This window comes from Rhizobium sp. RAF56, assembly GCF_052113965.1.
In the GTDB taxonomy this organism is placed as follows: Bacteria; Pseudomonadota; Alphaproteobacteria; order Rhizobiales; family Rhizobiaceae; genus Rhizobium.
Window position 1 is genome coordinate 1 of record NZ_JBFRDU010000017.1, and the last position, 55027, is coordinate 55027.

General features: G+C 61.8%; 61 protein-coding genes and 1 pseudogene (1 of these 62 cut by a window edge). 43 read left to right on the top strand and 19 right to left on the bottom strand.

Going from position 1 to position 55027, the window contains the following annotated elements:
• Together AB4048_RS15800 and AB4048_RS15805 are read left to right on the top strand one after the other, a co-directional pair.
• Positions 1–369 (top strand): amidohydrolase family protein (locus AB4048_RS15800; RefSeq protein WP_442202924.1); only part of this gene is annotated, 369 nt, incomplete at its 5' end.
• Positions 370–497: 128 nt separating this feature from the next.
• Positions 498–1118, top strand: coding sequence for an ankyrin repeat domain-containing protein (locus AB4048_RS15805; RefSeq protein WP_442202925.1), 621 nt, complete (start codon positions 498–500; stop codon positions 1116–1118).
• Between the two features lie 303 nt (positions 1119–1421).
• On the opposite strand, the gene AB4048_RS15810 is transcribed toward AB4048_RS15805, so the two are convergent.
• Complete coding sequence (locus AB4048_RS15810; RefSeq protein ID WP_442202926.1) at positions 1422–2123, bottom strand: GntR family transcriptional regulator; 702 nt, start codon at positions 2121–2123, stop codon at positions 1422–1424.
• Between the two features lie 126 nt (positions 2124–2249).
• Between AB4048_RS15810 and AB4048_RS15815 the strand changes: the two genes are divergently transcribed.
• From AB4048_RS15815 to AB4048_RS15845, 7 genes are all read left to right on the top strand, one after another.
• Positions 2250–3764 (top strand): aldehyde dehydrogenase family protein, encoded by a 1515-nt coding sequence (locus AB4048_RS15815; protein ID WP_442202927.1) that lies wholly within the window; start codon positions 2250–2252, stop codon positions 3762–3764.
• Between the two features lie 123 nt (positions 3765–3887).
• Positions 3888–4838 (top strand): sugar ABC transporter substrate-binding protein, encoded by a 951-nt coding sequence (locus AB4048_RS15820; RefSeq protein WP_442202928.1) that lies wholly within the window; start codon positions 3888–3890, stop codon positions 4836–4838.
• A 71-nt stretch (positions 4839–4909) separates the two neighbouring features.
• Entirely contained in the window at positions 4910–5929 is a 1020-nt protein-coding gene (locus AB4048_RS15825; protein ID WP_442202929.1) for an ABC transporter permease, read from the top strand.
• Positions 5929–6660 carry an ATP-binding cassette domain-containing protein gene (locus tag AB4048_RS15830; protein ID WP_442202930.1) on the top strand — a complete coding sequence of 244 codons (732 nt, stop codon included), beginning with the start codon at positions 5929–5931 and terminating at the stop codon, positions 6658–6660. The genes AB4048_RS15825 and AB4048_RS15830 overlap by 1 nt, the downstream gene beginning before the upstream one ends.
• A gap of 34 nt (positions 6661–6694) precedes the next feature.
• Positions 6695–7537 (top strand): 5-dehydro-4-deoxy-D-glucuronate isomerase, encoded by an 843-nt coding sequence (gene kduI / locus AB4048_RS15835; RefSeq protein ID WP_442202931.1) that lies wholly within the window; start codon positions 6695–6697, stop codon positions 7535–7537.
• Positions 7534–8289 (top strand): 2-dehydro-3-deoxy-D-gluconate 5-dehydrogenase KduD, encoded by a 756-nt coding sequence (kduD, locus tag AB4048_RS15840; protein ID WP_442202932.1) that lies wholly within the window; start codon positions 7534–7536, stop codon positions 8287–8289. Before kduI ends, kduD begins: the two co-directional genes overlap by 4 nt.
• Positions 8290–8323: 34 nt before the next feature.
• On the top strand, positions 8324–8650 hold the full coding sequence (locus tag AB4048_RS15845; protein ID WP_442202933.1) for a cupin domain-containing protein: 327 nt from the start codon (positions 8324–8326) through the stop codon (positions 8648–8650).
• Positions 8651–8662: 12 nt separating this feature from the next.
• On the opposite strand, the gene AB4048_RS15850 is transcribed toward AB4048_RS15845, so the two are convergent.
• From AB4048_RS15850 to AB4048_RS15875, 6 genes are read right to left on the bottom strand one after another with little or no spacing between them, the layout of a single operon-like run.
• A complete protein-coding gene (locus AB4048_RS15850) occupies positions 8663–9283 on the bottom strand; it encodes a hypothetical protein (protein WP_442202934.1) in 621 nt (206 codons plus the stop codon).
• Entirely contained in the window at positions 9280–10143 is an 864-nt protein-coding gene (locus AB4048_RS15855) for an ABC transporter permease (protein WP_442202935.1), read from the bottom strand. The genes AB4048_RS15850 and AB4048_RS15855 overlap by 4 nt, the downstream gene beginning before the upstream one ends.
• The gene (locus AB4048_RS15860) at positions 10140–10946 is read right to left on the bottom strand and encodes an ATP-binding cassette domain-containing protein (RefSeq protein WP_442202936.1); all 807 of its coding nucleotides are present in this window, start codon (positions 10944–10946) and stop codon (positions 10140–10142) included. The genes AB4048_RS15855 and AB4048_RS15860 overlap by 4 nt, the downstream gene beginning before the upstream one ends.
• Before the next feature lie 58 nt (positions 10947–11004).
• Positions 11005–11454, bottom strand: a complete 450-nt coding sequence (locus tag AB4048_RS15865) for a hypothetical protein (protein ID WP_442202937.1) — start codon at positions 11452–11454, stop codon at positions 11005–11007.
• 31 nt (positions 11455–11485) lie between these two features.
• Positions 11486–12460, bottom strand: coding sequence for a YVTN family beta-propeller repeat protein (locus AB4048_RS15870; RefSeq protein WP_442202938.1), 975 nt, complete (start codon positions 12458–12460; stop codon positions 11486–11488).
• 21 nt (positions 12461–12481) lie between these two features.
• Positions 12482–13705 (bottom strand): ABC transporter substrate-binding protein, encoded by a 1224-nt coding sequence (locus AB4048_RS15875; protein WP_442203040.1) that lies wholly within the window; start codon positions 13703–13705, stop codon positions 12482–12484.
• A 170-nt stretch (positions 13706–13875) separates the two neighbouring features.
• Here AB4048_RS15875 and AB4048_RS15880 point away from each other — a divergent pair, with 170 nt between their 5' ends.
• From AB4048_RS15880 to AB4048_RS15900, 5 genes are read left to right on the top strand one after another with little or no spacing between them, the layout of a single operon-like run.
• Positions 13876–15048 (top strand): (5-formylfuran-3-yl)methyl phosphate synthase, encoded by a 1173-nt coding sequence (locus tag AB4048_RS15880; RefSeq protein ID WP_442202939.1) that lies wholly within the window; start codon positions 13876–13878, stop codon positions 15046–15048.
• Positions 15045–15680: an amino acid kinase family protein gene (locus AB4048_RS15885; RefSeq protein WP_442202940.1), complete on the top strand. Its 636-nt coding sequence runs from the start codon at positions 15045–15047 to the stop codon at positions 15678–15680. Before AB4048_RS15880 ends, AB4048_RS15885 begins: the two co-directional genes overlap by 4 nt.
• Positions 15677–16228, top strand: coding sequence for a flavoprotein (locus AB4048_RS15890; protein ID WP_442202941.1), 552 nt, complete (start codon positions 15677–15679; stop codon positions 16226–16228). Before AB4048_RS15885 ends, AB4048_RS15890 begins: the two co-directional genes overlap by 4 nt.
• Positions 16221–17618 carry a DUF6513 domain-containing protein gene (locus tag AB4048_RS15895; RefSeq protein WP_442202942.1) on the top strand — a complete coding sequence of 466 codons (1398 nt, stop codon included), beginning with the start codon at positions 16221–16223 and terminating at the stop codon, positions 17616–17618. Before AB4048_RS15890 ends, AB4048_RS15895 begins: the two co-directional genes overlap by 8 nt.
• The gene (locus AB4048_RS15900) at positions 17615–18178 is read left to right on the top strand and encodes a DUF447 domain-containing protein (protein ID WP_442202943.1); all 564 of its coding nucleotides are present in this window, start codon (positions 17615–17617) and stop codon (positions 18176–18178) included. The genes AB4048_RS15895 and AB4048_RS15900 overlap by 4 nt, the downstream gene beginning before the upstream one ends.
• A gap of 41 nt (positions 18179–18219) precedes the next feature.
• On the opposite strand, the gene AB4048_RS15905 is transcribed toward AB4048_RS15900, so the two are convergent.
• Complete coding sequence (locus tag AB4048_RS15905; RefSeq protein ID WP_442202944.1) at positions 18220–19293, bottom strand: hydantoinase/oxoprolinase family protein; 1074 nt, start codon at positions 19291–19293, stop codon at positions 18220–18222.
• A 23-nt stretch (positions 19294–19316) separates the two neighbouring features.
• Here AB4048_RS15905 and AB4048_RS15910 point away from each other — a divergent pair, with 23 nt between their 5' ends.
• On the top strand, positions 19317–20030 hold the full coding sequence (locus AB4048_RS15910) for a HisA/HisF-related TIM barrel protein (protein WP_442202945.1): 714 nt from the start codon (positions 19317–19319) through the stop codon (positions 20028–20030).
• Positions 20031–20266: 236 nt separating this feature from the next.
• Here the strand turns inward: AB4048_RS15910 and fae are convergent, their stop codons facing one another.
• The 7 genes from fae to AB4048_RS15945 all read right to left on the bottom strand — a co-directional run bounded on the left by fae (position 20267) and on the right by AB4048_RS15945 (position 26665).
• Positions 20267–20773: a formaldehyde-activating enzyme gene (gene fae / locus AB4048_RS15915; protein ID WP_442202946.1), complete on the bottom strand. Its 507-nt coding sequence runs from the start codon at positions 20771–20773 to the stop codon at positions 20267–20269.
• A gap of 154 nt (positions 20774–20927) precedes the next feature.
• Complete coding sequence (locus AB4048_RS15920) at positions 20928–21791, bottom strand: triphosphoribosyl-dephospho-CoA synthase (RefSeq protein WP_442202947.1); 864 nt, start codon at positions 21789–21791, stop codon at positions 20928–20930.
• Positions 21788–22720 (bottom strand): ATP-grasp domain-containing protein, encoded by a 933-nt coding sequence (locus AB4048_RS15925; protein WP_442202948.1) that lies wholly within the window; start codon positions 22718–22720, stop codon positions 21788–21790. Before AB4048_RS15925 ends, AB4048_RS15920 begins: the two co-directional genes overlap by 4 nt.
• The gene (mch, locus tag AB4048_RS15930) at positions 22713–23672 is read right to left on the bottom strand and encodes a methenyltetrahydromethanopterin cyclohydrolase (protein ID WP_442202949.1); all 960 of its coding nucleotides are present in this window, start codon (positions 23670–23672) and stop codon (positions 22713–22715) included. Before mch ends, AB4048_RS15925 begins: the two co-directional genes overlap by 8 nt.
• Positions 23669–24796 carry an ATP-grasp domain-containing protein gene (locus AB4048_RS15935; protein ID WP_442202950.1) on the bottom strand — a complete coding sequence of 376 codons (1128 nt, stop codon included), beginning with the start codon at positions 24794–24796 and terminating at the stop codon, positions 23669–23671. Before AB4048_RS15935 ends, mch begins: the two co-directional genes overlap by 4 nt.
• Entirely contained in the window at positions 24774–25670 is an 897-nt protein-coding gene (locus tag AB4048_RS15940; protein ID WP_442202951.1) for an NAD(P)-dependent methylenetetrahydromethanopterin dehydrogenase, read from the bottom strand. The genes AB4048_RS15935 and AB4048_RS15940 overlap by 23 nt, the downstream gene beginning before the upstream one ends.
• A 14-nt stretch (positions 25671–25684) precedes the next feature.
• Entirely contained in the window at positions 25685–26665 is a 981-nt protein-coding gene (locus AB4048_RS15945; RefSeq protein WP_442202952.1) for a beta-ribofuranosylaminobenzene 5'-phosphate synthase family protein, read from the bottom strand.
• 114 nt (positions 26666–26779) lie between these two features.
• On the opposite strand from AB4048_RS15945, the gene AB4048_RS15950 reads away from it, so the two are divergent.
• From AB4048_RS15950 to AB4048_RS15970, 5 genes are all read left to right on the top strand, one after another.
• Complete coding sequence (locus tag AB4048_RS15950) at positions 26780–27172, top strand: 4a-hydroxytetrahydrobiopterin dehydratase (RefSeq protein WP_442202953.1); 393 nt, start codon at positions 26780–26782, stop codon at positions 27170–27172.
• 116 nt (positions 27173–27288) lie between these two features.
• Positions 27289–28344: a tungsten formylmethanofuran dehydrogenase gene (locus AB4048_RS15955; protein ID WP_442202954.1), complete on the top strand. Its 1056-nt coding sequence runs from the start codon at positions 27289–27291 to the stop codon at positions 28342–28344.
• Positions 28338–29969, top strand: a complete 1632-nt coding sequence (locus AB4048_RS15960; RefSeq protein WP_442202955.1) for a formylmethanofuran dehydrogenase subunit A — start codon at positions 28338–28340, stop codon at positions 29967–29969. The genes AB4048_RS15955 and AB4048_RS15960 overlap by 7 nt, the downstream gene beginning before the upstream one ends.
• Positions 29957–30865, top strand: coding sequence for a formylmethanofuran--tetrahydromethanopterin N-formyltransferase (gene fhcD / locus AB4048_RS15965; RefSeq protein ID WP_442202956.1), 909 nt, complete (start codon positions 29957–29959; stop codon positions 30863–30865). The genes AB4048_RS15960 and fhcD overlap by 13 nt, the downstream gene beginning before the upstream one ends.
• A complete protein-coding gene (locus AB4048_RS15970; RefSeq protein WP_442202957.1) occupies positions 30862–31674 on the top strand; it encodes a formylmethanofuran dehydrogenase subunit C in 813 nt (270 codons plus the stop codon). Before fhcD ends, AB4048_RS15970 begins: the two co-directional genes overlap by 4 nt.
• A gap of 57 nt (positions 31675–31731) precedes the next feature.
• Here the strand turns inward: AB4048_RS15970 and AB4048_RS15975 are convergent, their stop codons facing one another.
• Entirely contained in the window at positions 31732–32112 is a 381-nt protein-coding gene (locus AB4048_RS15975) for a c-type cytochrome (protein WP_442202958.1), read from the bottom strand.
• 696 nt (positions 32113–32808) lie between these two features.
• Here AB4048_RS15975 and AB4048_RS15980 point away from each other — a divergent pair.
• The 3 genes from AB4048_RS15980 to AB4048_RS15990 all read left to right on the top strand — a co-directional run bounded on the left by AB4048_RS15980 (position 32809) and on the right by AB4048_RS15990 (position 35310).
• The gene (locus AB4048_RS15980; RefSeq protein ID WP_442202959.1) at positions 32809–33786 is read left to right on the top strand and encodes an ABC transporter substrate-binding protein; all 978 of its coding nucleotides are present in this window, start codon (positions 32809–32811) and stop codon (positions 33784–33786) included.
• Between the two features lie 95 nt (positions 33787–33881).
• On the top strand, positions 33882–34601 hold the full coding sequence (locus AB4048_RS15985) for an ABC transporter permease (RefSeq protein ID WP_442203041.1): 720 nt from the start codon (positions 33882–33884) through the stop codon (positions 34599–34601).
• On the top strand, positions 34561–35310 hold the full coding sequence (locus AB4048_RS15990) for an ABC transporter ATP-binding protein (protein WP_442202960.1): 750 nt from the start codon (positions 34561–34563) through the stop codon (positions 35308–35310). Before AB4048_RS15985 ends, AB4048_RS15990 begins: the two co-directional genes overlap by 41 nt.
• A 26-nt stretch (positions 35311–35336) precedes the next feature.
• Here the strand turns inward: AB4048_RS15990 and AB4048_RS15995 are convergent, their stop codons facing one another.
• A complete protein-coding gene (locus AB4048_RS15995; protein ID WP_442202961.1) occupies positions 35337–35693 on the bottom strand; it encodes a hypothetical protein in 357 nt (118 codons plus the stop codon).
• A 450-nt stretch (positions 35694–36143) separates the two neighbouring features.
• Here AB4048_RS15995 and AB4048_RS16000 point away from each other — a divergent pair, with 450 nt between their 5' ends.
• The 10 genes from AB4048_RS16000 to AB4048_RS16045 all read left to right on the top strand — a co-directional run bounded on the left by AB4048_RS16000 (position 36144) and on the right by AB4048_RS16045 (position 45700).
• A complete protein-coding gene (locus tag AB4048_RS16000; protein WP_442203042.1) occupies positions 36144–38024 on the top strand; it encodes a methanol/ethanol family PQQ-dependent dehydrogenase in 1881 nt (626 codons plus the stop codon).
• A 178-nt stretch (positions 38025–38202) separates the two neighbouring features.
• Entirely contained in the window at positions 38203–38745 is a 543-nt protein-coding gene (locus tag AB4048_RS16005; RefSeq protein WP_442202962.1) for a c-type cytochrome, methanol metabolism-related, read from the top strand.
• A gap of 4 nt (positions 38746–38749) precedes the next feature.
• The gene (locus tag AB4048_RS16010) at positions 38750–39610 is read left to right on the top strand and encodes a substrate-binding domain-containing protein (RefSeq protein ID WP_442202963.1); all 861 of its coding nucleotides are present in this window, start codon (positions 38750–38752) and stop codon (positions 39608–39610) included.
• A 247-nt stretch (positions 39611–39857) separates the two neighbouring features.
• A complete protein-coding gene (locus AB4048_RS16015; RefSeq protein WP_442202964.1) occupies positions 39858–39953 on the top strand; it encodes a pyrroloquinoline quinone precursor peptide PqqA in 96 nt (31 codons plus the stop codon).
• A 66-nt stretch (positions 39954–40019) separates the two neighbouring features.
• On the top strand, positions 40020–40958 hold the full coding sequence (pqqB, locus tag AB4048_RS16020) for a pyrroloquinoline quinone biosynthesis protein PqqB (RefSeq protein WP_442202965.1): 939 nt from the start codon (positions 40020–40022) through the stop codon (positions 40956–40958).
• Positions 40955–41713, top strand: coding sequence for a pyrroloquinoline-quinone synthase PqqC (gene pqqC / locus AB4048_RS16025; protein WP_442202966.1), 759 nt, complete (start codon positions 40955–40957; stop codon positions 41711–41713). Before pqqB ends, pqqC begins: the two co-directional genes overlap by 4 nt.
• Positions 41710–42006, top strand: coding sequence for a pyrroloquinoline quinone biosynthesis peptide chaperone PqqD (pqqD, locus tag AB4048_RS16030; protein WP_442202967.1), 297 nt, complete (start codon positions 41710–41712; stop codon positions 42004–42006). Before pqqC ends, pqqD begins: the two co-directional genes overlap by 4 nt.
• On the top strand, positions 41976–43106 hold the full coding sequence (gene pqqE, locus AB4048_RS16035; RefSeq protein ID WP_442202968.1) for a pyrroloquinoline quinone biosynthesis protein PqqE: 1131 nt from the start codon (positions 41976–41978) through the stop codon (positions 43104–43106). Before pqqD ends, pqqE begins: the two co-directional genes overlap by 31 nt.
• 129 nt (positions 43107–43235) lie before the next feature.
• Positions 43236–43868 carry a GTP cyclohydrolase I FolE gene (gene folE, locus AB4048_RS16040; protein WP_442202969.1) on the top strand — a complete coding sequence of 211 codons (633 nt, stop codon included), beginning with the start codon at positions 43236–43238 and terminating at the stop codon, positions 43866–43868.
• 299 nt (positions 43869–44167) lie between these two features.
• The gene (locus tag AB4048_RS16045; RefSeq protein WP_442202970.1) at positions 44168–45700 is read left to right on the top strand and encodes an FAD-dependent oxidoreductase; all 1533 of its coding nucleotides are present in this window, start codon (positions 44168–44170) and stop codon (positions 45698–45700) included.
• 37 nt (positions 45701–45737) lie between these two features.
• Here the strand turns inward: AB4048_RS16045 and AB4048_RS16050 are convergent, their stop codons facing one another.
• A complete protein-coding gene (locus tag AB4048_RS16050) occupies positions 45738–46535 on the bottom strand; it encodes a lytic murein transglycosylase (protein WP_442202971.1) in 798 nt (265 codons plus the stop codon).
• A 30-nt stretch (positions 46536–46565) separates the two neighbouring features.
• Positions 46566–46853, bottom strand: a pseudogene (locus AB4048_RS16055) (DDE-type integrase/transposase/recombinase); the annotation flags it as partial.
• Between the two features lie 135 nt (positions 46854–46988).
• Between AB4048_RS16055 and msuE the strand changes: the two are divergent.
• The 10 genes from msuE to AB4048_RS16105 all read left to right on the top strand — a co-directional run.
• Positions 46989–47546 carry an FMN reductase gene (gene msuE, locus AB4048_RS16060; protein WP_442202972.1) on the top strand — a complete coding sequence of 186 codons (558 nt, stop codon included), beginning with the start codon at positions 46989–46991 and terminating at the stop codon, positions 47544–47546.
• Positions 47547–47610: 64 nt separating this feature from the next.
• Positions 47611–48201 (top strand): RBBP9/YdeN family alpha/beta hydrolase, encoded by a 591-nt coding sequence (locus AB4048_RS16065; protein ID WP_442203043.1) that lies wholly within the window; start codon positions 47611–47613, stop codon positions 48199–48201.
• A 233-nt stretch (positions 48202–48434) separates the two neighbouring features.
• Positions 48435–48623: a hypothetical protein gene (locus AB4048_RS16070; protein WP_442202973.1), complete on the top strand. Its 189-nt coding sequence runs from the start codon at positions 48435–48437 to the stop codon at positions 48621–48623.
• Positions 48624–48636: 13 nt separating this feature from the next.
• Positions 48637–48780: a hypothetical protein gene (locus tag AB4048_RS16075; protein ID WP_442202974.1), complete on the top strand. Its 144-nt coding sequence runs from the start codon at positions 48637–48639 to the stop codon at positions 48778–48780.
• Between the two features lie 63 nt (positions 48781–48843).
• The gene (locus tag AB4048_RS16080) at positions 48844–49554 is read left to right on the top strand and encodes a gamma-glutamylcyclotransferase (protein ID WP_442203044.1); all 711 of its coding nucleotides are present in this window, start codon (positions 48844–48846) and stop codon (positions 49552–49554) included.
• 228 nt (positions 49555–49782) lie between these two features.
• On the top strand, positions 49783–50775 hold the full coding sequence (locus AB4048_RS16085) for an MsnO8 family LLM class oxidoreductase (RefSeq protein ID WP_442202975.1): 993 nt from the start codon (positions 49783–49785) through the stop codon (positions 50773–50775).
• Positions 50776–50796: 21 nt separating this feature from the next.
• On the top strand, positions 50797–52146 hold the full coding sequence (locus AB4048_RS16090) for an LLM class flavin-dependent oxidoreductase (RefSeq protein ID WP_442202976.1): 1350 nt from the start codon (positions 50797–50799) through the stop codon (positions 52144–52146).
• Between the two features lie 17 nt (positions 52147–52163).
• The gene (locus AB4048_RS16095) at positions 52164–53363 is read left to right on the top strand and encodes a M20 aminoacylase family protein (RefSeq protein ID WP_442202977.1); all 1200 of its coding nucleotides are present in this window, start codon (positions 52164–52166) and stop codon (positions 53361–53363) included.
• A gap of 8 nt (positions 53364–53371) precedes the next feature.
• Positions 53372–53920 (top strand): GNAT family N-acetyltransferase, encoded by a 549-nt coding sequence (locus tag AB4048_RS16100; protein WP_442202978.1) that lies wholly within the window; start codon positions 53372–53374, stop codon positions 53918–53920.
• Positions 53921–53965: 45 nt separating this feature from the next.
• Positions 53966–55027, top strand: the 5' portion of a protein-coding gene (locus AB4048_RS16105; RefSeq protein ID WP_442202979.1) for an amino acid ABC transporter permease/ATP-binding protein. Its footprint extends 717 nt past the window's final position; only the first 1062 of its 1779 coding nucleotides appear in the window; the start codon lies at positions 53966–53968; its stop codon lies off the right edge, out of view.

Below are 55027 nucleotides of genomic sequence, written 5' to 3' on the forward strand. Positions count from 1 at the left end.
AAGGTCTTGGAAATGTGCACGATCGACGCCGCACGCGTGCTTGGCCTCGACGATGAGATCGGTTCGCTGGAGCCCGGCAAGAAGGCGGACATCATTCTCGTCGATTTACGCCGGCCGCATCTCTATCCGGCCAACATGCCCGAATTCCGTGTGACCTACTTTGCCAACGGCAACGATGTTCACACCGTTCTGGTCGGCGGACGCGTGCTCCTGCGTGATCGCACCCCTGTCCATGTCGATCAGGACGCCGTACTCGATGCGGCGCAGCGGGAAACCGAGCTGATGATCGAACGGCTGAACCTGCAAGACCTGCTCAAGACACCGGACATGTTCTGGCGGCACAGCCGCGACACCGCGCTTATCGAATAGGCGGTGAACGTCGACGTTCGAACTACGTTTAATGGCGATCAGAGGTGAGAATGCGACGGCGGACCACGATCAAGGCATTGGCGGCTCTCGCGGTCGCATGCGCATCAACTATCGCGTTTGGAGAGACCATGAACGGATTGGAACTGCACAAAGCTGCCGCGAATGACGATGTCGCGGCGATCGAGAGGCTGCTGTCGCAAGGAGCGCGGGTGGATGCGCGGGACGCGAACGGTCGCACGGCCCTTCTCGTTGCAACGCATGATAACAAGGTGAACGCCGCAAGAGCGCTGATCGAGGCCGGTGCCGACGTCAACGCCAAGGACGATATCAAGGATAGCCCCTATCTCTACGCTGGCGCACGCGGTCGTCTCGAAATTCTCAAGATGACGCTCGACCACGGCGCCGACCTCAAAAGCACCAACCGCTATGGCGGCACTGCGCTCATTCCAGCATCGGAGCGCGGGCATGTCGAGGCCGTTTCGATGTTGATCGACGCCGGGGTCGATGTTGATCATGTCAACAACCTCGGCTGGACCGCTCTGCTCGAGGCCGTCATCCTCAGCGACGGCGGCCCGCGCCATGTCGAGATCGTCAAGCGGCTGATCGACGCCGGGGCGAGCCTTGGCATTGCGGACAGTGACGGCGTGACGGCGCTGGAACACGCGCAACGGCGCGGCTACACGGAGATGGTCAAGCTGCTGGAGCAGACTTCTTCGGCCGGCCATAATCCGCTTCCGCCGGAGCTATAGACCGGACTTCGCGCCGCTTCGGCCCGCCAGAGGTAAATGGCGCCCCTCATTCAGAAACCAAGAAAACGCAAAGATGCCGACTTCAACCGGCCCGGCCGCCGGACGCATCCTGCGTATGCTCTTCTGTGTCCAGCATCAGCGCGAGCGGCCACCCGTTATTCACCACGTGATTGAGCGATAAACGGTGCCGTGGCATGACGATATGCCGCTGAAGCCCTATCTCGACGCAAGCTAATTTTCAGCGTTTTTGCAAGTCACCGCCGGACGGTGGCGCATCAACCAACCTGTCCATTTCCAGTGCGGTCACTCGAACAGGTCCGGGTTGTCGGCTTCGATTTGAGGCAGGTCCGCAAGGATGCCGTTAAGATGCTTGCGCATGGCACCCTCCGCTGCTTCGGCATTCCGGGCGTCGATAGCCGAGATTATCGCTTCGTGCTCGGCAATGAGCTTTGTCATCGAATCCGGGTGGCGGAGTTGGAGGTTGCAGACGCGGTCCATATGCGCCTTGATGTCGGAGATCGCGTTCCAGGCGAGAGCACAGCCGGCGCCCTCGGCAATCGCGATGTGGAACTGCTCGTCTTCGCGGCGGAAGGCGTTGTGGTCGTCTGCTTCTCGCGCGGCCTTCTGGCGCACCAGGATCGCGTCGATCTTGCGCCTCGTCCAGCTGTCGAAGGATTCGCTGGCGCGGCGAGCGACGGCGGTCTCGATTACCTCGCGCACGAAGCGCGCCTCTATCATCTGGCGGGCTGAGATGCGCACAACCACGGTACCCCGGTTCGGGCGAATATCCACCAGCTTCGATTTACCTAGCGCAATCAGCGCCTCGCGCACCGGCTGGCGCGACACGCCCATATGGGTCGCAATCTCCTGCTCGGAAAGCCGCATGCCGGGTGCGAGCTCCAGGCGGATGATGGATTCGCGCAAGTCCCGTTCCACCTGCGCTGCCGCGGTTTCGCCGGTGTCGATCTTCAGGGATTCAAGGTTCACTTCTTTTACCACCGCCATGCGTTGACATCCATTTGAAGCCACCATACAGTACCATACAATTCATTCGCAACAAAAATCCGGTGGCCTGAAAAAACCGGATCAACAGGGAGGGGCTGGCAGCAGACTGCCGGCCGGAAGACGATATTGCTGCCCAATTTCATTGCGCCCGATTCCCGTGATCCGCGGCTGAACATTAAATCCCGCTATCAGATGCTTGTCGATGGCAAGTCAGTCGATGCTGCGTCCGGGAAGACTATAGACCGCGTAAGCCCCGGCCATGCGGGTGCCGTCGTCGGTACCTGGCCGGACGCCTCGGCGGATGACGTGCGCTTGGCGGTTGCCGCTGCACGCCGTGCCTTCGATACCGGTCCCTGGCCGCGCATGTCGGGCGCCGAGCGCTCGCGCCTGATGTTCAAGGTGGCGGACCTTATCCTTGTCCATCAGGAGCAGCTGGCGCTCGCCGAGAGCCTGGAGGTTGGCAAGCCGATCGCCCAGGCCCGCGGTGAAATTGGCTTCTGCGCCGACCTCTGGTCCTACGCCGCCGGCCAGGCCCGCGCGCTCGAAGGCCAGAGCCACAACAATATCGGCGACGATCGCCTCGGCCTCGTGCTGCGCGAAGCGGTCGGCGTGGTCGGCATTATCACGCCCTGGAATTTTCCGTTCATCATCGCCTCCGAGCGCGTGCCGTGGGCGATAGGGGCCGGCTGCACCGTGGTTTTGAAGCCATCGGAATTCACCTCCGGGACGTCGATCCGCATGGCGGAACTGGCCCGCGAGGCGGGAATTCCCGACGGCGTCTTCAACGTCGTCACCGGCTATGGCGATCCTGCCGGCCAGGTGCTGGCGGAGGATCCCGGCGTCGACATGGTCGCCTTCACCGGTTCGGTGCGCGTCGGCACGAAACTCGGCGAGATCGCGGCGCGCAGCGTTAAGCGCGTCGGGCTGGAGCTCGGCGGCAAGGGGCCGCAGATCGTTTTCGCCGATGCGGACCTTGATGCCGCAGCCGACGGCATCGCCTATGGCGTCTATCACAACGCCGGCCAATGCTGCATTTCCGGCAGCCGGCTCTTGGTGCAGGAGGGCATCCGCGACGCGCTGATGGACCGCCTGCTGGATATTTCCCGCAAAGTCACCTTTGGCGATCCGCTGAACGAGCGCACCAAGATCGGCGCAATGATCTCCGAGGCGCATGCGCAAAAGGTGCACTCCTATGTGGAGGCAGGCGTCGCCTCGGGCGCGCAGCTCTTGCTCGGTGGCGAAAGGGTCGGCGGAGGAGCCGGCCTCTATTATGCACCGACGGTTTTTTCCGGCGTGACGCCGGACATGTCGATCGCTCGCGAGGAAATCTTCGGGCCGGTGCTTTCGACGCTGACCTTCAAGACGGCGGACGAGGCCGTGGCGATGGCGAACGCATCGGAATTCGGCCTGTCTGCCAGCGTCTGGTCGACCAATCTGGAAAACGCGCTGCAGAGCATCCGCCGCATCCGCGCCGGCCGCTGCTGGATCAACAGCGTCATCGACGGTACGCCGGAATTGCCGATCGGCGGCTACAAGAAGAGCGGCCTCGGCCGCGAACTCGGCCGCTACGGCTTCGATGAATATTCCCAGTTCAAGGGCGTGCACGTCACGCTCGGGCGCCCCGCGCCCTGGTTCGGGTGACAGGACCGCATCTTGCGGTCATGAGGAGGAAAATCTCGGCTGGCGTGATCTTTGGTCGGAGCCCGCCAGCCGAGACTCGGGTCTTTTGGACCCGCATTGCACATCCAAAGGGAGGATACGCAAATGAAAATGACCAGGTTGAGAACCGCTGCTTTGGCCGCGGGCCTTGCCACCATGATGACGTCGACGGCACTCGCCGCGGACGTCAAGGCCACGATGATCATATACCTCGATCCGAGTGTCCAGTTCTTTAATCCCGTGGTGAAGGGCGCGCAAGATGCAGCCGCCCAGTTCGGCGTTAATCTCGACGTCCAATACGCCAACAACGATCCGGTGCGCCAGAACGACTTGATCGAAAGCGCTACGGCGAGCGGCGTCGACGGCATCGCCGTCGCGATCTCCTCGTCGGACGCCTTCGACGAGAGCATCTGCGCCGCCGTGAAGGCCGGCATCATAGTTATCGGCTTCAACAATGACGACCTCGAGGGCGCCAAGGGCAATTGCCGCCAGGCCTATGTCGGCATGAACGAATTTGCGTCGGGCTACGAACTCGGCAACCGCATGATCAAGCAATTCGGCCTTAAATCGGGCGACGTCGTGTTCAATCCGCGTGAAATTCCGGAGGCGAGCTTCGCGGTCGCCCGTGGCGGCGGCATTGAGAAGGCGATGACGGAAGCCGGTATCAAGGTGGAGACGGTACGCGCCGGCCTCGACCCGGCGGAAGCCCAGAATATCATGGCGCAATTCTTGATCGCCAATCCGAACGTGAAGGCGGTGTTCGGGACGGGCTCGGTGACCTCGACCGTGGGGGCCGGCGCGATCAAGGACGCCGGCGTCAAAATACCCTTCGCCGGCTTCGACCTTGCGGTGGAGATCGTCAATGCCGTGGAATCCGGCGCAATGTTCGCGACCATGGACCAGCAGCCCTACCTTCAGGGCTACTATCCGATCGCCCAGATCGCGCTCTCCAAGAAGTACGGGCTGACCCCGACCGATATCGACACGGGGCAGGGCGCCTTCCTCGACAAGTCGCGCATAAGTTCGGTCAAGCCGCTTATCGGCAGCTTCCGCTAATCGTGTCCTGTGGGAGCCTGCCGGCCCGCCCGGTGGGTTCCCCGTTCCCAAAAACGTTCGAGTACCAGACCGTGACACCCATCCTAGCCGACAGCACCGCGCCCCGGTCGCGGACCCAAAGACAATCCATCCTGAAACAGATCATGGGCATGCCCGCGGGCGCGATCTTCCTCGTCTTCATGACGCTGCAGGTGGTCTGCATCGCCGGCGCGCTCCTCTACCCCAACGAGTTCCGCTATCTCTCGCCGCAGAACCTGACGATCCTGATGAAGGCGATCCCGGTGCTCGGCTGCCTGGCGCTCGGCGCGGGCTTGCTGATGATCGCCGGCGAGTTCGACCTTTCCATTGGCTCCGTCTACACGTTCACCGCCGTGGTGATGGCAAGTGTCGTCAACTCTGGCGTAAGCGCCTTCGTTGCCGCGCCGCTCGGCATCGCCATCGGCCTGATGATCGGCCTTCTCAACGGCCATATCACCCTGCGTTTCGGCCTGCCGTCCTTCATCGTGACGCTCGGTGGACTGCTGTTCTGGCGCGGCGCGGTACTGCTCTATAACGGCGCGGTGCAGTTGCGCTTCGATCCCGAACCCATCTTCACCAGCCTCTTTTCCGGCACGCTCTTCGGCATAAACGCCGCTTTCATCTGGATCGTGCTCTTCGTCGTCGGCTTTCATTTCTTGCTGCACCGCCACCGCTTCGGCAATCACGTATTCGCGACGGGCGGCAATCGCGGCGCGGCCGAGGCGATCGGCATCAATACGGGCCGCGTCAAGCTCGTCGCCTTCGCCATCGCCGGCGGCATGGCCGCGGTCGCGGGCATTCTCGCCACGGCCCGCGTTGGCAGCGTGCAGCCCGGACAGGGCGCCGGCCTCGAACTCCAGGCAATCGCCGCCTGCGTCATCGGCGGCCTGTCGCTGCGCGGCGGACGCGGCTCGATCATCGGCGTCTTCCTCGGCGTGCTGCTCATCCACACCATCACCGACGTGCTTTTGCTTCTGCGAGCCCCGGGTTTCTATCTCGACATGTTCATCGCGACGCTGATCGTTCTGGCTGCCATTTTCAACAATCTCATCGAGCGGCGAGGCGTTGCGTGATGTCCAAACTCCTCGAACTGCACAACATCTCCAAAAGCTTTGGCGCGCTCACCGCGCTGCGCAATCTCAGCTTCCACATCGGCGAAGGGGAGGTGGTGGGCCTGCTCGGTGACAACGGCGCCGGCAAGTCGACGACGGTCAACCTCATCTCCGGCATCCATAAGCCGACAGACGGCTATCTCAGCGTCGACGGCAAGAAAACGCTCTTCACTTGCCGCTCGGATTCGGCGGAGGCCGGCATCGAGACGATCTACCAGCACACGGCGTTGGTCGACGACCTCTCGATCACCCGCAACATCTTCATGGGACGCGAACTGACCGATCGTTTCGGGTTTCTCAGGCAGGCCGAAATGCGTGAGATCACCATGCAGGTGTTGCAGAACGCCGTGCACATTTCCGGTATCGACTCGCCGGATACCCTAGTCGGCAATCTCTCCGGCGGCCAGAAGCAGGCCGTCGCCATCGCCCGCGCCGTCTATTTCAAGAAGCGCGTGCTGCTGCTCGACGAGCCGACGTCTGCCCTCTCGGTGCGCGAGACGGAGGCGCTGTTGAACCAGGTGCTGAAGCTAAAGGCGGAGAGCGTCTCCAGCGTGCTGGTGACGCACAACATCTACCACGCCTACCAGGTCTGCGACCGGTTCGTGATCATGAGTCACGGCACCAAGGTCTTCGACGTCGCCAAGGCGGACACGACGATCAACCAGCTTACCGAATATGTCGTGCTCACCTGATCCCCATTTTTTTTGAAAGCAAGAGGCAGACGCCGTGACACTTTCCGTATCAGTACGCCAGGTCGTCGGACCTGAGGACGCCGCCAGGCGCAACACGAAGGGCCTGCGCGACGGCTTCGTCATCGAGGCGATGTTCCGGCCGGGCGAGATTAATCTCACCTATAGTCATCTCGACCGCATGATTGTCGGCGGCGTCGCGCCGACGGGCGAAAAACTCGTCATCGACGGCGTCGCCGAGACCGGCACCGAGCGTTTTCTCGAGCGTCGCGAGGCCGCCATCGTCAATATCGGCGGGAGCGGCGTTGTGAGCGTCGGTGGGCGGGACTATGCGCTCGGCTTCCAAGAGGCGATCTATGTCGGCATGGGCGAGGGCGCGCTCGGCTTTGCGAGCGATGATCGCACCGCGCCCGCCTTATTCTACCTCCTGAGCGCGCCGGCGCACCGCGCCTGCCCGACGGTCCAGATCACCCGCGAAATGGCGAAAAAGGTTCATCTCGGCTCGGCGGAGGAATCCAACGCCCGCACCATCAACCAGTATGTGCATCCGGATGTCTGTGAAAGTTGCCAGCTTCTCGTCGGCCTTACCATGTTCGAGCCGGGCTCGGTCTGGAACACCATGCCGGCGCATGTGCATGACCGGCGCATGGAGGTCTATCTCTATTTCGGCATGCAGGAGGCGACGCGCATCTTCCACTTCATGGGGGAGCCCGGCGAGACGCGGCATGTGGTCCTCAAGAACCATGAGGCGGTGCTGTCGCCGGGCTGGTCGATCCATTCGGGCGCGGGCACTGGACGCTACGCCTTCATCTGGGCCATGGCGGGCGATAACATGAGCTTCACCGACATGGACAAGGTGCCGATGGAAGCGCTTCTATGACCCCTTTCGACCTCACGGGCCGATGGGCAATCGTCACCGGCGCCAATACCGGCATCGGCCAGGCGATTGCGGTGGGATTGGCCGAGGCGGGCGCGGACGTCGTCGGCGTCGGCCGATCGGCGATGACCGAGACGGAGGCGCACATTATCGCCGCCGGCCGCCGGTTCATCGCGATCAAGGCGGATCTTTCCAGGTCAGACAGCGCCCGCGAGGTCATCGCCGAGACGCTGGCGGCGGGTGCGACGCCCGACATCCTCGTCAACAACGCCGGCATCATCCGCCGTGCCGATGCGCTGGACTTTACCGAAGAGGACTGGGATGCGGTGCTCGACACCAATCTCAAGTCCGTCTTCTTCCTCTGCCAGGCTTTCGCCAAGGCGGCGATTGCGGCGGAGCGAAAGGCCAAGATCATCAACATCGCCTCGCTGCTCTCCTTCCAGGGCGGCATCCGCGTGCCGTCCTATACCGCAGCCAAGAGCGGCCTTTCGGGCCTGACCAAGCTGATGGCGAACGAATGGGCGGCGCGTGGCATCAACGTGAATGCCATCGCCCCCGGTTATGTCGAGACCAACAACACGACGGCGCTGCGTGCCGATGCCGAGCGCAATGCCGACATCCTGAAGCGCATTCCCGCCGGTCGCTGGGCGCGACCGGAGGACATGGCTGGAGCCGCGGTTTTCCTTGCGAGCCCGGCATCGGATTACGTACATGGCGTCATTCTGCCCGTCGATGGCGGATGGCTCGCCCGATAAGCGGCCCGACAAGAGGCCCGACAGGAGGATTGAAATGTCGTTTTATGCTCTGCCCGAAGACACGGTCTGGACCGAAGTCGCCCCCGGCAACCGCCGTGCGGTGTTATGCGAGCGCCCTGAACTGATGCTCGTCGCCTTCAGCTTCGACGAAGGCGCGATCGGCGCGCTGCATTCACACCCGCACACGCAGGTCAGTTATGTCGCCGAGGGCACTTTCGACGTCACCGTCGACGGCATTAACACCCGCCTTGGCCCTGGAAGCAGCTTCATCGTTGCGCCAAACCTCGTCCATGGCGTTGTCGCGCTGACCCCTGGCCTTTTGATCGACACGTTCACGCCACGCAGGGATGATTTCCTGTAGCGCGCCGGATTTTCAGTTCTTTCGCATTGACTCATTGATGGTCTTCGAAAGCGTATAGAGCCGCTGTTCAACGAGTGTCGGAACCTCGCAGACATAGGAGAGTGACTGCACCCGTTCCTCGAAGATGCGGGTTTCCCAGGTAAGCTGGTCGTTCTGCTTGGTGAAGTCGGCTGTATCGGCAGCCGGGTCGGCCCGCAATTTGTCGACTTCGGACGCCTTCTTCCTGATATCGGCCGCAAGCTCCCGCTGCTTGTCGGCATAGCGGGAGATGCCGGAGATGATCTGGTCGCGCTCGGCATTGATTTTGTCGAACACGCCCATGAAAAGCTGCTGCAGCTTCTCGTTCACCTGATCGTTCGGCAAGGACGAAGCGTAGTTTGAAATCTGTTTGCGGGCGTTTTCGATAGGGTTGCTGCGTCTGACGAGCTGGTCGGCGAGATCCGACACCGTGGAATCTTGGTCCCATTGCTTTGCGCTGTCGGGAAGGTCGGTGCCGGTCCAGACCTGGCCGATAGACAGTTCTGGAACTTTGCGCTGGATGCACGGCCATTCGGGATCCGAATTCGCGCCGTTGGCCATTCGAGCGGCGGGAAGTGCGGCGAGTACCGCAAAGAGAAGTAGGTGCGCCTTCATTGGCTTGCTCCCATCTCCTGCTTGCGCACCGTCAGGCCGCGCGCCGGATTGTAGGCGATGATGGCGCCGCCGAGCAGCACCAGGGTGACGACGAGCACGACGACGAGCGAGGTCCATTCGATGCGGGCATAGAAGGCGAAGCGGATCAGTTCGACCGCATAGGTGAAGGGGTTCATCAGGCAGATCTTGTAGAGCAGCGGGCTCGATTCCTGCACGCGCCAGAGCGGATAGAGCGCCGAGGACGCGAAATACATGGGAAAGATCACGAAGTTCATGATCCCGGCGAAATTTTCCAGCTGCTTGATCAGCGAGGACAAGAGCATGCCGAGCGCGCCGAGCATCAACCCGGAGAAGAACAGCGCAGGCAGCACCAAAAGATAACCGGCGAACGGTGCCTTCACGTCCCAGAACCATGCAATCGCCAGGAACGCGTAGACCTGCAGAAGCGAGATCGCGACGCCCGCGAAAAGCTTTGAGACCAAGAGGTACCAGCGAGGGAAGGGGCTGACCAGCAGGATGCGCATATTGCCCATCTCCCGATCGTAGACCATCGACAGCGAGGACTGCATGCCGCTGAACAGCAGGATCATGCCGCACAGCCCCGGCGTGATGTAGACCTCGTAGAGAACGTAGGTCTCGTAGGGTGGGATAATAGAGACGCCGAGTACCTGGCGGAAGCCGGCGGCGAAGATGAACAGCCAGAGAAGCGGGCGCACGAGGGAGGAGACAAAGCGCTCCTTCTGCGACAGGTAGCGCAGGCCTTCGCGCAAAAGGATGCCTTTGAGGCAGATGAGGTACTGTGTCGGCGTGAGGTGGTTCAGCTTGTCCGACGGGCCGGCGAAGATTTCGGACGCGGTCATGGCCTTGCTCCTCGAACCATCACTTCGGTGACACCAGTCAACTTCGAAAATGCCTGGTTGATCGTCTCGGTGCTGGTGCGCGCGAGAACATCCGCGACCGTGCCGTCGGCCACCAGTCTTGCCTTGTCGAGGACGAGGATGTGGTCGGCATTGCCGACCTCGTCGATGAGATGGGTCGCCCAGAGGACGCTGATATTGTCCCGTTCGACCAGTCCGCGGATGTCCTTCAGGATGGTGGCTCGCGACTTGATGTCTAGTCCGACGGTTGCCTCGTCGAGTAGCAGTAGCGACGGCCGATGCAACAGCGCGCGGATAATCTCGATGCGTCGCACCTGGCCGCCGGAAAGTCCGCGCACCTTCTCCTCGAGCCTGTCGCTCATATCGACGGAGTGAAGCAGCTCGTCGATACGTTGGCGCGCAATTCGCGTTCCAATGCCGTGGAGGGCGGCGTGGTAGAGTAGATTCTGCCGGATGCTGAGGTCCAGATCGAGCGTGCGGGCCTGAAAGACGATGCCAAGGCGTCTCAGCGCAGGTCCGGAGTTTCGATCTATATCCTGGCCGAAGACGCGTATGCGGCCGGTGCGGGCCGAAAACAGATGGCTGACGAGCGAAAACAGCGTCGTCTTGCCGGCGCCGTTAAGACCGAGCAGCACGGTGAATCGCGATGGCTCGATTGAGAAGGATACGTCATCGAGCGCCTTGCGCGGGCCATAGCTGTAGCTGACGGAAGAAAGCTCAAGGGCCGCCTCGGTCCTTCTTTCGTCGCTTCTAAACGCATCGGTCAAAGGGGACTGGAACTTCATAGTACCTGCCTTCTGCGGACAGCTTGCCGCTGCCCGGGCGCCGGCGCGCCTTATGTGGCTACTTGATGATGATCTTGCCCGCCAAGCCCTTGTCCGCGAGTTCGGGTACCGACCATGTATATTCACCCGGACGGACCGCCGTGAACTGTACACTGATGGTTCCGGCAGAATCGAACTCCAGCCAGGCCGGCGCGCCGTTCATGTGGACCTCCAGATCATCGATGACGATCTGGTTCATCCAGACGTTGCGGAAGAGATCGGTGACGAACCGGTATTCGAAGCCGCCGCTTGAGGTGATCTTCCATCGGTAGCTCTGCCCGGCGACCAGTTCGAAATCCTTGCGGTTGACGGAAACGTTGTTTTCCTTCGTTCCCAAGACCAATTCGGGCACGGTCTTGCTCGTGCGTGTGATCTTTGGCGTATCGTCGTCATCGGACTGAGCCAAGGCCTGCTGCTGCACGACGAGAGCGGCTGCGAGCGCAGCTGCAGCGATAGTGTATTTCGACATGCTTTCCTCCCCTTAGACTGTCGAAAATGGATCAGTTGGGCGAAACGACCACTCCCCATGGCAACGCGCCGACAGTGACCGACTTGATCGGCTCGTCGGTGGCCGTATCGATGAAGGTGATGTCGTTGGATAGACCGTTGGTGCTGATGATGGTCTTGCCGTCCGGCGTAAACGCCAGTTGCCATACCCGCTGGCCGACGAGGATGTATTTCTCCACCTCATAGGTTTCGGTGTTGATGACGGCGACGCGGTTGGCGGGGCCAAGGGCGACATAGGCCTTCTTGCCGTCGGCGGTAATCCTCACGCCGACGGGCTGGATCGCCTCCGAGCGCAGGCCGGGAATTGCGAATGTGATCTTCTTGATCACCTTGCGCGTGGCGTTGTCGATGACGGAGACGGAACCGCCGATCTCCGCCGAGACCCATACCTGCGATCCGTCCGGTTTGAACTGGGCAAAGCGCGGACGCGAATCGACCAGCACGTTGTCGGTGATCTCATGGGTCGTCGTATCGATGAAATGCGCCATGTTGGTGGTTTCGGAGGTGTTCACCATCGTCTTGCCATCGGGGCTGATGCCCATGCCTTCCGGCTCCACGCCGACCGGTATTTCGGCGTTGACGCTCCGAGACTCGACGTCGATGACGGTGACGAGATTGTCGTCCTCGTTGGCGACGTAGAGCGTCTTGCCGTCCGGCGAGAGGGTGAAGAGTTCGGGATCGGGACCGGACGGCAACGTGCCGATGATCTCGAAGGTCGTGGTGTCGATGATTTTTACGATATCGTCGTCGCTGGTGCAGACATAGAGCTGCTTGCCGTCATGGGAAATCGTGATGCCGCGCGGTCTTTGCCCGACGTCGATGGTGCGGACCACTTCCATGGTTTTGGAATCGACGACTGTGACCGTATTGTCTTTCTCGTTGGAAACATAAACGGCGTTGGCCCATGCGGGCGCTGCATGGAAGGCAACGGCGACCGTGCCCGCGAGCAGGTAGAAGCATCTGCGCATTCTCTCCTCCCATCTGCCAATTCAGTTAAGTTTGCACGCCGTTTCCGGCTGGTCTATCCCTAGTGTGTCGAGCTCGGAAAACTGGTGCAGGAAGCCCTCCTGCGGCGAGGTGGAGACCACGCCGTGTCCGTCGCCGAGCAGGATCGGCTGGCGCAGCTGCCAGTTCCAGCGGCGAAAGCTGACCTTCTGGCCCTTGAAGGCGGCGATCGAGAAGTTCTCATCCTTGATGAACGTTTCGATCTTCGCGGGGTCGGCGCTGTTGGTGCGCGTCGCCGCCTCGCCAATTATGCGGGCGGCGGTCCAGGCCTGCATGTCCTTGCCGAGCATTCGGCGGCCGGTTGCCTTGAGAAACCGATTCTGGATCTGGGATCCGCCCCATTGCTCGCTGGCCGGATGCCAGGACGAGGGGACGAGACCCGCTGTCCCGGCCACCGGGCGCGGGGTCCATGTATGATAGGGAACGTAGCTGCCGAAGACCTCGCTCTCGTCGGCGACGATGACGACGTCGTGCTCCGGCAGGCCTTGGGTGAAGACCGGCATCTGTCGCTGTACCTGAACGATGCCGCTATCGGTCCTGCGCGCAGTGCCGGTATCCTTGTAGAGACGCTCCTCGACGATCTTGGCGCCGAAGCGCTTGGCCGACCGCCGTATCGCATCGGCGAAGAGCTGGTCGGGCTCGTGCGAGCCGTATAGCAGTACCCAGTTGCGCCACTGCTTCCAGATCAGATACTGGGCGAGGCCGTCGGCCAACATGGAGCGCGTCGGCGCGATGTGGAAGACGTTGGAGCGGCACTCCTGTTCGCGCAATATGTCGTCGGTGGCGCCGACGTTGAAGAGAAGCACGCCGTTCTGCTTGGCGATATCGGCGATTGACAGCAATTGCTTGGCCGAGACGTCGGTCAGTATGTATTTCTCGCCGTGCTCCATCATCTGCTGGAAGGCGGGAATGACGTCAGCGTCCGGCTTGGTCTCGACGACGTCAAGCGTGAAGGACTGTCCGAGAAACTTGCCGGTGGTATTATTGTCGTTGATCGCGACCTTGGCGCCGGCGACGCCTTCGTCACGTGGCGGCACGTCGAGGACGGAAAGTGCGAGTTGCGGCGCATAGGCCCTAAGGTAGCCGATCTTGATTTCGACCGTCTGCTTGGCTTGCGAATTCTGCTGCGCCACCGATTGCGGCGCATTGACGAGAATGGAAAAACAGGCAAATAAAATATACAGAGTATTCGGCACCGTACTCTTCATGGTCATACCCGAATCCCGCGCCGGCCTATCAGAGAGGCTGACGCGTCGTACAGAAAGGTGCCCCCTGTGTTTGTAAACAAATCCCCCATATTCTCAATAGGTTTGCAGAGATTTTCTCGCGTGGGCCGGACACGATGCAGTGTATGCGGCAGTGCGCAGGGGGATGTCCGATGACATTGATGCTGGCCAGTGTCCGAGACCGGAAAGAGGCCGAAATCGTTTTTGCGGCCGGCGCCGACGTCATCGACCTCAAGGACCCGGCGGGCGGCGCGCTTGGCGCCGCGGACGTGGGTGCGATCGCCGATGTTGTCGGTTTCTGCGCCGGCCGAAGGCCCGTCAGCGCTGCCTGCGGAGACCTTTCCGCCGGTCCGGCGGCAGTCAGGGCGAAGGTTGAGGAGGTCGCGGCGACCGGTGTGGAATTCGTCAAGATTGGACTTCTGCCGTCGTCGCAAATCACTGCCTGTCTGGCGGGGCTTGCCGATCTTGTCGGTCGGCAAAAGCTCATAGCCGTCCTTTTTGCCGATCACCGCTACGACGAGGACATTGTCGCTTCGGTGGCGCGAGCCGGGTTCCATGGCGTGATGCTCGACACCGACGACAAGTCGCGGGGAAGGCTGCTCGACCATATCAGCCTTGACGGCCTGTCGGCCTTCGTCGCCGAGGGACGTCGGCACAGGCTGATGACGGGTCTTGCCGGATCGCTCGAGGGACCGGATATTCCGCGCCTTCTGGTGGGCGGTCCAGATGTCCTGGGATTCCGCGGCGCCCTATGCGAGGGCTTGTCGAGGATCGCTGGCATCAGCGCTGAGGCGGCGGCGAAGATCCGCGCGCTCATCCCGGAGGAGCGTCCAGCCGAAAAGACCTCCGAAACTGACTTCGAGCGGCTGGTGGCGCGAGGCTATTTTCCGCATGCCTCCGAGGAGGACCTCGGCACGGATCAGATTTTTGTGCGGGATTTCGTCCTTCCTGTCCACATCGGCGCTTATAGCTTCGAACACGGCAAGCCGCAGAAGATGCGCTTTGACGTGACGGCGGATGTGTTGCGGGTGACGCGCAATCCGGAAGATATGCATCACGTCGTCTCCTACGACCTCATCATGGACGGCATCCGCGGCATCGTCACGCGTGGCCATATAGACCTTGTCGAGACGCTTGCCGAACAAACCGCGGCGTTCATTCTGGAAAACCCCCGCGTGACGCGCGTGGTCGTTCGGGCGGAGAAGCTGGAGCTCGGGCCGGGCGGCGTCGGCGTCCAGATCGAGCGCCTGGCGCAGCGTGCGGGGTCGGCGCAATCGTTCCGGGGCGCCAAAACCTGGACCGGCAGCGGGCGGGGGATAGTATGAGACCACTGGTCGTAAAGCTTGGGGGAAGCACCGCCGGCCACATCGAGATGGAACAGTGGATCGCGGTGCTCGCCTCGGCGACGATACCGCTGGTGATCGTGCCCGGTGGCGGCCCATTCGCCGAACAGGTGCGGGCTTCGCAGAAGCGCATGCATTTTTCCGATGCCGCCGCGCATGAGATGGCGATCCTCGCCATGGACCAGTTTGGCATCGCGATCGCGGAACGGCATCCGCGCCTGCAAGCGGTGCGTTCCGAAGGCGAGATCGCCGCCGTGCTCGGGGAGGGCAGGGTCCCCGTGTGGCTTCCCTCCGAAATGACCCGGGGCGCGGATATGGAGGAGAGTTGGAGCGTCACCTCCGATTCACTCGCGGCCTGGCTCGCAAGGCGCATTGAAAGCCGGCACTTGCTTCTTTGCAAGCAGGTCGATCCGGAGCCGTCCGCCATGGATCTACACGCGCTTGCCGATAGCGGAGTCGTGGACGCAATGCTGCCTCGATTTTTGGGGGAGAACACGGACCTCTACATCGCCGGCCCGTTGGCACTTCGCTTAGAATTGGCACGCCTGCCGATGAGCCGCATACCGGCGCTATGCGTGACAAGGCGAGCGGAGTTTGAAGAGGTTTGCCCATGACGCAGCTTCATACGCCGCGCTGGGCCTGGGTCTTGACCGGATCCGGCCATTTCTTCGTCGAGTGCTTCGAGCTGATCCACTCGCTCGACTTTTGCGACGTCTTCGTTACCAGGGCTGCCGACGAAGTCTTGAGGATGTATGGGCTGAAGCTCGATTTTCCCGAGACAACGCGGGTGCTTCACGACAAGACGGCGAGCGCCGTGCCTGTCGGAGGCTTCTATCAAGGCGTCTACCACAGTGTGGTGATCGCGCCCGCCTCCTCCAATACGGTTGCCAAATGCGTGGCGGGGATCTCCGACACAATCGCCACGAATGTCTACGCGCAGGCTGGAAAATGCCGTCTGCCGTCTATCGTCTTTGCCTGCGACACGGCGCCGGAACTCGAAACGATGGCGCCGCACGGCATGGTGAAGGTCTATCCGCGGCCGATCGATTTAGAGAATACGGCGCGGCTGAAGACCTTTGAACTGACTAAAGTGGTGGAATCCTTCGCCGATCTCAAATCGACGGTAGAACATCGGAAAGGAGAGATCGCGGGCGGTGGCTGAACATCTCCTCTTCCTCACAGGACATTTGGCGAAGACCAGGCTCGAAAGAATCCTCGCCGGGCTGGGGGCGACGCATTTTACCTACGAGATCGTCGACATCGGGGTGAAGGTCGCCGCGCTGATGACGGAGGAGATTGTTGTGCGGCGCCTGTCGAGACCGGTGACGGCGGACCGCGTCGTGCTTCCCGGCCGATTCCGCGGCGACCTGGAGCGGCTGAGCGAAGCGTTCGGCATTCCCTTCGTGCGCGGGCCGGACGAAGTGGCTGACCTTCCCGCCTATCTCGGCCGTGCGGGCAAGCCACCGGATCTGACGCGCCACGACATGCGCATCTTCGCCGAGATCGTCGATGCCTCGGCGCTGTCGCTCGACGCGCTCCTGCTTCGGGCGCGAAAACTCGCGGCTGCGGGGGCGGATGTGATCGACCTCGGTTGCCTGCCCGACACGCCGTTCGTCGGCCTTGCTGATGCCATCGCACGCATCAAGGCGGAGGGGCTCGCCGTCAGCGTGGACTCTGCCAACACCGAGGAACTCGAGCTTGCCGCCCGCGCCGGTGCGGACTATCTCCTGAGCTTGACCGAGGAGACGATCGGCATCGCGATTCAATATCCGACCACGCCGGTCCTCGTCCCCGCCCAGCCCGGCGATCTCGACTCGCTCGGCCGCGCTATCGAAATTGCGCGGAAAGCGAAAATACGTTTCCTCGCAGACCCAGTTCTCGATCCCATCCATTTTGGCTTCGCCGCCTCGCTCGGCCGCTTCATCGAGGCTCGCCGCCGCTGGCCGGATGTCGAGATGATGATGGGCACAGGCAATCTGACAGAGCTCACCGACGCCGATTCCTCCGGCGTCACGGCCGTCCTCGCGGGTCTCTGCTCGGAGCTCTTCATCGCCAATGTGCTGGTGGTCAATGTCAGCCCGCATACGATACGGACTGTGGAGGAGCATGACCGGGCGCGGCGCATCATGTTCGCCGCGCGCGAGGACCATGCGCTGCCGCGTGGCTATGACGCGAGCCTGCTACAGATCCACGACCGCTCGCCGTTCACCAGCACGACGGCCGATATCGAGACGCTGGCGGGCAGTGTGCGCGACGCGAATTTTCGCATCATGACTGCAGCTGACGGTATCCACATCTTCAGCGCCGAGGGCCATTGGAAGGCCGAAAGCGCTTTTGAGCTTTTTCCCCACCTGAAGGTGGAAGCGGACGGCCCGCATGCCTTTTATCTTGGCGCGGAATTGATGAAGGCGGAGATCGCCTGGAAGCTCGGCAAGCGCTATTCGCAGGATGAGCCACTCGCCTGGGGCGCCGCAAGCCCGGCGGAGGTCGATGACCGCACCCGTCTCGCCAAAGCCGGCCATACGCTTCGAGCGAAGAAAGACATCCCATGAGCTTCATCCGTGAGACGATCGTCACGACGGTCAGCGGCGAGGGTCGCGTGCATATCGCTCCGCTGGGTATCATCGCCGACGGCGAGCACTGGATCATCGCCCCTTTCCGGCCGTCCACGACGCTCGACAATCTTACCGCCGTGCCGCTGGCGGTGGTCAACTATACGGACGACATGCGGATCTTCGCTGGTTGCCTCACGGGGCGAAAGGACTGGCCGCTGGTGCCGGTGGATCGATGCCCGGTACCGCGCCTCGAAGCCGCACTCGCCCATTCCGTCCTGGAAGTGATCTCCGTTCGCGATGACGAGGTTCGCCCACGCCTCGTCTGCCGGGTCGTCGCCGAGACCAATCATGCGGCTTTTACCGGTCTCAACCGCGCGAAGGCTGCGGTGCTCGAGCTTGCGATCCTGGTGAGCCGGCTAGACATGCTGCCGAAGGAAAAGATCGATGCGGAGATCGCCTACCTGACGATCGCGATCGATAAGACGGCCGGCCCGGACGAGCGGCAAGCCTGGGAGTGGCTGATGGAACGGGTTAGAGACCATCGCGCCGCCTCCTGATCGCCCCTTTTAGAGACCCTCGGGCGCAAAGGGGCAGCGCCTCATGCGTAGCGGCGTTTCGACCATAGCAGCGCGACGGCGGCCGCAGGTGCTGCCTTGCTCGCGTCCTCGCGCCCCCCGTCCGAGGCAGGGATGAGCGTGCCGAAATCGACATAGGGTCGCCCCAGGCGCTCGGCGAGCCGCATGATCTGCGGGCGTCCGATTCCTGCCCCCACCACCGGTGCCGCCGCCACGAGCCTGGCATTGGCGGCGACCATAAAGGCCGCGTCGTGGATCATCCGCAATTGGTGCTCGCTGAACCAGCGGGCGATATCGGTCCACTCCGCTTCTTCGAGGTCGGCACCGTCACGGCCGACCATGCGCGCGAGCCGGTCGATCGATCCGGTGCGCGATTTCTCGCGGCGGTCGGCTGCTGGATAGTGGTCGTCTGCCTCGTCCAGCGTGCCCAGGATGCGGCCGAGATCGGCTGTGTTTGCAAAATATTCATTCATCAGCGGCGTCATCGTGCCGCGCACCGGCACCTTTTCGGCGATGCCGATCAAGGCCGAGCGGGTGGAGCCGGTATAAACCAGTTCGCCGCTCATCAGCCGCTCCGCGTCGGTATAGCCAGCATTGGAGAGCCGCCCGTTCTTGAAAGGGAGAATGTCCGTCGTCGTCGAACCCATGTCGACGAAAAGGCCTTCGCCCGCGACTATCGCGCTCAGTTCCGCCGTGGCGTGCCAGTTGGCCGAAGCGATGTCAGAACCGAGACCGTAGGCGCGGGAAAGGTCGACGAAGCCGCTGCGGCCGGCATAGACGCGCACGCCACTGCCGCCGAACTCAGTCGCGATGAAGTCGAGTATCGCGTGAATACCGGCCGCACGCGATGTAAAGCCATCCGAAAGCTCGCCGGTCATGGTGACGACGTGCGTCGTGTCGATGCCAAGAAGCGGCTGCAGTTCGGCGAGCGCGTCGCGCACTTTGTCGAGCCCGAGCCACATCGATGCCCTGATCGTTCTTGTTAGGATGATTTGACCGTTTTCGGCGCGCGACATCTTCAGATGGGCGCCGCCGATATCCCAACCCGTGACGGATCCCTTTTCTTCGCCCGCAAATCCGGCTTTCATGTGCGCCATCGCTTATCCGCTGAGGTTGATCCTTGTTTATCATTCCCGTTCTCGACATCAAAGACGGCTTGGTCGTACATGCGCGGATGGGCATGCGCGACCGCTACAAGCCAATCGAAACGCCGCTGAGCCCCGAGCCAACGCTGGGACGCGTCGCCAGTGGGCTAAGGCGCGTCCATCCGTTTAGAAGCTTTTACGTGGCGGATCTCGACGCCATCGAGCGCCGCGCGCCGCCCATCGCTGCGGCTGAAGCCCTGTCGCAGCTTCAGCCGCCGGCTGACGTCTGGCTCGATGCAGGCTGCTTCACCGTCGCAGAGGTCGAGCGGGTGCTCGGCGCCGAAAGGACTTCATGCGTTCTCGGTTCGGAGAGCCAGACAGGCCCCGAGGTGCTGCGCCTTCTAAACGCGCATGCACGGCTGATCCTTTCGCTCGACTTTCGCGAGGACGCGTTCATGGGCCCGCCGGCCGTCCTGGAGGGGCCTGCTCTCTGGCCAGCTCGAGTGATCGTGATGACGCTCGGCAGGGTGGGCGCAAGATTGGGGCCCGACTTCGATCGCCTCCGGGCGATCAAAGCGGTTGCCGGAAGCCGCCAGGTCATCGCCGCCGGCGGCGTCCGCGATGCGGACGACCTGAGGCGGCTCGACGCGATGGGCATCGCCGGCGCCCTGGTGGCGACGGCGCTGCACAACGGATCGCTGCGCGGCGACGAGATAGCCGCCCTTGCGAGCAATACCGGAGAGCCCTGAGAGAAGGAGCGTCATCTCCTTTTCTCAGGCGGTTCCGAGCGGCCGGGCACATGGTGACGGCAGGCGGATTCGAAAAATCCACCCGCCGACGCCTGTGGAGCGCCGCATCTCCCGATCTTGATCGCCTCCGCCCAGTGTCAGGACGGCGCGCTGCTTAAGCCCAAGAGCCCTAACAACCGGCGCAGCAGGCCAACTGGTTCAACAGTGGGCGCGTTCTGTGCGGGGTTGTCTCGTGTCTAGGCGCTGAAGGGATGCTTGACAGAGTTTCGTTGAGCGGTCGCTTCGGCTGCGGTTGGCTTGCCAGAGACTGCTCGTTCGATGGCTTCTTTCGTTGCCCGGTAGTTGTAGTCCTGGATCTTGGCGTCGTCTTCCGCCTCCCAGTGGATGAAGACGCCGACGCAGATGAAGATGTCGTCGGCTTCGTCGGCGGGTATGACGCCGTCAGCGACGCTGTCCTGGACAGCCTTAGCCACCGCGTGTTGCGCCGGGCCGAACATCTGTACGGCCTGCTTGGCACCCTTGATGGTAACCTTGTTAAACAAAATCGTATTGGGTTTGCATGCCAGATTTGGCGCAATCACTGCGAGCAGGGACGTGAAACCGTCCTTGTTATTCGTGAGTGCGTTACAGAATGCCGTTTCCACGGCGCTCCCACGCGGTCCGATCAGAAGATCGATATGGGCAACTTCGTTTCCCTCACCAATGAGAGACTCACCAACCATTACCTTGCTAATTTTTGCCACGGCCAATTCCTCCCTTGCACCGTATGCCAAAATGCGTTCGCCCAAAGATGCCGTACCTCGAGACACGACGCTCGATGGACAGCTATCCTTGTTCGCAGCACCCTTGGACGGGTCGGTTGGCCAGATAGCAGCGAGTAGTTTTCGCCGACCAAATTCAACCACCTGCGTAGCGCTTATGCAAGCTGAAGTTCATATTGGAGATAAATAGCGTCGCTACCGTGAGATCGGCCGAGGTTCCGGGGTTGATGTTTTGCGCCTTCAGCCGACTGTCGAAGTCTAGAAGCATGTCCTGGCGCCGCGATAAGCTCGCTTCATGCCTTACCTCGCGTTCGATCGTCTGCGCTTCCTGCCTGATTTTCTCTGAAATTCCGCTGCCGTACTTGCGCCCGACATGGCTGTCGGGAAAGTGCGACAGGAAGTGGAGATAGGTGAAAACGGTGGGCCACATGCCAGTTTCACCGCGTTCGGCCGCATCCTTTAGTGCCGTGAGGCCGCTACCGAATATGTCGGCAAAGCAGGTGACATACTGCCTGGCGATCATGTCGCGGTCGGCGGCCATCGCCATGGCGTCAATCAGCGAGATGATCGGTGCCTGGCGGACGTCACCGGCTTCCGCTGAGCCGAGGCCGCCGGGGTTGGCAAGTCGGATGGCGGAAAAAACGTCGCTGGCGTCCTGCCCATCCATGCTGTCCAAGGTTCGTTGCAGGGCGTCTCTCAAATGCGCTCGATCGTCTTCGGCAGCCTTGGCGAGTGGGGCGGCCAACAGCACGATGCCAAGATTGGTGTTCGTCCCGACTTTTTCCCGTGTGGCGGCCACGGCGTCGAAAACGCGCCGGCCGACCGGCGCATTCGGCTCTGAGATCGCAGGTGCGCTAACCTCGGCGCTTAAGACGAACTGATCGGCAGTCATGCGGTGGCCGTCGGCGAAGCGGTGGACGTTGCCCGGTTTCAACGCCTCGACCTCGCCCCGGCAGGCGTCGAGATAGGCATCCTTGATCGTTCGCCAGGCCGGCGTCATGCAGCCGGCCTTTCCCGACGGGCCGGATCGAGGCGCGCGACCATGGCCTCGGCGATGCACTCGGCGATACGGACGGGAACGACGGATTGCAGTCCCGTCCAGGCCGGCATGCTGTTGACCTCCAGCACGAGAAGATTGCCTTCGTATCCCCTGACGATGTCGATACCGGCGAAATCCGTGCCTACCGCAGAAGCGGCGGCGAGCGCCAACTCCTCCAGCTTTTGCCGCAGCGGCCCAACGACTTTCTCGGCCGTAGCACCACGGGCGATATTGGTGATCCAGCCGTCGGCGCAGCGGCCCATCATACCGAGAACCTCGCCATTGCTGACGAAGATGCGGTAGTCGCGGTAGGGTGGCCCGGCGCGCGCGACGAGGCGCTGCAGGTAATAGACATTGTCCATCTCGTCGGGCTCCGGCAGATCTGCGGCAGTCCGGACGAGGCGGATGCCGCGCCCCTGCGAGCCGAAGAGGGGCTTGAGCACGAGCGGGCCGCGAGCCGCTTCCCGTTCGACCACCGCCCGCGCATTGCCCGGACCTTCGACGGCGAAGGTCTCTGGTGTCGGTACGCCAGCGCTCGCGAGCAAGAAGGTCGTGGTCGACTTGTCGACGCAGCGTTCGATCGCCTTGGCCGAATTCCAGACGGGCACGCCAAGATGGGAAAGCGCGTGCAGAATGCCCAGGCGGCGCGTGACAGCCTCGAAGGTTCCAGCGGAGATGGAGCGGACGATGACGCCCGCCGGGAGCACGCCGTCCAGCGTCGGAATGTCGATGCCCGAGGCGCGGCGCGTATCGAAGGCGATGTCGGCGAGCGGGCAGAAGACGCACTCCCTGCCGCGTTGCCGGAATGCACGCCGCAATTGCTTCACCTGGCCGTCCTGCTTGTCGGAAACGATCACCACCCTGTCAGTCGTCACTATCGGTTCAGCCAAGTGATTGCTCCAGCATCTGCCTGTTGCGCTCGCCGGCGCGGAAAGTATCGCCCGTCTCGACGGCGGTCACGATAACCTCGGCCGGACTGAAGAGGTGCGGATCGATCGCGTAGAAGTCTCCCTTGAATTTCTTGAAGGTCGCGGCGAAGGGCTCGCCATAGTCGCGTGACCGGTTGCTCGGCAATTGCTCGGCAAGCTCGCGTGCCGCCTCGGCGCTGCCGCGCACGAAGAGCTGCACCAGTCCACCATAGATGATCGCGTCGTTTGTCCGTCCCATGGCTTTCAGGAAATCCGGGTGAGGGGCCGGCAGCGGCGCGCTTGCCATGCCGTCGACAATGGCCTCGAGCGGAAAGTGCAGGCTGTGGGCCTTGTGAAGGGCGACTTCCAGGGAGCGGCCGACGATCTGCACGCAGCCGGCAAGGCTCTGGGTCGGGGCATAGATGAAGGTCAGTGCCTCGGGCTTGAGCCCTGTCGCGGCCGACACATTTTCCACGATGGCCGGCGGCGGCGGCTTCTCGGTTTCCAAAATCACGACCGAAGACGAGGCATCATCCTCGCGATAGGCGATCAGATCGAACAGCGGCTCCACCCGGGCAAGCACGCGCACCGGTCCTGAGCCCATTGCAAAATACTTCTCATGCGAGAGCCGCCAGCCGGCATACTGGCTCGCGAGGCAGGCAAGCACTGGCTGCGAGGACTGGACCTGAACCGTCAACGGCCAGCCTTCGTTTTGCTGGTCGAGCATCAAAGAGGCGGCGCCGAGGCCGCCCATGCAGATTTCCGTCATCCGCAGCCCGACCTCGATGCCGCCGGGGCTTGCGGCACCCGCATCGATCAGCAATTCTCCGAGCGCCCCACGGCTATGGGCTATGCCGTAGCGCTCGCCGTCGGCGATGATTGCATCGACGATGCGTTGGGCGTTTCTGTTGAGGTAAGCCTTTCCGTTCATCATTGGAAACTCTCCTTCCAATGTTCCGCCATTTCTGTGACGCGGCGTTTCACGGCCCGCTCGGCGGTAGCGGCGGACCGTGCCCGGGCGAGCACCGTGCAAACGGGATCGTCGGCGTCGAGCGATGATCCGGGGGTCTGGTGGTCAGCCGTCATGCCCGGCCAGTCGATATGGGGAAACCGAGAAATGGCGTGGCGTGCATAGGCGATTGCCGAGGCCGCTGCTCCGCGATAGCTGGGGATGGCGGTCTTTTGTCCGCGTACAGCTCGCAGGTGTTCGGCGAGAAGCGGCGCCTCCTCGCTGTCGAAGATGTCAAGCGTCGCGCCGGGCCTTGGGTTGATCTCTATAAGTTGGAGCCCGGCGGGTCCGTCGATGAAATCGGCGCTGCAGAGGCCAATGAGGCCGGTCGCCCGCGTCAGCCCGTCGAGCCAGGCGGCGATCCGAGCCTTCTTCGTTCGGTCAAAGCGCATCAAGCGTACCGCGCCGCCATAGCGAAACGGCGAGGACGGCGTGGGGGAAGACCATTGCCGGCTGAAGCCGATGATGCGGGCGCGCGCCCCTTGTGCCAAAAACAGGGCCGAAACGTTGCGACCGGCGACGAATTGCTGGTAGTAGCGCCCGTCCTCGATGGGTGCACCGCGGACAGGCCGGACATGTGACCCTCCGGCACCACCAACAAGCTTGGTCAGCCAGCCTTCGCAGTCCTCTGGCGGCAGCAAGCCGACCGCCGGGTGAGAGATGCCGAGATCGCGACAGAGTCTTGACAGGCCAGCCGGATCCTTGACCACCCGCACCGTCGCCTCGCTATTTCCGGCAAGCGGAAAGCGTTGGGCAAGCGTGGCGATGATATCGGGCCGGCGCTCGAAGCCCGAGCCGTAGACGAGTGTCGCCGGCTCCTCGCCACGGGTCAGGTCGGAAAGGATTTCGATGATCTTATCGCTGTCGATCCCATCCGTCAGGCTGCCGGCGAGCCGCGCGGTGCGGTCTGCAAGTGCAATCGTATCGGAATCGCCGAAGAGATCCGCCACCAGCGGCCGGTAGCCGGCGCGGCGTGCGGCGGCGGCAAGCGACCGGCCCGAAACGGCCACAATCAGGATCGCGGGGCTATTTTTCGAGACTGCGGGCAAGGGCAAAGGCATCCTGAAAATCGTAGAAAACCGGTTTCTCGGCCCCGATCATCTGTTTGAAGAGGCCGGATTGAACCTTGTACTTGAGATTGCCGATCGAGAGCGCACCGATGCCCACCACCTGCATTCCGCCGAGCTTATCGGCCTTGGCGTTGACTGCAAGACCTTCGACGCCCGACGGCGGCACAGCGTTGACGTCGGCGGCAACGAGCAGTTTGGTCGCCCCGCGCAACTGTTCGGCTGAAATTACCCGCACACCTGCCCGAGCGGCGGCTAACAACACCACCGCTTCGCCAAGCAGCGCCGTCTTCCGCTCCTCAGTCGAACCGTCGGCTGGCGTGACGGCGACGCCGAAGCGCTCCTTGATGGCTTTGGCGATCGCCTCGACCCGAGCGATGCCGTCATAGCCGACGATTGTCACCTCAGCGCCTTCCTTGGCGGCAATCACGGCCGAGCAATAGCCGACGACGCCAGTCGCCCCAAAAACGACGACATGCGCGCCGGCAAGGGCGGAGCCGTGGAGCTTATCCAGGGTCTTTTCAACCTTGGCGACCATCGCTGCGGCAGTCGTGAAAGAGCCTGCGGGATCGGCGAAGACGGAGATCTCGAAGGGCGGCACCATCGCGTGCCGGGCGGCGTCGATCATGTCGAGCGCCAGCGCCGTATCGCGCCCAGCGATGAAGACGCCGGTGGCAATGCCGACATCTGGCGGCCGCGAGAAGACGGCGTCCTGAACGAGGCCCGTCACGTCGGAAAGAGTGACGTCGCAGTAGGGCACGACGTGGTCGTAGCCTGCATCGAGCGCCATATTGACGTCGAACGGGCTCATCTGCCGCAGGGGCGTGAGCATGTGGAGAATGGTCTTGCGACTCATGGTCTTTGCCTCCCCTAATATTGGTTCGGGCATTCCAACTCGACCTGCGGCGCCGCCGCCAGCGAGATCTTGGCCCCCCGATTGCGACCAGTAACGATGCGGATCGTCGTCCCGGCGGCTCGCTCGGCGACCGAGACGATCCGTTCGGCGGCGGATTGCGATTCGGCGAAGGCAAAGCCCGTCGGTCCCCACGAGCTTTGTCCGATGCCGACCGCGCCGCATTCGGCGAGGCTCGCGATCGTTTTCCCGACGGCGGCGCTGGTGAAGCGCCCGCCCTGGGCGGTGGCGAAATAGTCGCCGAGCGTTTCCTGGATCGCGTTCACCGCATTGCCGAATGTAACGATATGGGGCGCGATCACCGCAGGCATGACCTCCATCAGCACGCGGCGGCAGATCGCTGCCGAGCTCGATTGTGGAAAGGGCGGCAGGGCGCGAAAGGCCTTGATCTCGGCCTCCCCGTGAATGCCCTGGCTGCGGTCGTCGAAGACGAGGAGGATGCGCCATTGGCTCGGAAAGGGAATGCGCGAGATCACGGTCGGCGTTAGGTCCTCGCGCGCCTTCCCGGCATCGAAGATGAGCCCGCCTTCGTCGAAGGCGGCGATGCCGATCCCCGAGCGTGAGCCTCGGCCCAGAAAGACGGCGTCGTCGCGCACATTCAGCGGCAGGGCGTGCAGCGTGCGCAGGGCCGCCGAGACGGCAAGGGCAATCTGCGTTCCCGACCCCAGGCCGGCATGGCTCGGGATAGTCTCTCGTACGACGATGCGGTGATGCCCGGTAAGTCCGAGATGAGCGCTGAGTGAAGTGAGATGGGCGAGGATCCGCCGCCCCTCGCTGCCGTGCACGCTGGTTTCGGCCGCCCGCGATATTTCCAGCTTGGTCGATATGCCCTCGAGAGGCAGGCCGATACTGCCGAAACGCGCGCCGGCGTCCTTCGGAATATCCATAAATCCGAGGTGCAGTCGTGCAGGCAATTCAATGGAGACAGAATCCGACATCGCTTCCAGTTTCTCAACTTTCGGATAATCGGGCCCTGCAACTATGTTATCCTATTTCATCGACAGCGCAAGTATGGGCGGCCGCCCGCGGTGAAGAAGCAAGGAGCATCCACGATGTCAGAAGGGAAGGAACGCAAGCCCGAACGCGTCTATTCGGAAGACGAAATCGTCTCGAAACTGAAGGCAGAGCTTCCGCACTGGCGCTATGAAAACGGTTGGATTCGCCGCAAATACAAGACCCCCGGCTGGAAATCGACGTTGATGCTCATCAATACGGTGGGGCATCTTGCGGAAGCCGCCTGGCACCATCCCGACCTCAAGGCGTCCTACGCCTGGGTAGAGGTTTTGCTAATGAACCATGCCGCCAAGGGCGTGACCGACAAGGACTTCGAACTCGCTCGCAAGATCGAGGAGGTTGTCCAGTGGCAGCCCGGCACGGACGGCGGTGCGCTGGAGGGAACGCCGAATGCGGACCCACGATTCGCCTATCTGAAATACGACGACTGAACTCGCAATTTTTGCCAGCCGGACTTCCAAATTCGGCGAAGAGCGCCTAAATTCGGGTCGGCACCAGAAAGTCTCGGAACGTAATGGTTGCATGGGTCGGAGGGCGAACGGTCCCGTTGCAGGCAGCAATCCAGGAGGCGGCAAAGCTTCTGGCCAAGAGCCGCTGCCCGGTGTTTTCCCTCGAATCGGATGTACATGGATGCCGCAGTCTGATTGCGCTGGCTGAGCGCGTCGGGGCGACATACGATCACGTCAATGGCCGCGAACTCGTTCACGAGGTCGCGCTTCACACGGATATTGGCGGCTTCTTTACCACCGCGACCGAAGCGCGGCGCCGCGCGGACCTGATCGTTCTCGTCGGCGAGATGCCTGCCGAACACGGCGAACTGATCTTGTCGCTTGCCGACTCGGAGCCGGATCTGCCGCGCCGTAGCACGCGTCGCTGGTACCAGATCAGGGGCAGGGAGGGCGCCGCCGACGGCGCGTTGCCGCGGCGGATGAAGGCGGTCGAGGCCGGTTCACCCGATTTGCCGATTGATGTGGTGCTCGGCATCTTTCGTGCCGCGCTGGCGTCGAGACGGGCGACCCGCGAAATCGCGAATATGGACGTTCTCGCGGCCGCGATCGCCAAGGCGAACTTTCCAGTCTTTGTTTTCTCGCGTCTCGGCGATGCGACTACTCTGGCGATGCTGCAAGGCATTCTTACCGATCTCAACCGCACGCAGCGCGCCACTGCGCTGTTTCTGCCCTTTGACAACGACGCATGGGGCATGGTGCTGGCCTCGACCTGGATGACGGGTTTTCCGCCGCGCACGGGCTTTTCAACCGGCGCTCCGGTCTACGACCCCTGGCTTTGCGACATCGACCGGATGATCGCCGAAAAAGAGGCGGACCTGCATCTCTGGGTCTCCGAACGCGACGATGCTCGTCCGCGGGAGCGCCGCGGCCCGCCGCTGATAGCCCTTGCGAGGGGCGAGCGCCCGATCGCCGGCGCCGCGGTCGCCATCCGCATCGGTCGGGCAGGGCTCGATCATGACGGCGTGGTCTATTCAAGCCGGATCGGCACGCTACGATCGGTCGCGGCCGAGGTTGCCTCTAATCTTCCGAGCGTTTCGACAATCGTCACCGAACTTGGGCGGGCGCTCCCGGGCGAGGATGTGGTGCCATGTTGATCCGTCTGGCAGGGGGGGATGTCCTGGATCCGGTCAATGCTGTGGCCGGAAAAGGCGACGTCTGGATCAAGGACGGCATCATCGTCGAAAAGCCGCTCTCGAAGCAGGCCGATAAGACCTTTGACGTTTCGGACTGCTACGTGCTTGCGGGCGCCATCGACATCCATTCCCATATTGGTGGCGGCAACGTGAACACGGCACGTCTGCTTTTGCCAGAACAGCATGCCGCTCATCTGGAGCGGCCGGCGCATACGCCGCTTTCGAATGCCGGATGGTCGACCTTCAGCACCGGCTGCCTCTATGCAGGGATGGGTTTCACCACCGTGGTGGAGCCGGCCATGTCGCCGTCGAGCGCACTCCACACCCATCTGGAACTTGCTGACATTCCGATCATCGATCGTGCGACGTTGGCGATCCTCGGCAACGACGATTTCCTGCTGTCGATGATCCGCGACAATGCTTCGACCGCGATGATCGACGACTACGTAGCCTGGACGGTGTCGATGTCGCGGGGGCTCGGCGTCAAGGTCATCAATGCCGGCGCGGCAGCCGCCTTCAAGGAAAACGTCCGCGCTTTTTCCTTCGACGATGTCGTGCCTTCCTACGGCGTCAGTTCGCGCAGGATTGTCAAGACGCTGCAGGCCTCCGTCGGGCGTCTTGGAATTCCCCATCCGCTGCACGTCCATTGCAACAACCTCGGCATTGCCGGCAACGCGGTAACGGCGGAGGAGACTATTCGAGCGACGGAGGGCCAACCGCTTCACCTCGCGCATCTCCAGTTCTACGGCTACGGCACGGAGGGCAAGCGCGGCTTTTCTTCGCAAGCCGCCCGCCTTGCCGAACTCGTCAACGGCAACCCGGACGTGACCATCGACGTCGGTCAGGTCATGTTCGGGCAGACGGTGACCATCTCGTCCGATGTGATACGTCAATTTTCCGGTATGAAGACGGCCAATCCCCGCAAGTCGATCATCATCGACGGGGACGGCAACGGCGGTGGCATAGTGCCCTATAAATACCGCAAGGACTATTCCGGCTCACTGCAATGGGCGGTGGGGCTGGAGCTTTTTCTACTCATCACCGACCCGTGGAGGGTCTTCTTTACGACCGATCACCCAAACGGCGCGCCATTCACCGCCTATCCTGAACTATTCGAACTGCTGATGCGGCGCGATGCCCGCGCGGAGAAGATGGCCGAACTGGACGCGACGGCTCTGGAACTGACGACGCTTTCCTCCATCTCGCGCGAATATACGATGGAAGAGATCGCGGTCATGACGCGCGGCGCACCGGCAAAGCTGCTCGGGCTTGCCGATCGCGGCCATCTCGGCGCCGGTGCGATTGCCGACGTCGCGGTCTACCGCAAGGGCGCGAACCTGCAGGCCATGTTCCGCGATGCCGCACTGGTGTTCAAGGACGGCGATCTCGTCGTCGAGAACGGCGCGGTGACGAACTATCGCTGGGGAAAGACGCTGCGCCTCGATCCGCCCGCCGACAAGGCCATGATCAAGCGCATGCAGGCTTACCACGAAGATCGTTACGGTCTGTCGCTCGACTGGTTCACCTTCCCGGATTCCGCGATCGCCCGCCCAAACCCATTCTCGGAGGTCGCATGCAGGCGTTGATCCGAAATGGCATCGCAATTGACGACACCTTCGCGGAGGCGTTCGGCATGCGCGCGACGGCGATCATTATCACCGCACCGAACCTGAAATGGGCGCGCCAGGCAGCGATCACCATGACGGGCTTCGCCACCTCGGTCATCGGCTGCGGCTGCGAGGCGGCGATCGACGTCGACCTTCCCCCGACGAAAACTCCAGACGGGCGCCCGGGTTGCCGCGTCATGATCTTCGCGGTCTCAACGGACGAGCTTCAGAAGCAATTGAAAACCCGGCTCGGCCAATGTGTGCTGACGTCGCCAGGCAGCGCCTGCTTCGCGGGAATGGATGGCAGCTTCTCCCTCGATCTCGGCTCGTCAATACGTTATTTCGGTGACGGATGGCAGATTTCCAAGAAGTTCGGCGGCAGGCACTATTGGCGCGTGCCTGTCATGGATGGTGAATTCCTCTGCGAAGCTAAAACGGGCATGACGAAGGAGGCGGTCGGGGGCGGTAACCTGCTCTTGCTGGCGGCAGACGCGAAAAAGGCGCTCACGGCGGCCGAATCTGTTGTCGCGGCGATCGGCAAGGTTCCCGGTACCATCATGCCGTTTCCGGGTGGGATCGTGCGGTCCGGCTCCAAGATCGGTGCCAAGTACAAGGGCGTGATTGCCTCGACCAACGACGCCTATGCGCCGACGCTGCGCGGCGTCGTCAATACCGCGCTTGATGCCAACGTCAACGCGGTCTTGGAAATCGTCATCGATGGGGAAACGAGCGACGCGGTAGCGGCCGCCATGCGCGCTGGGTTGAAGGCCGTCATCGATCTCGGGCCGAAACGTGGCGCATTGCGCGTCAGCGCCGGAAACTACGGCGGCAAACTCGGCAAGTTCCACTATCACCTGAAGGATCTCCTGCCATGAAGCCGCTGACCTTCACGTTGCGCGCCGAGCCGGCGGAACGCCTGGATCTCTCCAGCCTCACTCCGGACAGGCTAGGCGGCATGTCGGTGACCGAGATCGGCAGGTTGCCGATCGGGACTAGCCGGTTTCCCGCGGCCGTCGGGGACATATTCAAAGTCACCGGCACGGATGCCTCCAGTATCGTTTTTTCGGGAGGCAGCAGGCGATTTGATCTCCTCGGTGCCGAGATGACGATCGGGCGGATCCGCGTCGACGGCGACGTCGGCGCCAGAGCCGGACGGCGAATGGCCGGCGGCCTGCTCTTGATTGGGGGCAGCGCCGGCGTGCAGGCCGGCACGGGTATGAAGAACGGCCGCATCGAGATTGCCGGCGATGCCGGCGATGGCGTCGGCGGCCCGATGGCGGGGGAGGTCCATGGCATGGCCGGCGGCGTCATCGTCGTTCGCGGCAAGGCTGGCAACCGTCCCGGCGAGCGAATGCGGCGCGGCGTGCTTGCGCTTCTCAAGGGCTGCGGCGACTATGCCGGTCTCGGCATGATCGCCGGCACGATCGTGGTTTCTGGCCGCGCCGGACTCTATCCGGGGCATCTGATGAGGCGCGGCTCGCTATTGTTTTCCCGCAGGCCAGCTCAGCTTTCGCCGACCTTCGTCGAATGCGGCCGTGTCGAAATCGCATTTCCTGTCCTGTTCGACCGTTATCTGATCGCCGACAATATCCTTGACCGGCCGCTGCTCGGGCCGAAACCCTTCCGCTTCGGCGGCGATAACGCAGTGCTCGGCAAAGGCGAGATCATGTTTGCGCGCGGCTGAAAGCTTCGGGAGCCCACGGACGAGTGACAGCCGTCGGCGAACCGACGGCCACCTCCATCATGGCTTTTTGGAGTATTGCTCCAGATAGGCGAGGAGATTGGTAATCTGGGCATCGTCCTTCAGGCCCGGGAAGGCCATCTTGGTGCCCTTCACTTTGGCCTTCGGGTCATGGAGATAGTCGCGGAGCGTCGCCTCGTCCCACTGGAGGCCCGCTTTGCCCGCGTCGGTCATCGCCTTCGAGTAGGCAAAGCCCGGATGGGTGCCGGCCACGCGCCCGATCACGCCATTGAGCGATGGGCCGACCTTGTTCTGGTCGGTGTCGGCGTTATGACAAATCTTGCATTTGTTGAAGATCGTGGCGCCTGCGGTGGCATCCCCCTCTTGGGCAATTGCCTCGCAGGCAGAAAAGACCGCAACTGACGCGGCGATCAGAAGCATCGGATATTTCATGATATTTCCTCATTCGCCAAGGGTGCCCTTTGACGAAGGCAGTGCCGTCATTCCTCCACCGGCACTGCCGCTTCGGGCCTCGATACTATTCTCGCGACGGGCGCAATTTCGAAGCCCATTTGGAAAAGTTACCTGTCGACGAATGGAAGTCAACGGCTTTGATGCGGGCGTCAGAAGGCGCAAACCGTGGTCCATCCGGAAGCTACGGGTGCACAGAAGTTGCGATTGACGCAGCGGCGGGATGCTCCTACCCTCAACCCAATATTTTCCCAGGCACCGGGAGAAGCTGCGATTTGTATGCGGTCGGCCGCTCGGCCGTGCAGGCGCGGCGACGGCGTAGCGCCGTCGCCCGGAAGGTGCGACATGCCTCTTATCGAACTTGTACTGACTATCTGTCTTGCGAACGCGCCTTCGTCATGCCGCGAAGAGTATCTTCAATTCGAGGATACCGGAAACCTGATAGCTTGCATGTTCCAGGCGCCTCCGGAAATTGCGAAATGGTCGGAGCAACACCCGAATTTGCGGGTGGTGCGATGGCGGTGCGAATATCCGACGAAGCGCGTGTGACGGCCCGGAGCAACGAAGGAAAGGCCCGGAAGAAGTCGAAAGCGGTTCTGGAAGGCCGTCGGACCGCTTCGGGAAGACGGAGGCCACCACTCTAAAGGCGTTTGGGAGGACGGTTTTTTGGGAGGATCGATAGGCCGGTCGTTCACGGTCGCGCTGGTGCTGCTGGCGTTACTGTTCTCGCAGACGGTCGCTGCGGAAACCGTTCGTATTGGCGTTCTCAAGTTTGGCACGGTGGCCTGGGAGCTCGACACCATCAGGCGCCACAAGCTCGATGAGAAATACGCAATCATCCTGGATGTGCAGGCCTTCGCCAACGAGAACGCGACAGACGTCGCATTAATGGCAGGCGCCGTCGACATGATCGTTTCCGACTGGCTTTGGGTCTCGCGCCAGCGCGCAAGCGGAATGGACCTCACCTTTGTGCCCTATTCGACGGCGGTGGGTGCCGTGATGGTGCCGCCCGGCTCGCCGATCGCAAGCCTTGGCGACCTTGCGGGCAAAACACTCGGCGTTGCCGGCGGGCCGCTCGACAAGAACTGGCTGATGATCCAGGCGATGGCGACGAAGGCCTATTCCACGGATCTGGCGGCAGCCAACACAATCGTCTACGGCGCACCGCCCCTGCTTGCGGAAAAGGCGCAGCAGGGCGAACTCGACGCGGTGCTCGACTTCTGGAACTACGGCGCGCGGCTGGAGGCGAAGGGTTTTCGCCGGCTGGTGAGTGGGCAGGAGGCCGCCGCCGCCCTCGGCGCTTCGGGGCCGATCACAGCACTCGGATTTGTTTTCCACCAGTCCTGGGCCGAGGCCCATCCAGCCGCTATCGACGGTTTCGTAAGGGCCAGCGCGGAAGCCAAGGCCATCCTCGAGCGCTCCGACGAGGAATGGGCAGCGCTTGCGCCGCTCGTCCGCGGGGAAGAGGACGAACAAAAGGTCATGCGCGACCGTTATCGCGAAGGCATTCCGAAGCGCCCGCGCGAAGAGGCGGAAAAGGACGCGGCGGCTATCTACGCGGTGCTGGCGGCAGTCGGCGGCGAGCGGCTCGTCGGCCCTGCAAAGGAACTGGCGCCTGGAACGTTCTGGAGGGAGGGTAGGTGAGTTCGGTCTTTCTCGGCACGGCATCCGAAAACCGCGCGCGCAGGTTTGTCCGGTGGGCTTACAATCTCGCGCCGGTGTTAACGGTCCTGGTCTCTATGCTGGTGCTAGCGCTCGTTTGGCAATTGGCCGCGACGATCTGGCCGAGCCGCGCGTTCCCGCCGCCGCTCGACGTGCTGCGCGTCATGTTTCGCGAGATCGGCAACGGCGAAATCCCCTATCACCTAGGGATAACGCTCTGCCGCGTCGTCGCCGCTTTCGCGCTCGCCATGATCGTGGGTTCGGCGATCGGCATTTTCCTCGGAAGCCATCCGCGCGCCGACAGGTTCCTCGACCCCTGGGTGATCTTGTCGCTCAACGTTCCCGCGCTCGTCATAATCGTTCTCGCCTATATCTGGTTCGGGCTGAACGAGGCGGCGGCAATCGGCGCGGTCGCATTCAACAAGATCCCGAACGTGATCGTCACGATGAGGGAGGGAGCACGCGCGCTCGACCCGCGCTTCGGCGAGGTGGCGAAGGTGTATCGGTTCGATGTGCTGGCCCGGCTGCGTCATGTGCTCCTGCCGCAGCTTCAGCCCTATCTGGCAGCCGCCTCCCGCTCCGGCATTTCGCTGATCTGGAAGATCGTGCTCGTCGTCGAGCTTCTCGGCCGGTCGAACGGCGTCGGTTTCCAGATCAGCCTCTATTTCCAGCTTTTCGACGTAGCCTCCATCCTGGCCTATACGCTGGCCTTCGTATGCGTCATGCTTGTCATCGAGTTCCTTCTGGTGCAGCCCCTTGAATACACATCAACCCGCTGGCGCCGACGCGCGGCTTGAAATCGCCGTCCGGCACAAGGCCTTCAATTCGTCCAAGGGCGGCAGCATTGATGTCCTGCACGACCTCAACTTCGCGGTCGAGCAGAACGAATTCGTCTGCCTGGTTGGTCCCTCCGGCTGTGGCAAGACGACGGTGCTGCGGCTGATTCTTGGGCTGGACCATGCGTTTCAAGGGAGCATCAGGCTGCCGGGCCGCAAGGCCCCGCGTATCGGCATGATGTTTCAGGAGCCGGTACTGCTGCCCTGGCGCACCGTCGAAGAAAATGTGCGGCTCGCCGTACCAAAGGAGTTGCGCGGCAAGAACCTCGACTGGCTGTTCGACGCGCTGGGGCTGTCAAGCATGCGCGCCTTCTATCCCGGCGAGCTCTCGTTGGGCCTCGCGCGCCGCGCGGCGCTCGCAAGGGCGCTCGCTGTCGAACCCGACCTCCTGATCCTCGACGAACCCTTTGTCTCGCTGGACGAAGCGACGGCACGGCAGCTTCGCTTCCTGCTTCTGGATATATGGACCGAGCATCCGACGACGGTGGTGATGGTGACGCACAATCTGGAAGAGGCGATGCTGCTTGCCGACCGCATCGTCGTCATGTCGCCGCGACCCGCGCATGTCGTTGGCACCTTTCTGGTGCGCATTCCTCGCCAGGCACGGAAAGTGCAAGTCCTGAGCGACTTGCTGCGCTCGTTCCGCCAGAAATTTCCCGATCAGGTCTGACCCCGTTGAGGGGAGACACACAGCTCTCAGAAGCAGCGCACGTCCGCCTCGGCCTGGGCCCGTCTCAGTTCGCCGATCGCGGCTTTGGCCGGAGCGCTTTCGCGAAACAGGGCGCCGTTTTCACCGGGGACGAGCCCCATCGCCCGGAAGGTGGAAGCGGCCTCGTAGCGCTCGTAGGGAACGATCGATTCGATGACGTCGATCGAGCAGGAGCATTGGTCGAGACTGCTGCGATTTTCGCCGTTAGCCTTCATGCAGGCATAGACGTATTCAGCGACGACGTTGGTCGGATAGCTCGTTATTGCTGCCGCCGGAGCCGCAACAACTGCCATCATGCCCGCTGCCGCGATTAGCGCGACCGGAAATCTGGTGAACGCAGCCATGATCTTTCCTTACGGTGAACTCGCTCGCCTTACGGGAATTCGGCAATGTAAGATTTCGTTTGAGTATAGTTTAGAAGCGTAGGGTGTATCAAGTATTCCATGAATAGGCCGTTAGTATATTAATGCTGCGCTGCACAATACTAATCTCGCGCCGCAGCGAATATTAAGTGGAAACGTGCTTGCGAAAAACAATTCTATCTCTTATGGTTCGTTTGTTTCCGGCTTCAAGGACGTTACCGTCAAGGGAGTGGTGACAGTCTTCGTAGGCCAAGCGGGCGGGCGGTAACGGTGCCCTCCGCATGCCTGGCTTAGGTCGTGACACGCTGCCGGAAATACTTCCCATACGCTGAACTGATGACGCGGGCTCCTGTAGGAGGCAGGCGACGCCACGAATTTCAGGTCATCTGTGCGAACTTAGGGAGGATAAAAATGCGTGTACGTGCAAGCTTGATGAAAGTTGCATTCGCGGCAGCCGTCGCGACTTTGTCCTTGGCGGGAGGAGTGCTTGCCAACGACGATTTGCAGAAGTTGATTTCCGATTCTAAGAACTGGGCTATCCCAACGGGCGACTATGCAAACACCCGTTACTCCAAGCTCAACCAAATCACCAAAGACAATGTGAAAAACCTTCAGGTCAAGTGGACGTTCTCGACGGGCGTGCTACGCGGCCATGAGGGTGGACCACTGGTGATCGGCGACATGATGTATGTCCATACGCCGTTCCCGAACATCGTCTATGCGCTCGACCTCAACAATGACGGCAGGATCGTCTGGAAGTACGAGCCCAAGCAGAACACCAACGTCATTCCGATCATGTGCTGCGACACGGTCAACCGTGGCGTCGCGTACGGTGACGGCAAGATCATCCTCAATCAGGCCGACACGACGGTTACGGCGCTTGACGCTAAGACCGGTAAGGTCGCCTGGTCCGTGAAGAACGGCGACAATACCGACGGCGGCAAGGGTGAAAGTGGAACCAACGCGCCGATGGTCGTCAAGGACAAGGTCCTGATCGGCATTTCGGGTGGCGAGTATGGCGTACGCGGCCATATCACTGCCTACAATCTGAAGGACGGCTCGATCGCCTGGCGCGCCTATTCGATGGGTCCCGACAAGGACACTTTGATCGATCCCGCAAAGACGACCCATCTCGGCAAGCCGGTCGGCCCCGATTCGGGTCTCAACACCTGGCAAGGCGAGCAGTGGAAGCAGGGCGGTGGCGCGACCTGGGGCTGGTACTCCTATGATCCGAAGCTGAACCTTATCTACTACGGATCAGGCAACCCCTCCACGTGGAACCCTGTTCAACGGCCCGGCGACAATCGCTGGTCGATGACCATCTTCGCCCGAGACGCCGACACCGGCGTGGCCAAGTGGGTCTACCAAATGACGCCCCATGACGAATGGGACTTCGACGGCGTCAACGAGATGATCCTTGTTGACGGCATGAAGGTCGACGGCAAGGCGCACGACGTTCTGGTCCACTTTGACCGCAACGGCTTCGCCTATACGCTCGACCGGGTGTCCGGCGACCTGCTGGTAGCCAAGAAGTACGATCCGGCAGTGAACTGGGCGACGGAAGTCGTCATGGATCCGAAGAGCAAGGAGTATGGTCGTCCGCAGGTCGTTGCCAAGTATTCGACCCAGCAGAACGGCGAGGACACCAACTCGACGGGTGTGTGCCCAGCGGCGCTCGGCACCAAGGACCAGCAACCGGCGACCTATTCGCCGAAAACCGGTCTCTTCTACGTGCCGACCAACCATGTCTGCATGGACTACGAGCCTTATAAGGTCAGCTACACCGCGGGTCAGCCCTATGTCGGCGCAACAGTGTCGATGTATCCGGCCCCGGGCAGCCATGGTGGCATGGGCAACTTCATCGCCTGGGATGCTGCCAAGGGTGACATCGTCTGGTCGAAGCCCGAGCAGTTTTCCGTATGGTCCGGCGCATTGTCCACGGACGGCGACGTGATCTTCTACGGAACGCTGGAAGGCTACATCAAGGCGGTCGATAAGGACGGCAAGGAACTCTACAAGTTCAAGACCCCGTCCGGCATCATCGGCAACATCAACACCTTCGAGCATAAGGGCAAGCAATATATCGCCGTGCTCTCAGGTGTCGGTGGCTGGGCAGGTATCGGCCTTGCGGGCGGGCTGCTCTCGCCGGACAATGCGGCGAAGTGGCACGGAGCGGTCGACCAAGGCCGCGCGCAGGGCGACGAAGCTCAAGTGGTCGGTACTGCGGGGCTGGGCGCCGTCGGCGGCTATGCCGCACTTGCTGACTTCACCACGCTCGGTGGTCAGCTCACCGTCTTCGGTCTTCCGAATTAATTCTCGGGAACCATAGGCGAGCCCGCCTCATTTAGGAGGCAGGTTGAAGTAACGAGGGCCCGGATTTCGGGCACCCCCGGTCGGGCCCTCGATTTCGCTGTGAAATCCACAACTCACCTGTCACCGCCGCATCGCGACAGCAAAGCTGTGTCCGTGGCGAAATCAGAAAGAGGTAGGAATGTCAGTTCGCAAATTCGTTTCGGTTGCTTCTATCAGTCTTCTTATGAGTTTCACGAGTTCCGGCATCGCTCCCAGTATCGCGCTTGGAGCTGACGACAAGCAAAAGGCAGCCGCCGTCACCGAACAGGACGGCAAGTTTCTCGATGCGGACGGAAATCCAACCTTCAAGATCCAGGACGACGGTACGGTGGACTGGTACACCTTCAGCGGCTACCGCCGCTATCATTCGGACTGTCACGTCTGTCACGGACCGGACGGCGTGGGATCCAGCTACGCTCCGGCGCTTGCGGACTCGCTGAAGACGATCGATTACGGCACGTTCCTGTCGATCGTCGCCGAGGGCCGCAAAAATGTCGGCGCTGGCAAGGAAAACGTCATGCCGGCCTTCGGCGACAACAAGAACGTCTATTGCTACATGGACGATCTCTACATCTACCTGCGGGCGCGTGCTGTCGACGCAATCCCTCGTGGAAGGCCGCCGAAGAAAGCGGACAAGCCGCAATCCGCCAAGGACCATGAAACCCAGTGCATGGGGAATTGAGCTTATGCCCCCGCTCAAGGCCGGCCATCTTCGACACGTAGTCGCCGTTGCTGTCATCCTTGCCGCGACGCCGACGGCGATCCTGGCGCAGGGTGCTGGCCTCGGCGCGTCGGGCGAGTTGGTGGATCCCGATATATTGCGGGTCTGTGGCGACCCATCCGACATGCCGTTTTCCGACAAGGACGGCGGAGGCTTCGAAAACAAGCTCGCCGAGTTCGTGGCGGCCAAGACCGGTCGCAAGTCGGTCGCCTATACCTGGTATCCGATGACGACGGGCTTCGTGCGGAATACGCTCAGAGCCAACCGGTGCGACATCATCATGGGCTATGCCCAGGGTGACGAACTGGTGCAGAACACCAATGCCTATTATCGCTCGAGCTATGTTCTGGTCTTCAAGAAAGGCGGCGGCCTCGACGGGGTGGAGACGATCGAGGATCCGAAGCTTGCAAGCAAGCGGATCGGCATTGTCGCGGGAACCCCTCCGAGTTCCAACATGGCGAGGGCCAACCTGATCGGCAATGCCAAGACCTACCCGCTGATGGTGGATACGCGCGAGGCGCCGTCCATGGCCGAAGTGATGCTGAAGGATCTGAAGAGCGACGTCATTGATGCTGCGATCCTTTGGGGCCCGATGGCCGGCTACTACGCCCGTGAGGTCGATCCGACCTTCGTCGTCGTGCCGCTGTTGAAGGAGAAGGGCGGCCATATGATCTATCGCATCACCATGGGCGTGCGGCCCTCTGATCAGGAATGGAAGCGCACACTGAACAAGGTCATCAGCGAGAACCAGGCGGAGATCAATCGGATCCTGACGGACTATCGAGTGCCGCTCATAGACGAAGCAGGAAAACAGATCGGCCAATAGCGGCGTCGCTATCCTTGGCATTTTGTTGTGGCAAGAATGGTGCTGAAGCAGGACAAAGGTTCAAAGAAGGCATGCGCGTTGGAATATAATTCTGTTTTGTGGTATACTTTAGCGATGTTGGATCAATAGTCGCAAGTGATTGAAGACGCGGCATGATCTATCGAGTTTCCGGTCCGGCGCCGATCGGCGTGAGGGTCGGAAGGGGATCAGATGGTGATCTCAGACGCGAGCAAAGGAGGAGTAACGCATGAAGAAAACCTGGAAAAAGCCGACGATGTGCACGGTTTGCGTCGGAATGGAAATGTCACGCTACCGTTCCGCCGAACTCAAGGCAAAGAAATAAAGACCATGGAACCGCCCCGTGCGGTGCACGCATGGGGCGGCTACCGTGGGGAGGAAGTGTCGGCATATGCGTCTGAAGGTCCTCGGCTCCGCGGCAGGAGGGGGATTCCCCCAATGGAATTGCAATCATCGGCTGAGCCGCGCCGTCCGCAACGGCGAGGAGGGCTTTAAGTCGCGCACTCAATCCAGTCTGGCCGTCTCGGCGGACGATGCCTGCTGGATCCTTTTGAACGCGTCGCCAGATATTCGCGAACAGATAGCCGCGACGGCCGAGTTGCAGCCTCAAAGCAACGGGCCACTGCGTGCTTCTCCTATCGGGGCGATCATTCTGACCAACGCGGATGTCGATCACATTGCCGGGCTTCTCAGCCTGCGTGAAAGGCACCCCTTCGCCATCTACGCAACAGCCCGGGTACTCGACGTAATCGCGGCCAACAGCATTTTCAATGTTCTCGACGAAGCGCTGGTGGTGCGTCGTGAGCTTGCGCTTAGCGTCCCCACCCCGATCACGGATTGGCAGGGCAGACCGACGTCAATTTCCGTCGAGGCCTTTGCCGTTCCGGGCAAGATCGCGCTCTTCCTGGAGGACGCCCGCAAGGCGGGCGAGGGATTTGGCACGAGGGAAGGCGATACGATCGGCCTGCGCATTGTGCAGGAGGGGCACGGGAGTTCGGCGCTTTACGTTCCCGGTTGTGCCGCCATCGACGCTGACCTGAAGGAACGGATCGCTGCATCCGACTGTCTCTTGTTCGACGGTACGGTCTATATCGACGACGAAATGCGGCAGGCCGGCGTCGGCGAAAAAACCGGCGCCCGGATGGGCCATCTCCACATCGCCGGCCCCGGAGGCTCCATGGCGCAGCTTGCCGGCGTGGCGCCGGAGCGACGCATCTATGTCCATATCAACAACACCAATCCGATCCTTGACGAATATTCGCCCGAGACCGCGGCCGTACGAGCTCATGGTTGGGAGATCGGTTACGACGGGATGGAGATCGCCCTATGAGTGGGTTTGCGGATGCGGCGCGGAACGGATTGACGGCCGAGTCCCTCGAGGCCGTGCTGCGGCAGGTCGGGGCGGAGCGCTACCATGACCGCCACCCGCTGCATCACCGGATGGTGGCGGGTGAGATGACAAAGGCACAACTCCAGGCCTGGGCGTTAAACCGCTATTGCTACCAGGCAATGATCCCGCGAAAGGACGCCACGATCGTCGCTCGCTCCGAGGATCCGGAGTTCCGGGCCGAATGGCGCCGGCGCATCGAGGATCACGATGGCACCACGGGCTGGGACGGCGGCATTTCGCGCTGGCTCAAGCTGGCGACCGGGCTCGGGCTTGACGAGGCGGCTGTCAAAAGCGAGCGGCTTGCACTGCCGGGCACTCGCTTTGCCGTTGGCGCCTATATCTCCTTCTGTTCGAACCGAACGCTGCTGGAAGCGGTAGCCTCCTCCCTGACGGAACTGTTTTCGTCCGTCATCATCGGGGAGCGCGTGCCGGCCATGCTGGCGAGATACAGCTACGTGACCGAGGAGACGCTTGCTTATTTCATGCCTCGGCTGAAGCAGGCGCCTCGGGATTCCGAATTCGCGCTAGCCTATGTGCTGAAGCATGCGACTGAGCCTAAGGCCCAGCAGGCAGTCATCGACGCTCTGGTTTTCAAATGTGACGTGCTCTGGGCGATGCTGGACGCGCTCGACCATGCCTATGGCGAGCGTGGTCGCATCCCGCCCGGCGCCTTCGTTCCGGAGGTGGTAGCATGAGGGCCGACCGTCAGCGCGCGATCCTCTCGGACCTATCGCGCCCGCATCTGAAGCGCCACGCGCGGCTGCATTTCGATCCAGTGCGCGGCGCCTGGGCGCTGTTATCGCCGGAACGGGTCTTCTGGCCGGACGAGGTCAGTCTTGATATCCTGAAACTGTGTGACGGGCGGCACACGGTCGTCGAGATCGTCGACGAACTTGGCGGGCAATACGATGCGCCGGCTGAGGATATCGCTCCCGATGTCGAGACTTTCCTGCAAGAATGGTCCGACCGATTTCTGGTGACGCTATGAATGAAGCTCTCCTGCCACCGATCGGCATGCTGGCTGAATTGACGCATCGCTGCCCTCTGCAATGTGTCTACTGCTCCAACCCGCTCGAGCTCCTAAAAGCGGACAAGGAGCTTTCGACCGAGGAATGGCTGGCGCTGTTCGAGGAGGCGGCCGATCTCGGTGTGCTGCAAGTGCACTTGTCCGGCGGCGAACCGACGATCCGGCCGGATCTCGAGGAATTCGTCCGGTGCCTATCAGGGCGAGGCGTGTACACCAATCTTATCACCGCCGGCGTCGGCATCGCCGAAGGGCGGATCGAGCTGTTGCGCGACGCGGGCCTTGAGCACGTGCAGTTGAGCATCCAGGGTGCACATGCGGCGACAACCGAGAAGATCGGCAACCATCGCGGCGCCCATGAACGGAAGCTGGAGACGGCAAGGCGGGTGGTGGAGATCGGCCTGCCGCTTACAATCAACGCGCCGATCCACCGCCACAACATCGAGGAGGTGCCTGACTTCATCGATCTTGCACTTGATCTCGGCGCTGAGCGCCTGGAAATCGCCAATGTGCAATATGGCGGTTGGGCGCTGCTTAACCGCAACGCGTTGATGCCAGATCGCAAGGCGGTGGAACGCCAGGTCGAGATCGTCGAGGAGGCGCAGGAGCGGCTGCAGGGGATCCTAACGATCGACTTCGTCGCGCCTGACTATTTCGCGGTGTATCCGAAACCATGCATGGGCGGGTGGGCGCGCGACGCCTTCATGATCGCCCCGGACGGCAAGGCCCTGCCATGCCATGCCGCGGGCACTATTCCGTCGCTCTCCTTTGAGCGGTTCGGAGAGCGGAGCTTGACAGAGATCTGGCAGGATTCGCCCGCCTTCAATGCTTTCCGCGGCGAGGACTGGATGCAGGAACCTTGCCGGACCTGCGAGCGTCGGGAAATAGACTGGGGCGGCTGCCGTTGCCAGGCAATGGCGATTGCCGGCGATGCGGCCGCGACCGACCCTGCCTGCATCAAGTCGCCCCTGCATAGCCGAATGGAGGCTCTGATCGCCGAGGCACAGAACGTCGCTGCTTCCAACCCGGACAATTTTCGCTATCGTCGCATCGGCCAGGCGTAGTCATGGATGCTGCGGCAGCTTGCAGCCGCTCGCCCGGACCTTCATGCGGGAGGCGGACCTTAAGGCTGAAATCAAGGCCGGGGCGGTGGACTACTACTGCCGTTCCGTCCCAACACGAGCAGGCGTCTTATGGATAATCTGCAATCACCTGGTTCCGGCACAAACCCAGGTTCGCAACACGACCCTGCGTATAGCGAGGTCACAAGGGAACAGGCAGAGGCGGCCATCCGCGTTCTTCTGCAATGGGCTGGTGACGATCCGGATCGAGAAGGATTGCGCGATACTCCAGCCCGGGTCGTTCGATCCTATGAAGAGCTTTTCGCCGGATATCACCAGGACCCCGCGACCGAGCTCGCACGCACCTTTTCCGAAGTCGCCGGCTATTCCGACGTTGTGCTCGTGAAGGACATCCAGTTCCATTCTCACTGCGAGTGTCATCTGGCGCCAATCATCGGGAGAGCCCACGTCGCCTACCGTCCCGGCGCTGCGGTGGTAGGACTTTCAAAAATCGCAAGGGTCGTGGATATCTTCGCCCGGCGCCTTCAGACACAGGAATCCATGACGGCGCAGATAGCCGGAGCGCTCGCCGACCACCTCTCCCCAAAAGGGGTCGCTGTCCTCATCGAAGCGGAGCACTTGTGCATGTCGATGCGAGGTGTGCGCAAGCAGGGCGCGATTACATCGACAATAGTGTTTCTCGGCGACTTTTCTGAAGATGCTGTTCAGCAGGCGAGGTTCTTGACCATGGTTCGCGGCTCCTGAATTCTCGACCGCTGGGGTGGCCGTTGCAAGCGCGTCACTTAGATAGTTCGTCATGGAGGAACTTCATGGCGAACTTGGACGACGAACCGAGAGTGCTTCACAGCGCAATGCGATAGCCTGAAGAGAAACAGCTTCGTTCCGGCCGTGAGCACAATCCGCTTCAGATCAAATGGCTGCGATGGCCTTTGACAGGTTCGGGCGCTGCATGCTTGGCCGCTTTGCGCGTTGGCCACGACCGAAGTATTAACCTGAGATGAACCTACCGCTTCCAACGATACGCAAATACGAGGAGGTAAAGAATGGCACAGGACCAAGCTAAGCCCGTCGGCCCCGATCTTACAGAGGGCGTTGCGCTCGACAAGCTTGCCGATGGCGGCAAGCTTGTCGGCCATGTCGGAAAAGACCAGGTCCTGCTGGTTCGCGGCGCCACGGAGTTGTTTGCGGTCGGGACGCATTGCACGCATTACCATGGTCCGCTCGTCGACGGGCTCGTTGTTGGAGATACCGTGCGCTGTCCCTGGCATCACGCCTGCTTTGACTTGCGCACGGGCGAAGCCTTGCGCGCTCCGGCATTGAGCGCGCTGCCCAGCTGGACGGTCGAGCAGCGCGATGGAAAGATTTTCGTGGGCAGCAAGCGCGAACAGCCGGCGCCAACGCGGCGCACGTCCACACCTGACTTACCCAAGAGAATCGTAATCATCGGCGGCGGGGCCGCGGGATTTGCGGCAGCGGAAAAGCTGCGGCGTGAGCGCTACGAGGGCAGCATCGTCATGCTCAGCAGTGAGGACGCCCCTCCGATCGACCGGCCAAACCTATCCAAGGACTACTTGGCCGGCAGCGCGCCCGAAGATTGGATGCCGCTGCGCGGGGAGAGCTTTTATGCCAAGAATGGCATCGATCTCCGCTTGAAGACGAACGTGACTGCAATCGACACACGGGCCGGGGAAGCTGTCATCGCCGACGGCGGCAGGGTGGCCTATGATCGGCTGCTGCTTGCGACCGGTTCCGAGCCGGTGCGCCTTTCAATCCCGGGTGCCGACCAGCCGCACGTATACACACTCCGATCGCTCGCCGATTGCCGCGCCATCATCGCGGCGGCCAAGAGCGCCCGCCGTATTGTCGTCATCGGCGCGAGTTTCATCGGGCTCGAGGTTGCGGCAGCACTGCGCACGCGCGAGATCGAAGTTCACGTCGTGGCGCCTGAACGGCGCCCCATGGAGCGCATCCTGGGTCTTGAGATCGGTGACTTTTTGCAGGCTCTGCACACGGAACACGGTGTTATTTTCCATCTTGAGGACACTGCGAGCGCCATCGACGGCAGCCACGTGAAGCTCAAGAGCGGCGGCACGATCGAGGCGGATCTCGTGATTGTCGGAATTGGTGTGCGACCGCGGACCGAGCTTGCCGAAAAGGCCGGGCTTACCGTTGATCGCGGTGTCGTGGTGAACGCATATCTCGAAACCAGTGCGCCCAGGATATTCGCTGCCGGCGACATTGCGCGCTGGCCCGATCCTCACACCGGACAGAATATCCGCGTCGAACATTGGGTCGTTGCTCAGCGTCAGGGTCAAACGGCCGCGCTCAACCTCTTGGGACAGCAAGAGAAATTCACGGCCGTGCCTTTCTTCTGGAGCCAGCACTATGACGTCCCGATCAACTATGTCGGCCATGCCGAGACATGGGACGAAGTCGTGATCGAGGGCGACGTTGCCAGCAAAGACTGCCTTGTCCGCTTCAATCGTGGCGGCCGCGCGCTCGCCGTCGCCTCGATTTTCCGCGACATTGAAAGCCTTCGAGCCGAGGTGGCCATGGAGCAGGACGCGGCGCAATAGGGGTGGAGCGGGCGTTCCAGGCCGGTACGCCCCCAATCTAACTGCCGTCGATCGCCTCGCCGATGCGGGCGATCGCCTGCTGGTAGACACTTGCGGAGTTCCAGCCAGCGATGGCGCCCATGTTGCCCTGGTATCCCCCGCCGGCCTGCCAGCCGTGCGCCCTGAGGAAGTTGGCCGTGGACATCAGCGCGGTACTCTTGTCGCGCATGTTCCTGCTGCCGACGCCGTATCTCATGACGTTCCCGGGCAGGAACCCGGTCTGGCCGATTTCGCCGTGCATGGCGCCGACCGAGCCGGCACTCAGCGCGCCGCTGTCGACCAGCTTGAGCGCCGCGATGGCATGCGGCGCGAAGAATTGCGGGCGGCGGCAATCGTAGGCGAGCGTGACGATAGCCGAAACAGTGTTCTGGTTGCCCATGGAGGCGCCGAAGCCGGTCTCCATACCCCAGATGGCGAGCAGCACCCCGGGGGGCACGCCGTAGTTACGCTCGATGTTGTCGAAGAGTGCCGCGTTCGCCGTCTTTAGCGAACGGCCCTTGGAAATGATCGCGGACCCACCGCGTCGTCTCATAAAGTCGTCGACCGAGCCACTGAAAGCCTTGTTGACGGAGCGGTCGGCCTGGATGGTGCCCACGGCGTATTTTGCACCGGCAAGCGCTGCAAGACCCTTCCCCTTGACGCCGGCGGCCTTTGCAGTCTCGGCAAACCCTACCTTCCATTGTTCAAACCCGGCCGCGCTTTTGCCGCATGAGGCCGCCTGAGCAACGCACGCTAGCAGGCAGAGGGCGAGGGCGCCCGCCGCAGCAATCAACCGTCCTTTAGCAAAGAGTGCCATGTCGCTCTCCTAGGCGTCCCGCAACCAAATCTTCAGCAGCTTGCGTAGCAACTTCATTGCGGCGCCTTGTTCCCCCTGGTCTGGACTGGAACTTCCAAGACCGCACCCTCAGCATCGACGCTACGCCACGGATACACCATACGCCCGTCAATCCTGAGGTAAACTCGTCTAGTTGCCAGATAGCGCACGACTTAGGCCGACGTTTGCGCAGGCCTGCCCCGATCATTGGTCCAAGATAGCTACCCAGCGCCGGACGGTCTCATGGGAGATGACGATCCCGCGTTCTGCCAACAGATCTTCGACATCGCGGAAGCTCAAACGAAGCGGTGATCAGATCGCCTGCGATGCTGGGAGCACTGAATTTCTCGGTTCCCTGCTTACAACGGAACGTCATTTCTTTTGTTCACTAATTTTATAGACAATATTTGATGCAGCAATGAAGGAGATATATACATGTCGCTACGCTTGGTGGGCATCGCCGGTAGTTTTAACCGTCCGTCCAAGACCTACGCATTGGTTGAGCATATTGCGGGGCTTGCCGCAGAAAGCTACGGCCTCGCCACGAAGGTCTACGACCTCAAGGATGTCGGCCCGTCCCTGGGGACGGCCCTGTCGCGCAGCGAGTTGGACCAGCAAGCGCGGACCGTTCTCGACGATATCGTCAATGCGGATGTCCTGGTCGTGGGGTCGCCGACCTACAAAGGGTCATATCCTGGCCTGTTCAAACACCTTATCGATCTTATCGAGCCGAACGAACTGCGCTCCAAGCCGATCGTCGTCGCCGCCACGGGTGGTGGAGATCGCCACGCCTTGATCGTCGAACACCAACTGCGGCCGCTGTTTGGGTTCTTCATGGCGCACACCTTGCCGACGGCGGTCTATGCCTCAGACCGTGATTTCGTCGACTACCGGGTCGCCTCGCAGGCTCTGTCTGAGCGCATCGGCTCGGTCGTCGACGAACTGGCCACCTTTGTCCCCTCAAGAAAGGCGACGCTACAGGCAGCCGAATGAGCGGCGTCCGTGGCCGTCGCCATCGCTTTCGGGATCCGCCAACACGATCTTATGAGGATTGATGATGACGCCAGTATTGATACTGCCAGGCCTCTTTGGCTCAGAAGAGGCGCACTGGCAGAGCGTTTGGTTGCACGATCGTCCCGAAAGTCGTCTCGTTGCCCAGCATGACTGGGATCATCCGGATCTGAGTGCCTGGGGCGCGAAGCTGGAGGCCGAGCTCGAGGATGCCGAGGAGGCCTACATCGTTGCCCACAGTCTCGGCTGCCTGCTGATCGCAAACCTCGCCGGCCGGCCGGCGGCGGCGCGGGTAAAGGGCGCGTTGCTTGTTGCTCCCTGCGATTTGCCGGTAACCGAGAGGTTGCACCCAGGCCGCATAAGGTTCGGAGCCATGCCGACTGCTAGATTGCCGTTCCCGAGCGTGGTCGTCGGAAGCTTGAACGACTTATATATGCCGCTCGATCGCTTGACGTTTTTCGCCCGCATTTGGGGCAGCGAATTGCGCAATGTCGGTTTGGGCGGACACATCAATGTCGCGAGTGGTTATGGCAGGTGGCTAGGCGGCTACCGCACCTTCGAGAAGCTGAAAGCAAGGACGCATCGCCTCGATGACGTGCCGCAACGAAAGAGCCCTGATTTGTTGCGCGTCAACTAGCGCAGCTGAGGTTCGACGCTCTCCCTATACCGACCGTAGATGGATTTTCCTCTGTTCACCGTGAAGGGAGACGCCTATTTCTTTAATACAGTAATTTTATAGACAATATATGAACCATGCTTCTTCTTTTGCCGGAAGGAGAGGGATGGCACTGCCATCCTTACCACGACTCGGTCCCCGCTTGTTGGACGACAGAGCGAGGGAAAGCAGCTTCAGAGTAAACGGAGGATCGCATGACGCCGAATTTCATCCGTGATTTGAAAGAGCGTTTTGATCGGCTCCTTTCGCCACCGCTTGATAAAGAGTTCTCCAACAGGAACTCCGGCGAGGGATCAAAGACTTCGCCGCGTGGGGAGGCCGAGGACTCCTTGCTCGACTATGAGCGCTATCATTGGGGCTCCGGTGCGGGCCAGTGGTACTGAGGAGATCTGCAGGATGGCACTCACCTTCGACATTCGTCAGCCGAGCCCGGGATTCCGCTCCAGGAACATCCATTCGAAAGTCACATATTGCCTGGAACTGGGATCGATCGTCTCATCCTTCACCTTCATCCTTGCTCTCCTGATCGGCGTATTCTGATGGAAGCCGTCGCGTTTGCCGTTCTGCGGTGGAACTAAAGGAGAGGCGGTGAGATCGTTTCCAATGCACGGCAATTCAAGGATGTCTCTGACGGAGGATCTGGTTTCGCGCAGCCTTAGGCCCGAGGTTGATCCGGGGCCGGATCCACATCGAGCACCTCTCCAGGACAGTGATGTGGAGACTTTGTCCCATCGTCTTCTTGCCGAATGCGGGGATCAGCCGCTTTGGGTCTTCGCGTATGGTTCATTGATATGGAAGCCGGATTTCGATGCCGTCGAAGCTCGCCATGGCACCGCGACCGGCTGGCACCGTTCCTTTTGTCTGGAGATGACCAGCTGGCGCGGTTCGCGGACGCAGCCGGGATTGATGATGGCGCTTGACCGGGGCGGGCGCTGCAATGGCGTCGCCTTCAGGCTCAGCGGTGATGACCGCCTGGGCCAGATTCGTCGCATGGTCCGGCGTGAGGTCGGCACCTTGCAGGATGCGTCCACTGTTCGCTGGGTCTCGATCCAGACCATGCAGGGCAGGGTGCGGGCGCTGGTCTTCTGGGCTGGGCCAAGGGGTGAGCGCGTGTTGCGGAAGCTGCCCTTGGAAGCCGTGGCGGGTGTGCTTGCAAGAGCCTGCGGCCACATGGGGTCTTGCGCCGAGTATCTTTACCTCACCGTGAAGCATCTTGAGGAATGGGGTATTCGCGACCGCAATTTGTGGCAACTGCAGAAGTTGGTCGCCTGCGAACTTAAGGCGATCCATGGCCTGGACGAAAGTCCCGCCTGACGATCGTACTGCGTGCGAACTTTACCTTTGCCCCGAGCAGGCGCCTCCGCGCGTTGCCGGATGCGCGGCACTCTCCGGAAAGGTCCCGGAGGAAGGTAAATTCCGCGGCCAGCCTCTGGCAGCTTTTTTCCCGCAACCTCTTCGAATGAGAATGGCATTTCTTATAAAGCGCTTTGTCTACTGATTTTATAGATTATATCGAATTACATATAGACGGAATGAAGCGTTATGCCCTACCTCCTCAGTCTCCTTGACAAGAGTCCCATCGAAAACGGGAAGGATGCCGCTGCCGCGCTACAGACGACGACGCGGCTGGCGGTGAGAGCGGAAGAGCTCGGTTATCACCGATTCTGGGTCGCCGAACACCATGACATGGCAAATCTGGCGAGTTCCGCACCGGAGGCGCTGATCGCCTACCTGCTCGCCAGAACCTCGAAGATCCGCATTGGCTCGGGCGGCGTCATGCTGCAGCACTACAGCGCGTACAAGGTCGCCGAAACCTTCAATCTTCTCGCCTCCCTAGCACCTGGGCGCGTCGATCTCGGTGTCGGCAAGGCGCCAGGCGGCTTTCCACTCTCGACGCGCGCCTTGCAGGCGGCGGTGGATCCGGCGAGGAAGCCGGATTTCGCGGACCAATTGTCAGACATAAACACCTACCTTGCAGCCGATCCCAACCACGAAGGCGCAAAAGCGACGCCCTTTCCGCCCTCCGCACCTCAGCGCTTCCTGCTTGGCGCCAGCGTCGAGAGCGCCAAGCTTGCGGCGGAGAAGGGTTGGGAGCTTGTTTTCGCCGGCCATCTCAACGGCGATCCGGAGAACCTGCGCAAGACATTCGAGGCCTATGAGCACGCCTCCGGCGGCAAGAGCCCGATTTTGGCGCTCGCGGCCTTCGCCGCCGAGAGCGAGGAACTGGCCCGCGAGCGTGTGGGCGATCTGCGCATCGTCAAGGTGTTCCTGCCCAACGGCCAGAGCGTCAATGTCGGCAGCGAGGAACAGGCTGCCGAATTCGCCCGTCAAGCTGGTGTCACCGACTACCGCACCGAGGAGAAGGTGCCGAACGTCCTGCATGGCACAGCGACCGAGATCCGCAAGGAGCTCGACGAGTTGCATCGCCGCTACGGCGTCAAAGAGTTCGTGCTCGACACTCCGGCGCTGTCAGCGGCTGAACGCCTCTCCTCCATCGAACTGCTCGCCAACGAGCGGCTTTCCCTCGTCGCCTGATCGTTTTTAAGGATTGATCCCATGGCACAAAGACACGTTACCTTCGGCATCATGCTGCAAGGGCCTGGCGGGCATATGAACGCCTGGAAGCATCCAAGCGGCCCTGCCGATGCGAGCGTCAACTTCGACTTCTTCGTCGAGACTGCCCGAAAGGCCGAGGAGGCCGGCATCGCTTTTGCCTTCGTCGCCGACGGTCTCTACATCAACGAGCAGTCGATCCCGCATTTTCTCAACCGCTTCGAGCCCCTGACGGTGCTGTCGGCGCTTGCGGCTTCCACCTCAAAGATCGGCCTCGTCGGCACAGTCTCCACTTCCTATAGCGACCCGTTCACGGTTGCCCGCCAGTTCGCCTCGATAGACCTCATCAGCGGCGGTCGGGCCGGATGGAACGCGGTTACGTCGCCGCTCGAGGGATCCGGGCGCAACTACAGCCGCGAACATCCCGAACATGAGCTGCGCTACGAAATCGCCGAGGAGTATATCGATGCCGTCAAGGGCCTCTGGGATTCCTGGGATGACGACGCTTTCGTCCGCAACCGCGAGACGGGCGTCTTTGTCGACAAGGCGAAAATGCATCGCCTGAACCACAAGGGCCGTTTCTTCCGCATCGAGGGGCCGCTGAACATCGGCCGCTCGAAGCAGGGGCAGCCGGTGGTCTTCCAGGCGGGCGCCTCCGATTCTGGCATCCGCCTTGCCGGCAAGCACGCCGATGCCGTCTTCACGAACGGCGGTCCGTTCGAGGAGGCACGGGCCTTCTACCGGCAGCTGAAAGACAGCGTGATCGCGCACGGGCGCTCAACCGCCGAAGTAGGCATCTATCCCGGTATCGGCCCGATCGTCGGCGCGACCGCGCAGGAAGCTGAAGCAAAGTATCAGGCGATCCGAGAGCTGGTCACGGTAGAGGAAGCGCTGCTCTATCTCGGCCGCTTCTTCGACCACCACGATTTCAGCGTCTATCCGCTCGACGAGGCTTTCCCTGATATCGGCGATATCGGCCGCAACAACTTCCGAGCGACCACCGACCGCATCAAGGCCACGGCGCGCGACAAGGGCCTGACGCTTCGTCAAATCGCGCTCGACGTCGCTACGCCGAGGACTGCCTTTATCGGCACGCCGGATCATATCGCCGACGAGATCATCCGCTGGGTGGATGGCGGGGCCGCTGACGGCTTCATCCTCGGCTTCCCGGTGATCGCCGAAGGCTTCGAGGACTTTGCCAGCGATGTCCTGCCGATCCTCGAAAAGCGCGGCTATTTCGACCCGGTGCTCAATGGTGAAACGCTGCGGGATCATCTTGGGCTGCCCTTCCGTGAAAGCCGCCATACGGCCGGCGACAGCGGTCATGAACATGGAAAGGCAGTCGGCGCCTGAGTGCTGTCTGAACGGCCATGAACGTCATGATAAACGCGCCACATAGCAACGATCCGGTCGAGCGGGGTATTGCCGCCTACCTCGACGAGATCATCGCATTCCGGCAAGACCTCCATCAGTATCCGGAGCTTGCCTTTCAGGAGCGCCGGACCAGCAAACTTGTGGCATCGCACCTTGCCTCCTGGGGCTATGAGGTGGCGACGGGCATTGCCGGAACCGGCATCGTCGCCACCCTCAGGCGCGGAAATGGGGTCAAGCGGGTGGGCATCCGCGCCGACATGGACGCGCTGCCCGTCGAGGAGGCAAACGAACTCGACTATGCCAGCAACAATCCGGGCGTCATGCATGCCTGCGGTCACGACGGGCATACCTCGATCCTGCTCGCGGCTGCGCGCTATCTGGCAGAAAGCAGCAATTTCAACGGCACGCTGCGGCTGATTTTCCAGCCGGCGGAAGAAATCGGCGCTGGCGCCCGCAAGATGATTTCAGAGGGCCTCTTCGACCAGTTCCCCGTCGATGCGGTCTTCGGGCTGCACAATTGGCCGGGCGTTCCGGCGGGACAGTTCGGCTTCGTTGCCGGCGCCGCCATGGCTTCAGTCGATCAGGCGGTGATCAAGATCATCGGCAAGGGTGGTCACGGAGCAGAGCCACATCGCGCCGTCGATCCCGTTCTTGCTTCGGCATCTTTCATCACGGCGCTGCAAAGCGTGGTCTCCCGCAATGTCGATCCGCAGGACATGGCCGTGGTCACGGTCGGCTCCATCCATGCGGGCTCCGCCTCGAATGTCATACCGGAAAGCGTCGAGCTGAAGCTGACGATGCGCGCATTCAATGAAGGCGTGCGTCGACAGCTCGAGGATCGCATTCCGGCGCTGGCGCGGGCGCAGGCGGAAAGTTTCGGCGCCGTCGCGGACGTGAACTATCGGCTTGGATTCCCGGCGCTGATAAATCACGCCGACGAAACGGCCTTCGCTTGCAAAGTCGCCGTCGACGCGCTCGGTGCTGCCGCGGTCGAGAAGGATTTTCGACCGCGAACGGCGAGCGAGGATTTTGCCTTCATGCTGCAGGCGAATCCCGGCAGCTATCTGTTCGTCGGCAATGGCGACAGCGCCCCGCTGCACAGCGCCCACTACAATTTCAACGACGCGATCATAGCGCCCGCCGCGCGCTACTGGGTGCGTCTCGTCGAATCCTTCCTCACTGATGACAACAGGTGACGAACCATATGAGCGATACGTTCCTCTATACGACACCCCTCGATCCGCTCGCAAAGCCGCTGATCGACGAACTTATCCATGAGTATGACAGCCGCTACGGGTCGTATTTTAACGCCGAAGGCGCGGCCGCCGAATTGAATCGCTATCCGCCCGAGGCCTTCGCCCCGCCCAGCGGCAATTTCCTGCTGCTTATCCGCGACGGCGAAACCGTCGGCGGTGGCGCGTTCAAGGCCTACGACGATCGAACAGCCGAGTTCAAACGCATCTGGACCCGCTCGGACCTGCGCCGACGGGGATTGGCGCGACACGTGCTGGTCGAACTGGAGGCCCAGGCGGCGCGACAGGGTTACGAGCGCATTTTCCTGACCACCGGCTTTCGCCAGCCGGAGGCCGTCGGCCTCTATTTGAACTACGGCTACACGGCACTTTTCGACAGGACCGTCGATCCTGAAACCCACAGGATCCTGCCGTTCGAGAAGGACATCCGTCACCTCCTGCCGGCAATCGACGAGGAGGCGGAACAGCCGCGCCTGCGGTTTGCAGGGGGAAATGTCTGAGGAAGACGGCAGGCATCGGCCGATGAATTCACAAGGGGAAGCAGCATGGCATTGACGACCGATTTCGTGGGAATTGAGCCCGGCACAAGATCCGGCGAGGCAAGGCAGGACTATTCCCGCTATCGCATCGTGCCGGCGCGCCATCCCGGCCGGACGGCCGGCACCATATTCGCCGCCGTCGTCATCGCCGCCGTGCTCTACTCCACTTTCACCAACCCGCGCTGGGGTTGGGGCGTCTTTGCCGAATGGTTCTTCGCTGAGCCGGTGCTCGTCGGTCTCGGCAGGACGCTGCTTTTGACCGCGCTTGCCGCGATCTCAGGTTCGATTTTCGGAACCGCGCTGGCGCTGGCGCGCGTCTCGAAGTCGCCGCTGCTCGCGGGTCTCTCCTGGGGCTACATTTGGCTGCTGCGCTCCATTCCCGTCATCGTGCTGCTACTGGTTCTCAACAATCTCGGCTATCTCTACGAGACGATCACCATCGGCATCCCCTTCACGGACAGGGTCTTCCTGAACTATCCGACCGTGCAGCTGCTGACGCCATTTGCCGCCGCCTTCCTCGGTCTCACGCTCAATCAATCCGCCTTCTTCGCGGAGATCGTGCGCGGCGGCATCCTGTCCGTCGATCACGGTCAGCACGAGGCAGCGGCCGCCCTCGGTCTGCCGCGACACCGGCAGGTGTTTCGTATCGTGCTTCCGCAGGCCATGCGTTCGATCCTGCCAACCGGTTTCAATGACCTGATCGGCTTGGCCAAGAGTACCTCTATGGTCTATGTGCTGGCGCTGCCGGAACTCTTCTACACCGTCCAGGTCATCTATCGCCGCAACCTGGAGGTCATTCCGCTGCTCATGGTGGCGACCGTCTGGTATCTGGTCATCATGACGGTGCTGTCGATCGCGCAGCACTATATCGAGCGCTATTTCTCCAAGGGTGCGTTACGCAATCCGAAGCCGTTGCCCTTCCAGGCATTCTTCGATGGTTTTCGCCGTCCGCTGCCCGCGGTCGAGCCGGTCGCCGCCGATATTGCGTTTAAGCACGGCTTTCGCGACGCTGCGGTGTTCAGGAGCGGCGGTGCGGTGCGCATCCACGGGATATCGAAAAGCTTCGGC

What these genes read in the sequence shown, in the direction of transcription:
- AB4048_RS16095 (WP_442202977.1), top strand. Translation starts at nt 52,164, where the DNA reads ATGAACGTCATGATAAACGCGCCACATAGCAACGATCCGGTCGAGCGG.
- AB4048_RS15830 (WP_442202930.1), top strand. Translation starts at nt 5,929, where the DNA reads ATGTCCAAACTCCTCGAACTGCACAACATCTCCAAAAGCTTTGGCGCG.
- AB4048_RS16000 (WP_442203042.1), top strand. Translation starts at nt 36,144, where the DNA reads ATGAAAGTTGCATTCGCGGCAGCCGTCGCGACTTTGTCCTTGGCGGGA.
- AB4048_RS15985 (WP_442203041.1), top strand. Translation starts at nt 33,882, where the DNA reads ATGCTGGTGCTAGCGCTCGTTTGGCAATTGGCCGCGACGATCTGGCCG.
- AB4048_RS15940 (WP_442202951.1), bottom strand. Translation starts at nt 25,670, where the DNA reads ATGAGTCGCAAGACCATTCTCCACATGCTCACGCCCCTGCGGCAGATG.
- AB4048_RS15860 (WP_442202936.1), bottom strand. Translation starts at nt 10,946, where the DNA reads ATGAAGTTCCAGTCCCCTTTGACCGATGCGTTTAGAAGCGACGAAAGA.
- AB4048_RS15880 (WP_442202939.1), top strand. Translation starts at nt 13,876, where the DNA reads ATGACATTGATGCTGGCCAGTGTCCGAGACCGGAAAGAGGCCGAAATC.
- AB4048_RS15995 (WP_442202961.1), bottom strand. Translation starts at nt 35,693, where the DNA reads ATGGCTGCGTTCACCAGATTTCCGGTCGCGCTAATCGCGGCAGCGGGC.
- AB4048_RS15870 (WP_442202938.1), bottom strand. Translation starts at nt 12,460, where the DNA reads ATGCGCAGATGCTTCTACCTGCTCGCGGGCACGGTCGCCGTTGCCTTC.
- AB4048_RS15960 (WP_442202955.1), top strand. Translation starts at nt 28,338, where the DNA reads ATGTTGATCCGTCTGGCAGGGGGGGATGTCCTGGATCCGGTCAATGCT.
- AB4048_RS16015 (WP_442202964.1), top strand. Translation starts at nt 39,858, where the DNA reads ATGAAGAAAACCTGGAAAAAGCCGACGATGTGCACGGTTTGCGTCGGA.
- AB4048_RS15865 (WP_442202937.1), bottom strand. Translation starts at nt 11,454, where the DNA reads ATGTCGAAATACACTATCGCTGCAGCTGCGCTCGCAGCCGCTCTCGTC.
- AB4048_RS15920 (WP_442202947.1), bottom strand. Translation starts at nt 21,791, where the DNA reads ATGACGCCGGCCTGGCGAACGATCAAGGATGCCTATCTCGACGCCTGC.
- AB4048_RS16050 (WP_442202971.1), bottom strand. Translation starts at nt 46,535, where the DNA reads ATGGCACTCTTTGCTAAAGGACGGTTGATTGCTGCGGCGGGCGCCCTC.
- AB4048_RS16080 (WP_442203044.1), top strand. Translation starts at nt 48,844, where the DNA reads ATGCACGGCAATTCAAGGATGTCTCTGACGGAGGATCTGGTTTCGCGC.
- pqqB (WP_442202965.1), top strand. Translation starts at nt 40,020, where the DNA reads ATGCGTCTGAAGGTCCTCGGCTCCGCGGCAGGAGGGGGATTCCCCCAA.
- AB4048_RS16090 (WP_442202976.1), top strand. Translation starts at nt 50,797, where the DNA reads ATGGCACAAAGACACGTTACCTTCGGCATCATGCTGCAAGGGCCTGGC.
- AB4048_RS15850 (WP_442202934.1), bottom strand. Translation starts at nt 9,283, where the DNA reads ATGAAGGCGCACCTACTTCTCTTTGCGGTACTCGCCGCACTTCCCGCC.
- pqqE (WP_442202968.1), top strand. Translation starts at nt 41,976, where the DNA reads ATGGTCCGACCGATTTCTGGTGACGCTATGAATGAAGCTCTCCTGCCA.
- folE (WP_442202969.1), top strand. Translation starts at nt 43,236, where the DNA reads ATGGATAATCTGCAATCACCTGGTTCCGGCACAAACCCAGGTTCGCAA.
- AB4048_RS16045 (WP_442202970.1), top strand. Translation starts at nt 44,168, where the DNA reads ATGGCACAGGACCAAGCTAAGCCCGTCGGCCCCGATCTTACAGAGGGC.
- AB4048_RS15805 (WP_442202925.1), top strand. Translation starts at nt 498, where the DNA reads ATGAACGGATTGGAACTGCACAAAGCTGCCGCGAATGACGATGTCGCG.
- AB4048_RS15845 (WP_442202933.1), top strand. Translation starts at nt 8,324, where the DNA reads ATGTCGTTTTATGCTCTGCCCGAAGACACGGTCTGGACCGAAGTCGCC.
- AB4048_RS16100 (WP_442202978.1), top strand. Translation starts at nt 53,372, where the DNA reads ATGAGCGATACGTTCCTCTATACGACACCCCTCGATCCGCTCGCAAAG.
- pqqC (WP_442202966.1), top strand. Translation starts at nt 40,955, where the DNA reads ATGAGTGGGTTTGCGGATGCGGCGCGGAACGGATTGACGGCCGAGTCC.
- kduD (WP_442202932.1), top strand. Translation starts at nt 7,534, where the DNA reads ATGACCCCTTTCGACCTCACGGGCCGATGGGCAATCGTCACCGGCGCC.
- AB4048_RS16070 (WP_442202973.1), top strand. Translation starts at nt 48,435, where the DNA reads ATGACGCCGAATTTCATCCGTGATTTGAAAGAGCGTTTTGATCGGCTC.
- AB4048_RS15885 (WP_442202940.1), top strand. Translation starts at nt 15,045, where the DNA reads ATGAGACCACTGGTCGTAAAGCTTGGGGGAAGCACCGCCGGCCACATC.
- AB4048_RS15810 (WP_442202926.1), bottom strand. Translation starts at nt 2,123, where the DNA reads ATGGCGGTGGTAAAAGAAGTGAACCTTGAATCCCTGAAGATCGACACC.
- AB4048_RS16075 (WP_442202974.1), top strand. Translation starts at nt 48,637, where the DNA reads ATGGCACTCACCTTCGACATTCGTCAGCCGAGCCCGGGATTCCGCTCC.
- AB4048_RS15970 (WP_442202957.1), top strand. Translation starts at nt 30,862, where the DNA reads ATGAAGCCGCTGACCTTCACGTTGCGCGCCGAGCCGGCGGAACGCCTG.
- AB4048_RS15975 (WP_442202958.1), bottom strand. Translation starts at nt 32,112, where the DNA reads ATGCTTCTGATCGCCGCGTCAGTTGCGGTCTTTTCTGCCTGCGAGGCA.
- fhcD (WP_442202956.1), top strand. Translation starts at nt 29,957, where the DNA reads ATGCAGGCGTTGATCCGAAATGGCATCGCAATTGACGACACCTTCGCG.
- AB4048_RS15945 (WP_442202952.1), bottom strand. Translation starts at nt 26,665, where the DNA reads ATGTCGGATTCTGTCTCCATTGAATTGCCTGCACGACTGCACCTCGGA.
- msuE (WP_442202972.1), top strand. Translation starts at nt 46,989, where the DNA reads ATGTCGCTACGCTTGGTGGGCATCGCCGGTAGTTTTAACCGTCCGTCC.
- AB4048_RS15855 (WP_442202935.1), bottom strand. Translation starts at nt 10,143, where the DNA reads ATGACCGCGTCCGAAATCTTCGCCGGCCCGTCGGACAAGCTGAACCAC.
- AB4048_RS15820 (WP_442202928.1), top strand. Translation starts at nt 3,888, where the DNA reads ATGAAAATGACCAGGTTGAGAACCGCTGCTTTGGCCGCGGGCCTTGCC.
- pqqD (WP_442202967.1), top strand. Translation starts at nt 41,710, where the DNA reads ATGAGGGCCGACCGTCAGCGCGCGATCCTCTCGGACCTATCGCGCCCG.
- AB4048_RS15950 (WP_442202953.1), top strand. Translation starts at nt 26,780, where the DNA reads ATGTCAGAAGGGAAGGAACGCAAGCCCGAACGCGTCTATTCGGAAGAC.
- AB4048_RS15900 (WP_442202943.1), top strand. Translation starts at nt 17,615, where the DNA reads ATGAGCTTCATCCGTGAGACGATCGTCACGACGGTCAGCGGCGAGGGT.
- AB4048_RS16085 (WP_442202975.1), top strand. Translation starts at nt 49,783, where the DNA reads ATGCCCTACCTCCTCAGTCTCCTTGACAAGAGTCCCATCGAAAACGGG.
- AB4048_RS15875 (WP_442203040.1), bottom strand. Translation starts at nt 13,705, where the DNA reads ATGAAGAGTACGGTGCCGAATACTCTGTATATTTTATTTGCCTGTTTT.
- AB4048_RS16005 (WP_442202962.1), top strand. Translation starts at nt 38,203, where the DNA reads ATGTCAGTTCGCAAATTCGTTTCGGTTGCTTCTATCAGTCTTCTTATG.
- mch (WP_442202949.1), bottom strand. Translation starts at nt 23,672, where the DNA reads ATGATGAACGGAAAGGCTTACCTCAACAGAAACGCCCAACGCATCGTC.
- AB4048_RS16010 (WP_442202963.1), top strand. Translation starts at nt 38,750, where the DNA reads ATGCCCCCGCTCAAGGCCGGCCATCTTCGACACGTAGTCGCCGTTGCT.
- AB4048_RS15905 (WP_442202944.1), bottom strand. Translation starts at nt 19,293, where the DNA reads ATGGCGCACATGAAAGCCGGATTTGCGGGCGAAGAAAAGGGATCCGTC.
- AB4048_RS15890 (WP_442202941.1), top strand. Translation starts at nt 15,677, where the DNA reads ATGACGCAGCTTCATACGCCGCGCTGGGCCTGGGTCTTGACCGGATCC.
- AB4048_RS16065 (WP_442203043.1), top strand. Translation starts at nt 47,611, where the DNA reads ATGACGCCAGTATTGATACTGCCAGGCCTCTTTGGCTCAGAAGAGGCG.